Genomic DNA, 57,671 nt, shown 5'->3' on the forward strand with positions numbered 1-57,671 from the left:
TTGTACCACGGGGAAGTTCAGCGGGTTGCCTTTGTTGGTGGTTTTCAGGATGGTGCCACCTTTGACGTGAATGCCGGCCGTTACTTTGCTGGTGAGCTTAATAAGCTCTTGCGGGTCGTTGAACACGCCGTTAAACGCTTCCACACTGCCATATACTTCCCAGCCCTTTTCTTTGCGGGCGCGCTTCGCCACACCGCGGATAACAGCGTTTAGTCCAGGACAGTCGCCCCCTCCGGTGAGGACGAGTAGTTTCTTAGGTTTTTCCATAGCGTTGCGTCTTACGACGTTTAAAGTATGCAATTTTAGTTAACCGCGGCGGCGCGGCGCAAGCGGTCGTTGATGGCGCGTCCCAGGCCCTCGTCGGGCACCAGCTCGGCCAGGATAAAGTCTACCGGCATTTTGTCAAAGGCACGCAACGCTGTGAACAGCTGCTGCGCCGCTTCCGTCAGGCTACCGGCAGGCGAGAGAATGAATTGATAGGGGGAGTTGAAATCGGCTTGAAAGGTCAGCAGTGCCGAGCGGTGCGCGGGGTACTGTTGCAGCAATTCTTCGATTGTGCCCAGGATCAGGCGCTTGCCCGGAGCATAGTGGCTCTTGAGCTGGCCCGGCGCCTTGGGGTTGGACGACGAATGGGCTTGTACCTGTACCGGACCGACTACCCGCCCGATGTCTTCGAGGCTCAGGCCGCCCATGCGGTATATAGTCGTCTGGCCGTTTTCGACACCGACGATCGTTGACTCGATGCCGACACGGCAGGGACCGCCATCCAGAATATAGGGTATACGGTCGCCGAGCTGATCGTTGACGTGCTGGGGCGTGACGGGGCTTACATACCCGAAGGGATTGGCGCTGGGTGCGGCTAACGGAAAGGGTAGCATTTCGAGTAGCTGTCGGGTCAGGGCATGGTCGGGGCAACGAATGCCGACGGTGTCCAGTCCTGCGGTGACAAGGTCGGGTATGATGGCGCGTTTTTTCAGCACCAGGGTGAGGGGGCCGGGCCAGAATCGTTCGGCCAGGGCGCGCAGCGTGTCGGGTACTTCTTCCGCATATTCGTGTACGCGCGCCAGGTTGGGGACATGCACGATGAGCGGATCGAACTGCGGGCGGTTCTTTACCGTAAAGATGCGGGTGACGGCCGGGACCGACAATGCATTGGCCGCCAGCCCATAGACGGTTTCCGTCGGAATCGCCACCACCTGGGTTTCTTCGAGTAGGGCCTTGGCTATGCCGATGTCTGTTCCGATTTCCGCCATGGCCCCAAAACTACCTTTTTTTCTTTTCTGCTAAAACCATCACCTTTACACCTGTTAAATTGTAAACACGATATACCTGCCATGAGCAACAAAACGCGATCTGTTTTAAAAATTATAGCCATTATTCTCGCTGCGCTGGCCGTGCTGATGTACATGGGCTGGGTGGCCATCCCCTTTATCTCGGTGTATAAATTCTGGATGGTGACCGCAGGCTTCGTGCTGCTGCTCATCAGCAGCAAATAACGTTAGTCCCGCAGCTTTTCGCGCATGCGCTCCATCGAGCGCTGGGTGGTGTAGTCGGTCAGCCTGTCAAGGGCTACCCACTGCAGATCATTTGACTCGTGGGTAATGACCAGAGGCTCGTGACGGTCGGCTTCCAGTAGAAACCGTACATCGAAATGCAGGTGTTCGGGAAAATCTTTCCGCGCCGGTATGGTGTGAATGTCGATGTCAAAGATGACAGGTGTGCGAAGTCGCAGGCTTTTTAGACCGGTCTCTTCCGAAGCTTCACGCAGGGCTACCTGTTGCACGTCGGGGTCGCCGTCGGCGTGGCCACCGGGTTGCAGCCATTTGTTGAGCTTGGCGTGGTGGGTGAGCAGTACAACCTTTGTCGCGCTATCGACGATCCAGGCGGAGCCCGTAATGTGGCCGGGCAGGTGGTCGCGGTGAAAGGCACGCGGATGGGTGAGCAAGGAAAGAAATTGCTCGCGAAACGCCAGCTCTTCCGCAAAGTGGCTGCTGTAAGCTTGTAAGGTTTCGTGCAGGAGGGGTACGATAGATGGCATGGTGTGTGTCGGTGAGAAAAAAATAAACCTCCCGCCGGTAGCCGACGGGAGGTGGAGCCTGCGTTGCAGTATAAAGTCGTTACTGGATGACGACCGTTACTTTGTTGATGCGGTTCGCTTCCAGCTTGCCGGTTTGCTCGCCGCCGCCAAAGTTATCTTTGTCGTCTTTCTTGGCCAGTACATAATACGATACGGCTTTCAGCTCTTTCAGTTTCACCACGCCTTTGGCATCGGTCACACCTTGTGCCGCGACGTTGGTTTCGTTCTTATAGTCTTCTTCGGTCTCAAAAAGCTGCACGCTAACACCTTGCTCGGTGTTGCCCAACTCGTTGCGAATGGTTACGGTGAGCTGTGTTTTGATAATTTGAAAGCTCATGGCCACCAGCACAATGGCAGCGGCTCCCAGGAGTTTAAATGATTGTTTCATAGTCGAAAAATATACGTTTAATCCCTAAACCCCATCAAAAATAGGGCCTGTCAACATTTATTTCTTTGAGACCGTGCTGTCAGCGGCGTGCTGCAGGTGTTTGGCATAGTGCACATCCCAGGCGTCGAGATGTTTAAAGTGGGTATCGAGACGGGTCAAAAAGTCCTCATAGTTGCGGTTCTCTTTCGCCGTCCACGCGACCTCCGCCATGGCGCAGGCACGCGGGTACATCATATATTCCACGTGCTCGGGGGTAGGAATATATTCGGTCCACAGGTTGGCCTGAACACCCAGGATATGCTTTGCCTCGTCGGCGGTCAGCACGGCGGGGATGGGCTCGTAGGAATATACTTTGCTCACGGGCAGGTAGCCACCAATGGCCAAGGGCTCGTTCTCGCTGGTGGTGTCCTGGTAGTAGTCGAAATAACACCATCCCGTCGGCGTCATGATCACGTCGTGGTTTTGCCTGGCAGCCGCGATACCACCTTCTTCGCCACGCCAGCTCATGACGGTGGCGTTTGGTGCCAGGCCGCCTTCCAGGATCTCATCCCAACCAATGATCTGGCGGTCTTTGCTATTGATGTATTTTTCAATGCGCTGAATGAAGTAGCTCTGCAGCTCGTGCGTGTTCTTACGGTTCTCTGCCTTCATGCGTTTTTTGCAATGCGGGCAGACCTCCCATTTGTCTTTCGGGCACTCGTCGCCACCGATGTGAATATACTTGCTGGGGAATAGCGTGATGACTTCGTCGAGTACACCTTCCAGGAAAGTGAATGTCTCTTCCTTACCGGCGCAGAATACATCGTCGAATACCCCAAACGTGGTGGCGGCCTGGTAGGGGCCACCGGTACAACCCAGCTCGGGATAGGCAGACAAGGCTGCCAGCGCATGGCCGGGCATTTCTATTTCGGGGATGATGGTCACGTAACGATCAGCCGCATATTTGATGATGTCTTTTACCTCTTCTTGCGTGTAGTAGCCACCGTAGCGTTTGCCGTCGAAGTCTTTCGGGTTCTTGGGATCGGCGTCACGTGCGTGACCAATCACCGTCTCTTTACGGTATGCTGCAATCTCTTGCAGCTTCGGATATTTTTTGATCTCGATACGCCAGCCCTGGTCTTCGGTCAGGTGCCAGTGAAAGCGGTTAAACTTGTGGTGTGCCAGCAGGTCGATATACTTCTTGATAAAGTCGGGTGGGAACATGTGGCGGCTTACGTCCAGGTGCAGGCCACGATAGGCAAAGCGCGGTTGATCGGTGATGGTCACATACGGTACTGTCTTACCGTTTTCGGGAATGAGCTGCAATAAGGTCTGTATGCCGTAGAACAACCCGGCGCCGGCGGCGGCAGTGAGGCTTACGCCTTTTTCATCGACTACCAGTGTATAGCCTTCGTTTCCAAGCGCTGGATCTTCGGCGGTATAGAAGGCGATCTTATCGGCGTCGTCCGAGAACTCGGTTACCGTGGCGTTGAGATTTTTGGTTTTGAGAAATTCTGCCAGCAAGTTACCGACGTTCTTTTCGTCGGCGGTCCTGGCGATGATGGCGATCTTCTTATTGTCCCAGTCGAGCACTTCGGTGCCGGGAGTAAGGGAAGCAGGTTTAGGAATGATGTGGAAGTCGGCGGGGTCGACTGGCTTTTTCTCCTTGGCACATGCTGCCAGCAGCAGCCACGCCAGGGCGACATAGAGTAGTTTTTTCATAGGTGTAGTGAATCCAGGATTGTGTTCCTTGCATAGTTAGAGAAACAATCTTCAATAACCAATGAAGCGCGCAAGTGTGTCTGTGTGCTTCTGATGAGGGGTAAAAAAGAACCGGGCTCCGGCATCAGAGATGCGCGGAGCCCGGTAGATATGTGTCAGCAGTGACCGTGTCGCGTGTTATCGCAACAGCAATACGCCGCCGCGTTTTTCGCGAACAGGGGCGTTTTCCTCTTCGCTTTTATACTTCAATACATACGTGTATGTGCCGGCGGGCATCAGCTGGCCTGCATTGTTTTTATAGCCACCGTTCCAGTTAAATGCCAGGTCACTGGATTCATAGACCATTTCTCCCCAGCGGTTGAAGATATATACCTGGAAGTTTTCTTCCGATACATAGAATGTGAAGACTTGGAACATCTGGTTGGCGTTCAATCCGCTGGTAGGACGGAAGGCGTTCGGCGCGCTGATGACCGGCTCGCAGTCCACTTCGACAATGGCGTCGTCGGAGGTCTCGCAACCGAATTGGTTCTCCAGGCGCACGCGGTAGCGACCGGCTGCGCTGGCAATATAGGCCGTGTCGTAGAAGTTGAGCGACGACTCGCTGGTGCCGACGAGCTCGTACCAATCGTAGCTGGCAAAGCCAGGCCCCGGATAAAGCGTGGCTGTCTGAACATTGACAGGTGCGCCCGGGTCGGGACAGATCACGAAGTTGTCTTGCATGAGGCCCGGCGAAGCAGGCGCCAGGAAAATCTGCAACGTGGCAGAGGCATCGCAGCGACCGTCGCTTACGTGGACTCCGTAGAGACCTGCAGCGCGCTGGTCGGCAAGCTGTGCGGTGGTTTGGCCGCTGATGTCGGTGCTGTTCAATGACCATTGATAGGTTAACACGTCGCGGCTAGGTTGTGCCACGAGTGTGAACGGAGCGTTGTCGCACGGCGGGCTGGTAGGCGGTGCAATCACCACTGTCAGCGGGCCGAGGAGACGTACATCTTCTAAGACTGCATCCGGGTTGCCGAAACAGCCCGACGTGGGGTTTTGCACGCGCAATGTATAGTCGCCTTCCACCGTAGCAACGAGCTGCATGCCGGAAGCGGAAATGCCGCTGCCAGGAGGGCCAGTCCAGGTATAGAAGTAACTGGCAGGTGGTTGTACGCTGTTCACGGTACCGGTCAGGATAACAGGATTGGTACAAGGGTCGTACGGGAGGATTTCGGGAAAGAACGCAGGTTCGATCGAGATATTGGCCGTTGCATTTGTCGGACAGTTCGTTCCGTCGTCGATTAACACAGTCACCGCGTATTGTCCCGGAGTAACCGTTGCCACAGGAATCGTTTGGCCCGTGCCCGCTATGCCAGCCGGGACACTGCTCCAGGTATAGCTCACCGCTCCGGCCGGTAAAGCCGTGAGCTGTTGCGTTGTACAAAGCGCGCTGACGTCAATACTTGCGTTCGGGATTTGAGGGCCCTGATTCAGGGTGATGGATGCGCCTGTCGGACAGCCCGCAGGAGGTGCACCACCAATGTATACGGTTATGTTATAGTTACCCGGAGGCAATGCCTGGGCGGTCTGGAAGCTTAATCCAGCCGCAGGTACATTTTGCGGTGCTCCAATTGCCGCTCCGGTACCGGCATCCTGTATGATATATACATCCGCGGTGGAGAACGGCGAGGTTGTCGAGGTGATCGTGACTTGCTGCGGCTGCGTGAGGCAGACTGTTGTATTCACATCCGTAATCGTGGGTGTACCAATGCCATTGATCGTTTCCGTGGCGCCGGCAGGGCAGCCCGAGGCCTGATCATTCACGGTAATGGTATACGTACCGGGTGTCAGGCCCGTAAACGGACCCGTGATGGGCGAGCTACCGTTGGGGATCGCTGTCGGTCCGGTGAAACTATAAAAATAATTGGTGCTTTGTGTTACTACTGCTGTAAGCTGACCCGTGTTGGCCGCGCAGGCAATGGGGCCACCGGAAGTCAGCGTGACCGTGGGTGATTGGTTCACCGTAAACGTAATAGTGTCACGTGCAAAGCAGCCAGGAGGATTCGGGTCCGTATACGAAACGATGTACGTGAATGTACCCGGAGCCGAAAAGTCTACCGGCTGTGTCGGACCGGAGTTGCCCAGGTTGGCACCGTTCAACGACCATTGGTGGTTGTTAATGTTAATGTTGGTGTTCAATGTCTGGCCGGTGTTGGGCGCCGCACAGACAATAGCATCCGGGCCGAGGTTGATCGTAACGAGGGCCGGGTTTACACGGATCGTACCTTCTACACTACAGCCGGTGGCCGTGCTGGTCACGGTAACGAAGTACGTGCGTGCTTCGCTGATGGTAAGGGTTTCGGTTGTCTGTCCATCTTCCCACAGGTATGTCAGGCCCGGAGTATCCGTCGGGTTTGCATCGATCACCATGGGCGGTTGACACAGCGACAGGACTGTAGACGGATCGGGTGGCAGCGGGTTGATGATCACTGTATCACGCATGATGGCTACAGGGCCGATGCAGCGGTTGCTGATGCTCAGCACCACGTAATATGTCCCGGGGTTGGCGTAGGTATGTTCTACTTCGGTCAGGTTGATGCCCGACTCGCCGCCACCATCACCAAAGGACCATGTGAGCACGTCGATCGGGTCGGTGCCGGAGCCGGTAAAGTTCGTGGGTGATCCTAAACACTCGCCGGTATGCGCAATGGAAGGTCCCTGTGGCGCATCCGAAATGATCTGTATAAAGTTCGGCAGGCCCAGGCGGCTCACCGTTCCACCCACCAGCGGGAACGCATCAATTTGGAAAGTCGATGCCCGCGCGGTATCCGGTACGACGGTGATTACGCCCAGGGCGGGCTGGTCCTTGACCGCGACATAGATCTGTTGATCCGGGCCCATCACAATGGCACCCAACCCTTGCGGATAGTCGGCATCAGACATGCGCGGCGTGGCGCTCGGCTGGCGTGGTATGCCCAGGGAGTCGAATGCGTATTCGTAGAGCTTGGAGGGAGAGCCCAATAACGATACATACAGTTTGTTACCACCGGCACCAAACTCGACACCATAAGCCTGACCGGCCGTGGTGTTCATGTTGATGGTGCGCAGGTTTGTTACCGTACCCGCCGAGTCGATGAAGTCAAAGACTTCGACGATGTTGGAAACCCCCGGCGTGGAGATCGGCACGGCCAGGCGGTTCTGCGGGCCGAGACGCATGTAGCCTTCTGCGTTGGCAGGGAAGGCAATGTTATGATCCGAGCCAATGCCCGAGAAGATCGGGTTGTCGATACCGGCGGTGGTAATGCGGTATGCACGGAAGATATTGTTACCGTACTCGTGCGCGATCAGCCAGTTCTCATTACCAGTGATGCGTTCGGTGCTCCGCGTAAAGAGTGTCACGTTTGACGCACGCAGGCCACCCGTCGGGAAGTTCAGCTTGATGTCGTAGAGCGAGTAGGCCAGGCGGTACGTACCTGTACCCGGAATCTCTTCGGTGGTAAAGATGTAGTATAACGTCTCGTCGCCGGGTACCGGAATGATCAGCGCTGCTTGCGAAGAGTTGCCGTTTAAGCCGCTGATGTTGGTGCCGACCACATCGAAGTCATGGTTCCAGACGGTGTTGCCATCGGTGAAAAAGATCACCTGGCCGTTGCGGTCGGAGATCGTGGAGGTTCCTTCCAGGGCGTCCATCACCGGGTTGCTAATGGCCTCGGGTGCTCCGGGCGGATTATCGAATACCGGGTTAAAGTCTATGCCTGCATTGTTACCAAAGTACCAGATGTTGGCACGTTGATCCTGTACGTTGTATTCTTTGATGTTTACGCCCGCGGAAGTCTGGCAGGCGCCGACGGTGGCCACCAGGAAATAATATCCGGCCGAGTCGGGCTGCAGCGTGGCCGTGGTGCCTGAAGACGGCGAGCCGATCGGGCCTGCAGGACCGTACCATTGCCAGCTTGGCGTTCCGCCGCTACCGGCGTTGATCTGTGCCGTCACGGTAAAGCGGTTACACGGGTTGACGCTGGAGGGCGGATTGGGGGGCAGGGGATTGGCCTTCGGGAACGGCAGCTCACAGCTACACGCGGTTGTGTCTTGCACCAGGCTGATCTGCGCGTCGAACGGTTGGATCGTTAACGGATGCTGAACGCTATCGACCTGACCGTTCAGATAAGCTTTCATGGTTACCGTGTAGTCACCTTCATCCGGGTAGTTATATACCGGGCTCCATTCGCTGGAGGTGCCGCCATCGCCAAAGTTCCACACGAGGCTGTCTGCCTGCGGCTTGACGGTGGGGAAGAACGAAATGTTGGAATTGGCGCAGGTACCGTCAATCGTAAAGTCCAGCATCCAGTTGACGCTGTCAAACGGTGCGAACGACGGGAACTGATGGGCGCCGAAGTTGCCGGTAAAGATGCTGGCATCGTAGTCTACTTCAGACGCTACGGTGTCGGTATTGGTAAAGCCGCCTAACAGTGTGTTGCCACCGGAGGCATAGAGGTAATACAGCACGCTGTCGGGGCCCATCTGCAAGCCGAAGCTCGCCGTAGGAGCAGACGCCGTGAGGACGGATGCCGGCGTCGGGGGCGGTACGGCGTCGGGTTTCAAATCGTATTGGACGACGTCACCTGCGCCACCGGTGGTGCGCGATGCGTAGAGGTAGCGGCCGCTGCTGCTGAACTCAGTATCGTAGATGCCGTTGGCTGTCGGAGATGTGGAGTTAGGCACTGACGTAACGGCAAGTGTTGGCAGGGTTTGGGGCGCCGGGGCGACCCGGGCCGGCGGGAACGTGATGGTGGCCAGCTCGATGCTGCGGCCTGCTTCGCCCGGCGAGACGCCCAGGGTTTGCGTGGCCGGATGATAGGAGAAGTTGACGGCATTGTTGATTGTACCCGCCGGCACCGGACCGATGTAGTTCACACCGAAGTTGTCAATTTTGACAAAGTGGTAGGTCGCTGATGCGGAAGCATGCAGCACCAGCCAGTAGCCGTTCGAGTTGGGATCAGGAAGCATGATCATGCCTTCGGACAGACCGGTAGGTAATCCCGTGATGGTGTTGTTCACGCTCTCCAGCTCGCCTAGCGGCGGTTGGCCGAAGGTGGTACCGTTGCCCATGGCAGTAGAGTCAAATAAGGCGTATTGCACGCCGCCAACGGCGGTGGCATAGAAGATGTAGTACTCGCCGGGGAACGAGGAATTTTTACAGACCGCCACCGATTGGTTGCGGGTGTTAATACCGCTCATCGGACCGCCTGGCGCGACCTGGTGGGAGGCATCGATGACGTTCACGCCGTCGGTATAAAACAACAGCGTACCCGTGTACGGATCAGAGACGACCGCCGTACCACCGGCACCCGTGCCGAAAGGACCGGTGTAGCGGTTGGTGATGAGTGAAACGGAATTGTCGCCGCGGCTAAACCGTATGCCCCGGGTGCCAAAGTACCAGTTGTGCCCGGAAAAGTTCTGGGCATAGGTACCGGCGGGGATGACGGTGGCCAACAAGAAGATCAGTCGATAGAAATATTTGGTCACGTTCCTCAGATTTTGAAGGGTTCGAACTTACAAAGGGGTACAATAAATTGTCAAATGTAAAACGCTCAAGTTGTTTTAAAGTATACAATTTGGGTTAAATAATGCGTTAATGGAAATGCGCTTACCGGGATTACCGCCGGTTGGCTGTCGGGTTGGGAAGGTGAGTTTCCGGGTGGCGTTTTGGATCTGATAAAACGTCCTGGTGTCGGCTTTTCCCGCCGGTAGTCAACAATTAACGGTTAACCTGTAAGGGATAACGGATAACTTTTCATTAATTTGCCTCAAGTGCTTACTCTAAAAAGAACGTTTTTAATGTACAGGATCATCCTGCTCTCGTGCGCATTAATACTGGTGTTGGAAGGTGCGGTAACTGCTCAGGACCCCCAATTTTCGCAGTTTTATGCTGCGCCCCTTTACCTGAACCCCGCCCTGGCGGGCGCCACAAACCAGGCCCGTGCAGGCCTGAACTACCGCAACCAGTGGCCTTCGATCGATGCCAACTTCACCACCTTGTCGGCGTACTTCGACTACTTTATCGAAGACTACAACAGTGGAATAGGGGTGATCTTGTCGCAGGACCGCGAAGGGCTTGCCGGCCTCCGGTCACTAAGCCTGGGCTTGCAGTATTCGTATGAGCTGTCGATTACCAAAGAGCTGGGCTTCCGGCCCGGTGTGCAGATCGGCATCTTTAACCGCGACGTAAACTTCGACAAGCTTACCTTTGGCGATCAGTATGACCCCAGCACCGGTCAGCTCATCAGCCAGCAAACTGCGGAGACCTTCCAGACACAATCTGCCAGGACGTTTGTAGACCTGTCGTTCGGCGGTGTATTCTTCACCAAGAGCGCCTGGCTGGGGGTGTCAGCATGGCACCTGACCCAACCGAATCAAAGCCTGATCGGTGAAGAAAGCAAGCTGCCCGTGAAGTTGTCGCTGCACGGTGGCTTTAAGTTCTTTATGAAGCCCGGCACGACCGGCTCGGGCGTATATGCCCGCAAGGCCGAGCGCAGCATCTCGCCGGCGTTTCAGTATCGCCACCAGGGCGAATGGGACCAAATGGACCTCGGCTTGTACTTCACCTTCGAGCCGCTGGTGCTCGGTACGTGGTACCGTGGCGTGCCCTTCAAGAAGGTGGGCGACGCGGTGAACAACGAATCGATCGTGCTGCTGATCGGCTTTACGCAGATTGGTGCGAAGGATGCGATCAACATTGGTTACAGCTATGACTACACGATTTCGAAGCTCGGCACCGGTAGTGGTGGAGCGCATGAATTCAGTCTCGTGTACACGTGGCCGATGCGGAACCCGCGGAAGCCGCCGAAGGATAAGCTGATGATTCCGTGCCCGGATTTTTAAACACTTTATGAAAGCCGTCTCAGTTCGCTGTAGACGGCTTTTTTTTCCTTAGAGTAAACAAGTTTTCGGGTAATAGGGGGTGATTCCAACCTAGCCCTTGTTAGGTGTAAAAATATTTTTAAAGTTTGACCCGTAAAAGTTTGCCATAAACCAAACTTTTCCGTTTAATTTTGCATTTACGAATAACAAATAAATTAAAACTGAATGGGTTTCATCTAACGTTCACATTTAACGCTTGATAAGAAATTGAAAACATTGTTCACCATAGTATCTGCGGCCAAGGCTGCTCTCCAATCTTCAAGAACATTCCGGTTCTTAAACACTGTCTGCATGGTGACCAGACGACCCCGACCCGTACGCTTCGCGCGGATCTGATACCTCCATCACACAACATTTGGTTGATAGACGTGATGTCCGGGATATCACGCCTTTTGTGCTTTTAGGCACGTGCTTTTAAGCATTGGTGTTTTCATCATTCAAATTTTAATCGCAATCACTTTGGAAAAGCATAATCTCATTGTCCGACTGGCAACAGTAGACGACAAACACTACGCAGAGACGATCGTTACGGAGATGGCAGAATCTGCCAAGGCTCGTGGCACCGGTATCGCCAAGCGCTCGCCGGACTACATCGTTAAGAAAATGGAGGAGGGTAAGGCCGTCATTGCCCTGGCGCCGGATGGTACGTGGGCCGGTTTCTGTTATATCGAAGAATGGCAGCACGGGAAATACGTGGCCAACTCAGGCCTGATCGTATCACCTTCGTTCCGGAAGACGGGCGTTGCCACCGACATCAAGCGTACGGTGTTTGCGCTGTCCCGCAAGAAATATCCCGATGCGAAGATCTTTGGTCTGACGACTGGCCTGGCCGTGATGAAGATCAACTCTGATCTCGGCTATGAGCCCGTAACGTATTCCGAGCTTACGACCGACGAGGAGTTCTGGAAAGGCTGCCAAAGCTGTGTGAACTACGAGATTCTGATGAGCAAGGGTCGTAAAAACTGTATGTGTACAGCGATGCTGTTCGACCCGGCAGAGGCTGAGGCGAAGCTGAAGGAGGCTGAAGCAAAACGTACTGCCGAGCAGACGGCAGAAGCTCCCAAAGCGGCGGAGACCCTGGTCACGCCGGAAGGCGAGCTGGTGACCACACACCGCCACCGCGAGTTCAAGGGCAACGCGAAGCTGTTCGAGCGATGGATGCGCTTCAAACAGTTTGTTTTGCTGAAGTCGTTCCGTAAGAAGGATGAGAAGAAGGACGACGGCAGTAAGGACAAGAAGTCGCTGTTGAGCTTTTTCTTCTTCTGGTAAGCAAGAAGACTATTTCGTAGAAACCTTAAACTTTAACATAACCAGCCGGAAGCTTGCAAGCCCACGGCGCTTCAACCGGAGAGATGAGCAAAAAGAAAGTCGTATTAGCGTTTAGCGGAGGATTGGATACCTCTTACTGTGTCAAGTACCTCGGCGAGGAAAAAGGATTTGAAGTACACACCATCACCGTGAACACGGGTGGTTTTAACGAGCAGGAAATCCAGGAGATCGAGACCCGCGCCCGTACCCTGGGTGTGGCTTCGCACAAGACCGTCGACGAGACCCGCAACTATTACGATAAGGTTATACGCTACCTGGTGTATGGCAACATTCTGAAAAATAACACTTATCCACTCAGCGTAAGCGCGGAGCGGATGTCGCAAGCGCTGGCCGTAGCCACCTACGCCCGCGAGGTGAAGGCCGATGCCGTAGCACACGGCAGCACCGGCGCCGGCAACGACCAGGTTCGTTTTGATATGATCCTCAATATTCTCGTGCCCGGCATCGAGATCATCACGCCCATCCGCGAGCTGAAGCTTTCGCGCGAAGAGGAAATTGCGTACCTGCAGTCGAAAGGCGTGCAGATGAATTTTACCAAAGCCATGTACTCGGTCAACAAAGGCATCTGGGGTACATCGGTGGGTGGTAAAGAAACATTGAAGTCGCTCGGTACGCTTCCCGAAGAGGCATGGCCCACGCAAGTGACGCAAACCGGTACCGAGACCGTTACACTCGCCTTTGAAAAAGGCGAGCTGAAGAAAGTGAACGACAAGGCGTTCGCACACCCTACTGAAGCAATTCAATATCTGCAAGGCATTGCCGGCCCGTACGGTATTGGCCGCGATATACACGTGGGCGATACCATCATTGGTATCAAGGGCCGCGTGGGTTTTGAAGCCGCCGCACCCATGCTGGTGCTGAAAGGCCACCATGCCCTCGAGAAGCACGTGCTTACCAAATGGCAACTGAGCTGGAAAGACCAGTTGGCGCAGTTCTACGGAAACTGGCTGCACGAAGGCCAGTACCTCGACCCCATCATGCGCGACATCGAAGCATTCCTGACCAACTCGCAACAGCATGTTACCGGCACGGTGCAGATCCAACTGCATCCCTACCGCTACCAGGTACTGGGCATCGAGTCGGCGTACGACCTCATGTCGGCGAAGTTCGGCAAGTACGGCGAGATGAACCTCGGCTGGACCGGCGACGATGTGATTGGGTTCACGAAGATTTTCGGTAACCAGACGGCCATTTATCACCAGGTAAAAGCAGACGTCGATGGCCACTAAGATCAAAGCAGGCATCGTCGGCGGTGCAGGCTATACCGGCGGCGAGACAATCCGCCTGCTGTTGAACCACCCGGATGTAGCGCTGACATTTGTACACAGCCGCAGTAATGCCGGCAACCCGCTGTATTCGGCACACGCCGATCTGCGGGGTGATACCGAGCTGACGTTTACCGACTCCCTGGCGCATACAGTAGACGTTGTTTTCCTGTGCCTGGGCCACGGGGAGAGCAAGAAGTTTTTGCAAGAGAATCCTTTTCCGGCCAGTGTCAGGATCATCGACCTGAGCCAGGACTTCCGACTGGGCGAGACGGTGGGCGACCGCACTTTTGTGTACGGTCTGCCCGAGTTAAATCGCGACGCCATTCGCCAGGCTTCCAATATTGCCAACCCCGGTTGTTTTGCCACGGCCATCCAGTTGGGCTTGCTGCCGCTCGCGAAGACGGGCGCGCTGGGCGAAGTATATGCCACGGGCATTACGGGTTCTACCGGCGCCGGGCAGAAGCTGCAAGACACCACACACTTTACGTGGCGCGCCAACAACATCTCGGCCTATAAAACGCTTACGCATCAGCACCTGCGCGAGATCAAACGCTCGGTGGCCCAGCTGCAGCCGGACTTTGCCGCGGCCATCAACTTTGTGCCGTGGCGCGGTGACTTTGCGCGTGGCATCTTTGTGAGCTCGGTGATCTCGACGGCGTTGTCGCTGGAAGAAGTGATCAAGGTATACCGCGACTTTTACCAGGGCCATCCTTTCACCGTCGTGTACGACGACGTCGTGGACATGAAGCAGGTGGTGAACACCAACAAGTGCCTCGTGGGCCTCGAGAAGGAGGGCGACAAGGTGGTGGTACATACCGCAATCGACAACCTGTTGAAAGGCGCTTCGGGACACGCCGTGCAGAACATGAACCTGATGTTTGGTTTGGAAGAAACGGCCGGGCTGAAGCTGAAGAGCATCGCCTTCTGATGACTACACATTCTCTTACCTATTTACTTCTTACTGTGTCATGAAATTATTTGATGTATACCCCTTGTTTAACATCACACCGGCCAAGGCTGAAGGCTCCTGGTTGTGGGATGACAAAGGGCAGAAATATCTGGATCTGTACGGCGGCCACGCCGTGATCTCGATCGGCCACTCGCACCCGCATTATGTTAAGGCCCTGTCCGATCAGCTCAGCAAGATTGCATTTTACTCCAACAGCGTGCGCAACCCGCAGCAGGAGCAATTTGCCGAGAAGCTGGGAGTCGTTTCGGGTTATCCCGACTATCAACTCTTTTTGTGTAATTCCGGTGCCGAGGCTAATGAGAACGCGCTGAAGCTGGCGTCGTTTGTGACCGGCCGTAAGAAAGTGATCGCTTTTAAGAAGGCGTTTCACGGTCGTACTTCCGGTGCTGTAGCGGCTACCGATAATCCGAAGATCGTCGCGCCGTTTAACGCTAACCACGAGATCGTGTTTGTGCCGATGAATGATGAGGCTGCTTTTAGCGCGGCGTTGGACAATACGGTGGCAGCGGTGATCATCGAAGGTATTCAGGGGGTGGGTGGCATTCAATTGCCGACCGATGCCTTTCTGCAATTCCTGGAGCGCCAGTGCCAGGCCAACGGTTCGATCTTTATTCTCGATGAAATTCAAAGTGGCTACGGCCGTAGCGGTAAATTCTTTGCGCATCAGCACGCGGGCGTACGGCCCCATGTGATCACGACGGCGAAGGGTATGGGCAACGGCTTCCCGATCGGGGGCGTGTTTATTCACCCCGACATCAAGCCGTGGAGCGGTATGCTCGGTACTACGTTTGGTGGCAACTACCTCGCCTCGATTGCCGGGTTGGCTGTGCTGGAAGTGATCGAGCGGGAAAAGCTCATCGAAAACGCGGCGGTACAAGGCAATTACTGGATCGAAAAACTCAAGGCCATGCCGACCTTGAAAGACGTGCGTGGTCGCGGTCTGATGATCGGTTTCGACCTGCCCGACGACAAGGCTACGGTGCGCACCGACCTGCTGCACAAGCATAAGATCTTTACCGGCGAAGCCAAGCCCAACACCATCCGGTTGTTGCCGTCGCTGACGCTGACCCGCACGGAAGCCGACCTATTTTTAACTGCCCTGACTGAAGAACTGAAATGAAGAACTTTATTTCCGTAGCCGATGTCGACAACATCGACGCCCTCGTAGCGAAGGCCCTGGCCTTTAAAAAGGAAGCGCTCAAAAGCCAGACGTTAGGTGCCAACAAGCGCCTGGGCCTGCTGTTCCTCAACCCCAGCATGCGTACCCGGTTAAGCACACAGATTGCCGCCGAGAATCTCGGCATGAAGGTGATCGTGTTTAACGTAGGCCAGGACGGCTGGGCGCTGGAGTTCGAAGACGAAGCCATTATGAGCGGCAATACGGTGGAGCACGTAAAAGATGCGGCTCCGATCTTGGGCAAGTACTTTGACGTATTGGGGATCCGTACGTTCCCGTCGTTGCAAAACAAAGTAGACGATTACAGCGAGCTCTATATCCAGCAATTCATGAAGTATGCCGGTATACCGGTGTTGAGCCTGGAGAGCGCTACGCTGCACCCGTTGCAGAGTCTTACCGATATTATTACCATCCAGGAAACCTTCCGCGAGCAACGTCGCCCGCGCATTGTGCTGACCTGGGCACCGCATGTAAAAGCGTTGCCGCAGTGTGTGGCCAACAGCTTTGCGCAGTGGGTGAACGCATGGGGCAAAGCGGACTTCGTCATTACCCATCCGGAAGACTACGAGCTGGACGAGAAGTTTACGAAAGGCGCAACCTACGAGCCGAACCAGGACAAAGCGTTGCACGGTGCAGACTTTGTCTATGTGAAGAACTGGAGTACGTATACTGACTACGGCCGCATTTATAACAACGACCCGGCCTGGATGCTGACGGCGAAGAAGCTGGAATCTACCAACAATGCACGGGTTATGCACTGTCTGCCGGTGCGCCGCAACGTAGAGCTAAGCGATGAGATTCTCGATAGCGCCAACAGCATTGTTACGCAACAGGCGTCGAACCGCGTATGGGCGGCGCAGGCGGTGATCAGCGAATTACTCGGAAACAAATGAGCAAACTTTTTATCATCAAGATCGGCGGCAACGTACTGGACAACCCTCCGGCACTGAGCGCATTTCTGCAAGACTTTGCCGCGATACGCGAGCCGAAGATCCTGATCCACGGCGGCGGTAAGATCGCTACAAAGATTGGCGACAGCCTGGGTATCGAGTCGAAGTATGTCAACGGCCGGCGCATTACCGACGCGGCTACGCTGGACGTAGTGACGATGGTATACGGTGGGTTGGTCAACAAACACATCGTGGCGACGCTGCAGAAACTGGGTACGAATGGCATTGGTTTAACGGGTGCGGACGGCAACACGATTAAGGCTGTACGCCGACCGGTGAAAGATGTAGACTACGGCTTCGTGGGCGACATCACGCCGGATGGGGTAAATGTAAACTTCCTGAGCACGTTGCTGAATGCAGGCATTGTGCCGGTGTTTGCACCGCTGACACATTCGGAGGGTGCTATACTCAATACCAATGCCGATACGATCGCTTCGGTGCTGGCGGTGGCGCTGGGCAAGCAGTTTGATGTGCGGCTGATCTTCTGCTTTGAGAAGAAAGGTGTGCTGCGCAATGTAAACGATCCGAGCACCGTCATACGACATTTACCCAAAAGTAAATACGAAGAATTATTGCCGGCCGGTGTGTTTGCTGACGGGATATTGCCGAAATTGGAAAATGCTTATGCGGCGATTCAAACCGGCGTAAAAGAAGTGCTGATCGGGGAGGCATCAGACCTGCTCAAAAATACCGGCAGCGAAACAGAAGGAACATTGATCACGATATAACAACGTTGGCGGGCTACCAGAGGCCTGACGGCTATCATCACTTATGGAATCATTACACGAAAAGGCTACCAACCTCCTGACGCGGCTCATTGCTGTGCCGTCGTTCAGTAAGGAGGAGGACGAAGTGGCTTCGGTATTGGAAGATTTTTTTGAGCGTGAACGGGTAAACTCGTTTCGCAAGGGTAACAACATCTGGGTAAAAAATCAGTATTTCGATCCGAAGAAACCAACCGTACTTCTCAACTCGCACCACGACACCGTGCGCCCCAACCCTCAGTATACACGCGACCCGTTCAAACCGGAGGTCATCGACGGTAAGCTGTTCGGCCTGGGCAGTAACGACGCCGGCGGACCGCTGGTGTCACTCATTGCCACCTTTCTGCACTACTTCCCGCAGCAGAACCTGAAGTACAACGTCGTGCTGGCCGCCACGGCCGAGGAAGAGATATCCGGCACCGGCGGTGTAGAGAGCATTTGGTCATCGTTGCCAACGATCGACTTTGCCATTGTCGGAGAGCCCACCCTGTGCCAGATGGCCACGGCGGAAAAAGGTTTGATGGTATTGGATTGTATCGCCCAGGGCAAGGCGGGCCACGCGGCCCGTGAGGAAGGGATTAATGCGATCTACGAAGCGCTGCCGGACATTGAATGGTTCCGCACGTATCGGTATCCGGAAGTGTCGGAGACGTTGGGACCGATCAAAATGACGGTGTCGATCATTACCGCCGGCAAGCAACACAACGTGGTGCCTGCCGAATGTCATTATACCGTAGACGTACGCTGTACCGATAAATATACCCTGGAAGAATTGCTGGACATCATCCGGCAACACGTGAAGAGTGAGGTAAACCCGCGCTCGATGCGTATGCGCCCGTCGGGGATTGCCGAGGAGCATCCGCTGGTGCAGGCGGCCGTCAAGCTGGGCATACACCGCTATGGCTCGCCGACTACGTCGGACCAGGCGTTGATCCCCACGCCGTCGGTGAAGATGGGCCCGGGCGACTCGGCACGTTCGCACTCGGCCAATGAATTTATTTATGTCGACGAGATCCGTCAGGGCATCGAGACCTATATCAAGGTCCTGAACGAAGTAATCCTGTAAACGGCCGTCGAAAAATCAGTCTGCAATGAAACTCTGGCAAAAAGATAAGACCTCCCTGCACGAAGTAGAGCGCTTTACCGTAGGCCGCGACCAGGAAATGGATATGTTCCTGGCACCGTTTGACGTACAAGGCTCGCTGGCGCACATCACCATGCTGCAATCCATCGGCCTGCTGGAAAAGTCCGAGCTGGACTTGTTAACGGCGGCCTTAAAAGATATATATGGGAAGATCCTGACGCGTGATTTTCGCGTGGAGGACGGGGTGGAGGATATTCACTCGCAAGTAGAGCTGGAGCTGACGCGTCGCCTGGGCGATGTTGGCAAGAAGATTCACAGTGGCCGGTCGCGCAACGACCAGGTATTGGTCGACATTAAATTATACCTGCGTCACGAGATCGAGCAGGTAACGGACGGCGTAAAGGTCCTCTTCGACCTGTTGCTGGCACAGAGCCAAGCTTTTAAAGATCATTTGCTGCCGGGCTATACACACTTGCAGCTCGCCATGCCCTCGTCGTTCGGCTTGTGGTTTGGTGCGTATGCGGAAAGCCTGGTGGACGATCTTATTACCGTGCAGGCAGCGTACCGTGTGGTGAATAAAAACCCGTTAGGTTCCGCTGCGGGATATGGTTCATCGTTTCCGCTCAACCGCACCCTGACAACCTCGCTGCTGGGTTTTGAAGACCTGAATTACAACGTGGTCTATGCGCAGATGGGACGTGGCAAGACCGAGCGCATTGTCGCCAGCGCCTTGTCGAATGTCGCACTGACGCTGAGTAAGCTGTCGATGGATGCGTGTTTATTCCTGAACCAGAACTTTGGTTTTATCAGCTTCCCGGATGAGCTGACGACGGGATCGAGTATCATGCCGCACAAAAAGAATCCCGATGTATTTGAGCTTGTGCGAGGCCGCTGCAACCAGCTGGCCGCGTTGCCGAATGACATTGCCCTGGCCACGGCCAACCTGCCGTCGGGCTACCACCGCGACATGCAGTTGCTCAAGGAAATCTTGTTCCCGGCCATTCAGAATTTAAAAGACTGTCTGCAAATGACGCACCTGATGTTGTCAAACATCAAGGTGAAGGAAAACATACTGAATGATCCTAAATATACTTTCTTGTTCAGCGTGGAGGAAGTGAACAGGCTGGTACTGGCGGGTATGCCGTTCCGGGATGCGTACAAGAAAGTGGGCATGGACATCGAGCAGGGGCAATACAATCCTGCTACCACGGTGCAGCATACACACGAAGGGAGCATTGGCAATCTGAGCCTGCCGGCAATCAAGGGCATGATGGATCAAACCCTGAGTGGGTTCGCATTCGATCGCTACAAGGCCGCCATCGATGCGCTGCTGGCCCCCTAAGCGGTCAGCTTCTAATCAACATTTACGAGTACTGTAGAATTAACTCCTCATCAACCGGTGCGTTGGCGAGGTGCTTTCTTTTTGTCTGCGGGCATGTGTTTTTATTTCGTACCAGAAATAAGGACAGCATGAAAGAATCCAATACACCTTCTTCCTCGCGACGGACTTTTCTCCGTCAGTTGTCCGGCACGGTGGGCGGAACGTTGCTTAGCTTCTCGCTGCCGGCCTGGGCGGTGTCGCGCAGCCCGCAAGGGTGGGAGGAGACAGGTGATGCGGCCCCTGTTCAGGATACCGGGCGTAAACTAGGCATTGCTCTGGTGGGCCTTGGTAATTATAGCACACATCAGCTGGCGCCGGCATTGGAGCAAACCAAGAATTGCCGTTTGGCGGGAATTGTTACCGGTACGCCCGCGAAAGCTGAAAAGTGGAAGCGTAAGTACAACATTCCCAACAGGAGTGTTTATAACTATCAGAACTTCGACGCTATTAAGGATAATCCGGACATCGATATTGTCTACGTTGTGTTGCCAAATTCGATGCACGCCGAGTTTACGATTCGCGCGGCAGCCGCCGGCAAGCATGTGATCTGCGAGAAGCCGATGGCCATATCGGTTAAGGAGTGTGAGCAGATGATCGAGGCGTGTCAGAAGGCCGATCGTTTGTTGTCCATTGGCTATCGGCTGCACTTCGAGCCGCATAACCTGACGATGATGGAGTTTGGTAAGAACAATGTATACGGTGCGGTTAAAAAAGTGCAAGCCCGCGACGGCATGGACATCGAGCCGAACGTGTGGCGGTTGGATAAGAAACTGGCGGGCGGCGGCCCGTTGATGGATGTCGGCATTTATTGTGTGCAGGCCGCGATCTATACGGTGGGCAAGAATCCCATTGCCGTGACGGCACGCGAGGGCGAGAAGACCGACCTGAAACGCTTTTCGCAAGTCGAACAGTCGCTCCTGTGGCAACTGGAATTTCCGGGGGGTGTCCTGGCCGATTGCGAAACGAGCTACGCCAAAGAAATGAATATGTTACGGGTGGATGCGGAACGCGGCTGGTATGCCCTCGAACCGGCTTATGCCTATAAAGGTATTACCGGCAGCAGCAGCCAGGGCAAGCTGGACCTGCCACAGGTGAATCAACAAGCGCTGCAAATGGATGACTTTGCGACTTGTGTGCGTCAGAATAAAAAGAGCCGGGTGCCGGGAGAGATGGGTCTGCGGGACGTGCGTATTCTCACGGCTATCTACGAGGCTGCCTCGACCGGTGTTCGAATTGAATTGAATAACCTTTAAACACCAGATTATATGAAAACGACAAAAAATAGCAATACCCCCGCTGCGAAGAAAAGCGCACCGGCCAAGAAGTCGGCAAAGTCTAAGGCTACGCATACCAAGGCTCCGAAGAAGGACAAACTTCCCGGCGAATATCCACCGAGCGAAGATATAATGAACCCTGATAATGGTATGGAGCGCGTGCACGTGGACCTGGAGGATATGAGCACTTCGCGTACAAGCGCAAAACAACTGACCGAAGAAGCTGCACGCGAAGGTCGTGCTAACAAGGAAAGCGATCTGACGAAAGAAGACCGCCGTGCGCTGGGCACTGACGGGCTGAACAGCGATGAAGGGGATGACGATCAACTGCGCGCCCGGGTAACGCCGGTGGACTTCGCCGGCAAGGACCTGGACATTCCGGGCTCGGAGCTGGACGACGCATCGGAGGCAATCGGAACGGAAGACGAAGAGAACAATTCTTATAGCCTCGGCGGCGACAATCATGAAGACCTGGAGGAGGATCGCGCTTAACCGTTATCGCTACACAGTGTTACGGCAATACGCCGAAACCGGGATGTTGTACCCCATACTCGTCCCGGTTTCGGTGATGCTGCGTTTGTGGGTGAGCTATTACACGCGTATTCTGTACATTCTGTACATGTATTTTCGATAAACATCTTTATCACAAACACCTTCATAACCTAGCGACTTCTCCTTTTATTTGCGTAAAATGGAGTATATGCAGCCGCACACCATCCTTATTATCATTTTAGCCATCACGACGATTTCGTACGTGTCCGGGCAATTGCTGGACTATCTCAACCTGATGGCCCAACGCACGACGCTGCCCGACGAGATTGCTGCCTTTTACGACCGGGATAAATACGTTACCTCGCTGGCGTACCACCGGGCGTTAACCCGCTTTTCATTTCTGACCGACGCGCTGGGCTTTTTGGTTTCTGCAGGCATGTTGCTGGCCGGTGGCTTTGGCTGGATAGACGCCCAATTGCGCCCGTTCTTTTCCAACGAGATTCTATTGGCATTGGTGTTCTTCGGTGTGATTGTGCTGGCGTCGGACATCCTGACGCTCCCGTTTCAATGGTATAGCACCTTTGTGATAGAAGCCAGGTATGGCTTTAATAAAACGACAGTGCGTACGTTTATTCTCGACAAGCTCAAAGGGTATTTGCTGGGTGCGCTGTTGGGCGGCTTACTGCTGGCGGCGCTGATTTACCTGGTGCAGATTCTGGGGCCGTCGTTCTGGTTGTGGTTTGCCGCGCTCGCCACCGTATGTGTGTTGTTTATAAACTTGTTTTATACCTCGTTGATCCTGCCGCTGTACAACAAGCTGACGCCACTGCCGGAAGGGTCGCTCAAGACGGCGATCGAAGCGTTTGCCCGCAAGGTAGACTTTCCATTGGACAATATTTTTGTGATCGACGGCTCGAAGCGCAGCAGCAAGGCCAATGCTTTTTTTTCGGGTATCGGCAAAAAGAAAAAGATCGTGCTGTACGATACACTGCTGCAGCAGCACACGGAGGAGGAGCTGGTGGCGGTGCTGGCGCATGAAGTTGGGCATTTTAAGAAGAAACATATTGTCTGGAGCCTGGTACTGGCCGTGATGCAGATATTTTTTACGTTGTATGTGTTGTCGTGGATGATCTCCAGCGAAGCGCTGTCGCTGGCGCTGGGTGGGAGCCAACAGGCAATACATTTAAACCTGATCGCTTTCGCGACCCTGTTCTCGCCGGTGTCGGCCATTACCGGCTTGCTGATGAGTATGTATAGCCGGAAGAACGAATTCGAGGCTGACGCCTATGCGCGCGCGACCTACGACGGCCCGGCCCTCATGGCGGCGCTCAAGAAGCTGTCGGTGGAAAACCTAAGCAACCTGTATCCGCATCCGCTATACGTATTTTTTCATTATTCGCATCCGCCGTTGTTGAAACGGCTGGCGGCGCTGGCTAGATAACGATGGGAGAGATGTTCCGGAAATCGATCGCCACAACGGTGCTGATAGGCATCAACCTCGTTGTATTTTTCTGGCTCGCGTGGCAACAGCAAAGCCTGATGATGAATACGGGCGCTGACGCGCTGGCCATTCTGCACGTAGGGGGTAACTTCAATCCCTATACGCTGGGAGACCAACCCTGGCGCCTGCTGACGTCCATGTTTCTACACTACGGCATCATTCACCTGGCGGTAAATATGTATGGGCTCTATGTCCTGGGAGCGGGGCTGGAACCGGCCGTGGGCACGCCGCGATTTTTGCTGGTATACTTTTGCTGCGGCCTGGTATCAGGCATCGCGAGCTTGTTATTTAATACGTATGTGATCAGTGCCGGTGCGTCGGGGGCGCTGTTCGGGTTGTACGGTTACCGGCTGGGTGCCGAAGTGATCGGCAGCTTTCACGACCGCCAGCAACTGCGGACGGTGTTTATCAACTTCGTGATCTTTGTCTTGATCAATGCGTTTGTCACGGCACAGTTAAATGTAGACCTGGCCGGTCATATCGGTGGCTGTATAGCCGGGGTCGTGCTGTCGGTGTTCCATTTTAAACTGCGCTGGCTTATTCCCAATGGTCAACTGCTAATAGTCATGCTGGCGATACCGCTGGTGTTGTTTGTTTTGCCACAAGGGCAGAAACGGTATTATGCCATCTATCAGCAGGTGTTGCGTGCGGAAGATGACGGCGGGCGGGTATATGGCGCAGCGAAGACCGACGAGGCGTTGAAAGACAGCCTGGAGCTGCTCGCGGGCCGGTGGGATACGATCGCATCCCAACTGCGTGCGTTGCCTGCCATACCCGCTGTATTGCAAGCCGACACAGCCATTATCGGCCGGTATAGTCGGCTGCGCTATGCGGAGACAACGTATAGAGTTAAGATGATTGCCCGCGAGTCCTATGTATACCGCGACAGCATCGAGCTCATACAGCAACAGCAGGCAACGATCGGTAAGATTCGTTTCCCGCTAAACTATGACGCATCGCTGGCATTGACAGCGGATACGGTGCAAGAAGTCTCTGCGGCGGCACCACCGACGAGGTGGGACTACACGAAAGTATACTACGACAAAGATTGGAAAGAAACGCTCAGTGTAACCGACTATCACTATTACCGCGAAGGCGCCCGCGACTCGGCTGGCCGTTGGCAGGGCCGGGTGACGGACTATTTCCGGAACGGCGATGTGCAGATGAAAGGAGAGTATAAAAACGGTTTGAAGGACGGCATATTCCTCTATTACTCCGATCACGGCACCTATACCTCTGCGGGGCGCTATACACGAGAGGAATCAGTGGGTAAATGGGAAACCTATTATCAAAACGGCAGGCTACAGCGCGAGGTGGTTTACCAGGACGGTGCGTTTACCCGAAATGTGTGGGATTCGCTCGGCCGCGTACAGGTGAAGGACGGCAATGGCTACGAAACACAGTGGTATGAAAACGGGAAGATGAAATCCGTCGGCAGCTACCTGGATGGCAAGCAGGAAGGCCTCTGGAGGGGGTATCACGCAGACGGCACGCCCTACTACCAGGAACTATACCACGCGGGCAAGCTCGAGCGGGGCATGGCCGTCACGCGCGATGGCAAACGGTATATATACGATCAGTGGAGTGACCTGGCACTGCCGGTCATGGGATTGGAGAAGTATCGAAAATACCTGGATGAGCATACACATGCGCCCGGAGCCTTGTGGCCGGGAAGCGGTACCGTGAAAGTTGTCTTTACTGTGGATCCCCGGGGAGGGCTGCGCGACTTTGTGATCTTGCAGGGCGTTTGCCCGGTATGCGACCAGGAGGCTATTCGCCTGATTCAAGCGGGGCCACCCTGGAGGCCGGCGTTGGTGCGCGGACACCAGGCTGTTACCGCGCAGGGGTATATGGAAGTGTCCTTCTAATCTTTCCGAACGGGTATAAAAAAACAGCCTTCCGTGGAGGAAGGCTGCTGTATAAGGCTTGTCCGTCACGTCGAAGACGCGGCGTATTAATCGCGGTACATGGTAGTTTTTACTGCTTTAATGGTCTTTTCTACGTTGGGCAGGATGGCCTGGATCAGCGTAGGGGCGTACGGCAGGGGCACGTCGAAGCTGTTGACACGCTGAATGGGAGCATCCAGGTAGTCGAAAGCATGCTTTTGTACGTGGTAGGTGATCTCTGTCGCGATAGACGACAGCGGCCACGCTTCTTCCACGATCACCAGGCGATTGGTCTTCTTTACAGAGGTTACAATCGCTGCGTAGTCGATCGGGCGTACCGTGCGCAGGTCGATTACTTCCGCAGAGATGCCTTCTTTCTGGAGTTCTTCCGCTGCCGCCAGGGCTACTTTCATGATCTTGCCAAACGATACGATGGTGATGTCGGTGCCGGGGCGTTTGATATCGGCCAGACCGATGGGAATGATGTATTCTTCGGCAGGAACGTCCATTTTATCACCGTACATGACCTCAGACTCCATGAAAATAACCGGATCGTTGTCACGAATGGAGGCTTTCAGAAGCCCTTTGGCGTCGTACGGGTTGGAAGGAACGACTACTTTCAGACCGGGCGTATTGGCAAACCAGTTTTCAAAGTTTTGGGAGTGTTGGGCGCCGAGCTGGCCGGCGTTGCCGGTAGGGCCACGAAACACGATGGGGGCGCTGTATTGCCCGCCTGACATGGAAAGAATCTTGGCGGCCGAGTTGATGATCTGGTCGATGGCCACCAGCGAAAAGTTGAAGGTCATGAATTCGATGATGGGGCGGAGGCCGTTCATGGCGGCACCGACACCGATCCCGGCAAAGCCCAGCTCAGCGATTGGCGTATCGAGCACGCGCTCGGCTCCAAATTCCGCCAGCATGCCCTGGCTGACTTTGTAGGCACCGTTGTATTCGGCTACCTCTTCACCTAACAGCACGATGCTGGGGTCTTTACGCATTTCTTCGCTCATGGCCTCGCGCAGGGCCTCTCTAAACTGGATCTCTCTCATGACGTTACTTTTGAAAAGCGTGTAAAAATAGTATCCGGGGGTGGATTGGGCAAATAAAAAACCCTCCCGACAGGTCGGGAGGGTTCTTATATCAAGATTCCAATGAGTTCTGTTATTTCAACGCATTTCTGAAAGGCTCTGTGGCGGCGAATTTCGTGAATTCGAGGTCGCTCAGAGCAGCTTCTTTCAGTGAAGGATCCACTTTTACAGCAGATGTCAGGTTAGTTACCACACCGTCAGCCTGGTTCAGGCGGGCAGAAGCAACAGCGGCGCCATAGTAAGCGATCGCCAGGTTGCTGTTTTTGTTGGTAGCTTCTTTGAAAGAAGTCAGCGCGTTTTGGTAGTCCTTGTTCAGCACTTGTGCCAGACCTTTGTTGAACAGGTTGTCAGCATTGTCTGTAGCGTTAGACTCGGAGCTTACCGCAGCAGCGTATTGTGCTTTTACGATCTCAGCATAGCCTTTTACACCGTTTACACCGGCAGCGTTGTCGCCCGTCAGGCTACCAGCAGCTTTCGCAGCGTGGCTGTAAGCAGCGTATGCGTTGCCTTTCAGCGCAGCAACAGAAGCCAGGTTGGCTTGTACTTCAGCAGCGTCGTTGATCTTAGAGGCCAGGTCCAGTTGCGCCTGTGCTTTGTCAGCCAGGGTAGCAGCATTGCTGGAGTTTTCGATCGCCTGTGCGATGTATACAGCGCCGAGGTTGTTGTGTGCTACCCAGCTAGTACCTTTTTTGGTAGCAGCTTCGTAGATAGCAGCTTTCTCATCCAGGGAAGGAGTGAGTGTAGCAGCGTACAGCAGCTCTTCTTGTGACAGCGTATCGGCGCTGGTAGAGCCTGTTGTGATTTGTTTTGCCAGGACAGAGATCTCTGCGTCTGTTTTCTTCTCTTTTACAACCAGGATCTCAGTTTTTGCTGTTCTCAGTTTAGGATACACGTCTTTGAAAACTTTCTTGTAGGTCTTCAGCGACTTGAATTGTTTCTCCTGGTCTTCGAAAGTACCGCCACCGTTGATGATGTTCAGGTATTCAGCTTTCTCTTCAGAAGTGATGCCTGTGTAGGCTTCGAGGGCAATTTTGAAGTTAGCCCAGTCCTGGATCACCGGCTTCAGGATGAACTGGATCGAGTCAGCTTTGCCTTTGTAATCGTACTTCTTCATTTCTGCGCGATAGAATTTCTCGATCGCAGCAGCACGTTCCGGAGACAGTTTGCTGTTGATACGCTCAGCACCTTCAGGAGAGTGAGTACCGGTGATGGTTACGGTACGGGTAGCGTTCTTCGAAGCGATGAAGGCATCGAGCTGTTTACCTTTTGCACTCTTGATCTCAGTCGTTCTGAGGACAGAACGGCCTTGTTCGAAGATGAAGTCAGGGATAACGATGGGGGTCAGTTCTTCCTGGTTGTTGTAACCGTGCGCAGCGTATGCGGCAAAGTATACAGGTTTAACCAATTTCGAAGTAGTGATCACACCGGTAGCGACAGGCATGCGCGCAGTAGTCTTAGACTTAGAGCCTTTTGCTGCAACGCCTTCTACTTCCAGCGTACCTACTTTCATGGCAGGCTGGTAAGGGAATGCAAAGCTCTTTGTTACGCGTGGTTGCTCTTTCGCGGCGTTCGGGTAGTCCTCAGCCTTGAACGGTATAGGATCCAGCGCAAGTTCTTGCTCGCCGTACTTATAGAAGCTGTTTACGGTGTACGTGGTACCTTTCTTCAGCATTTTCACGGGCAGGTTTGCTGCCAATTCGTAGGCAACTGTATCCTTATGAACTTCGAGCGGATTGGGGGTCACAGTCAGCTGTTGTTCTTTTGCCATTTTCACCATCTTGGGCAGCGTGCAGCCCGCAAGGCTAAAGGCACCGACGACCAGAAATGAGTAAACTACTTTTCTCATTGGATTTTAGTTTATTAGTTGATTTTAAACAGGTTGCAAAGGGTGCAAAACTATACTTATGTGTATTTTTTTGCAATTATACTCAAAAAAATAAGATCGGCATGGGTCATACGAAGCGTTCGGCGCGTTATATTTGTAAGCCGGATTTTTGTTCGATAAATCAACTATTTCTACGTTGAAGTTCTAAAAGAAAAGGTAATATGAGGCAATTAACCGATAAAATCCAGCATTTCTTTGAGCGTCAGGCCTTTGGCGTGTGTACGCACATTGGCGAGAAGATCGGTGTGGCTACCTCCAGCATACGTCTTTTCTTCATTTACACTTCCTTTATCACCTTCGGATCACCGCTGATTATTTACCTTTCCCTGGCCTTTATCATGAACATGCGCAAGCATTTGCGTAAGCGCAAGCCTGTGTGGGACTATTAAGTTAGGGAAGGGAAATAAACGTTATTAGCGGTAATACCCTCGATGGGTGTACTAATAGCAATAACTATACCCGGGGTGACTTTCTGCGGATATAATGGTCGAAGATAATAGATCCCCGGTATACCGCCGTGCGTGGGTACGACGGATAGGTACGTCGTAATGCCTTACGTTTGCGCCAGTCGCGCCGAAATCTTCTCAGAAAATGTACATGCGCCCGCAGCACGGCTCCTGCATTGGCGGGTTTACGCTGCGCCAGGAAGACAAATGCCGCCAGCCAGTCAAGGGCCAGGCGTACAGGGAATTTATACACCAGCTCGGTCGTGTCGAAGTGTTTCAGAATAAGCGACAAACCATTTCGAAAGTTCAGGTAGGTTTTACGCGGATGATCGTAGCCCAACGTACCGGCGCCAACGTGGTAGATAGTGCTCAGCCCGCAATAGTACACCTGGTGGTTGGATCGTTGCAGTTTCCAGCAGAGATCGATCTCCTCCATATGTGCAAAGAAGTCCTCATCCAGTCCGCCAAATTGATGGTATAATTCCGCTCGTATCAGGAGGCACGCACCGGTGGCCCAGAAGACCGGACGTTGATCATTATACTGCCCGCTGTCTGTCTCCACCGCGCGAAACATGCGCCCGCGGCAGAAGGGATAACCCAGCGCATCGATATACCCGCCGGCAGCACCGGCATATTCAAACTGACTGGGTTGGTGATAGGAGAGTATCTTGGGATGGACGGCTGCTATACCAGCGTTATTGTCGAGCAGGCGGATGAGCGGCGGCAACCAATCCGGGGTAACTTCAATGTCGGAGTTGAGAAGCACGTAGTAGTCGGCGTCGGTCACGTGTTGCAGCGCCCGGTTATAGCCGCCGCAGAAGCCGTAGTTCTGGTCGAACAGGATCAGCCTGACGCCGGGAAACTCGCGCTTTAATACTTCGATGGAATTGTCGGTCGAGCCGTTGTCGGCTACAATCACCTCGGCTTCGGGCGAGCAGGCCACGACCGAGGGCAGGAACTTGCGCAGGTAGGCAGCCCCGTTATAGTTTAAAATGACAACGGCGGTCCGACTCATCCCATCAGGCTGCTAAGGTCTACACCCGGTATATTCGGCAGCAGCCCTTCGGTGCTCTTCCGGAGCTCTTCCTTGGCCTTTACTTCGGCTTCGCCGGCAGCCTTGTTGACGGCGGCAATGATCAGATCTTGTAAGATGATGCGATCGTCGGCCTTCAGCAGAGAGGGGTCGATTTCGAGGGCCACGAGCTGTTTCTTGCCATTGACCGTGGCCTTTACCATGCCGGCACCGGCATCGCCTTCGGCACGTACGTTGACCAGGCTGTCCTGGGCTTCTTTCATGCGGGCCTGAACTTCCTTCATCTTGCCCATCATTTTCATCATGTCAAACATAGCTGTATGGATTACGGGTTGTTACTGGCGGCAAAGGTATGAATTGATTGACGATAGCCTACTTCTTTCGCAGCAGATAGAAGGCGCCGGATTTTTCAAAGGTACGGCCGGCGCGGTCTACGACCGTAGCCCTAAAGACATATGTGCCTTCCGGCTGCAGGTTGCCTTTATAGGTGCCGTCCCAGCCGGCGTCTTCCTTGTCGTTTGTACTATACATCATCTCGCCCCAGCGGTTAAAGATCTTCATATCGAAGCTTACCACATACCGCTGGCCAAAGACGCGGAAGGTGTCGTTCGTGCCGTCGCGGTTAGGGGTAAACCCGGTCGGGTAATATAGGTTAGGCGCCTTGATGAGAGTGATGGTATTGGAAACAGACGGGTCCAGCGTGCCGTCTGTGGCGCGGGCGGTAATGACGTAGGTGCAGACCTGGTTGTCGGGGTGGTTGGTGCTTGGGTCGGTGAAGGTGGTGACGTTGCCCGCTTCGGTGGTTTCGAGCAGGTTGCCGCCATCGTCGTACAGGCTCACGCTATAGGTGCTCAGGGGCGACGTCCAACCGCTATAGGCGGACCACGTCAGGTCGACGGTGTTGTCGGGCCGCAGGCTGCCGCCGAGCTGTATGGGGCAGGCATCCAGGCTTGGCAGACTGGTGTTGCCACACCGGTCGGTATAGGTCACGCGGTAGCACGTCGGGTCCGTCGTGGCGTACGCCGGGTCTATAAATGGCAACGCTGTAAATTCCTGCGCCGCACCGGGCACGCTGTTAACAGTCTTGACGACGGAGAATGTCGAGGCCGGTACCGCTACTTCGGGCCATGTGAGCGTGACGCTGGTGCCGTCTACGAGCGCGCTGATGTCGGCGATGGCCGGTGGAATGTTGTTGGAGAAAGCGGTGACGCTTTTGGGGAACGAAAGGCTTTGTGCGCCACCGGTATAATTACCCGTGAGCCGGTACGTGTATTGTTCCTTACAGGTGACGTTGGTGTCGGTGTAGGCCGCGGGTGTAGGCGCTACGTTGGGCGACAGCGCTGCGTCGTTTTTGAGGATGGTAATGTCGGTCAGCGGGTGGGCGGCGGTGGCCGCGGCGGTGGACCAGGTGAGGTCGTTTTGGTTGTTTTGCGCGGTAGCCGTCAGGTTGAGGCTACACACGATCGGGGAGCTGCCGGCCACTACGTTGTCGCATGGGTTAAAGGTATTGACGCGCATACAGTAGTAGTTGGACAGTGCCGGTACGTTTGTTACCATTTGGGTCATGTTGGTGGCCTGGTCGCTGTAAAGCGTTGCGTACTGCTGGAAGCCCGTGGCGTTGTTGGTCGCGACCATAAACCGGTACTGAATGGAAGGATCGGTATCGAAGTCTACCTTGATGGACGTGCCGGGGTCTAACACTTCTACCCGGCGGATGTCTGCCACGGGAAGTGTATTGGCCACGGTTACGGTAGCGGTTTTTGTGAGGCAGCCGGCATCGTTGGCACCGATGCCGTTGTTACCGGTCACTTTCACCGTGCGCGGTGTGGGGATAGCGGGCGCGGGTATATAGGTGTGAATGTCAGTCGCGCTCACGGCCGGTTTTGTAACGGGAGGACCGTCGGAATAGTCGAATGTATAGAACGGGTAGCGCGTGTCGGTCACTTTCATAAACACGTCGCCGCCGTCGCAGGAGTATGCTTCAAAGGAAGGGGGGGCATTGGGCGACACATCTACGCGGATGTCGTCGTTGTTTATGCCATCGGTACCCACGGCGATGAACAAGTTGTAGGTACCGGCGGGGTAAAACCAGACTGAATCCTTGCCTTGATCGGCAGGGTCAAACTCGCCTGTTTTTACGGTAGTGCCGTTCCTGGTCACCCGGTAGGAGCATGAAACCGTGAGATCGGCGCACGGTGTGTTGGTAATCCATACTTTGAGCGTGTCACAGCCTTTTACTGCGTCGGCAGTAAATTTACCATTGTTGCTGGGAAACTGCGCCACGGCCACATGCGTGACGAGGAGTATCAGCCATACGGTAAAGATGAGCGACAGTGCCTTCATGCGTTCGTTTTCAGCGGCAGGTTCTTTAAAAATTCTTCCGCCTTTTTAATATCGTCGTGCAATATGCGGTCATCCTCTATAAACGGCACTATGACACGGAAAGTATGAACGAATTCTTCGAGCGCAGGCGAAGTTTTGAGCGGCCGGCGGAAGGTGAGCGCCTGGGCCGCGGTGATGAGCTCGATGGCCAGGATGGAATACAGGTTGTTGACAATGCGATATGCCTTCGTGGCGGCATTTGCGCCCATGCTGACGTGGTCTTCCTGCCCGTTGGACGACACAATGGAATCTACCGAGGCTGGTGTGCAAAGCTGTTTGTTCTGGCTGACCAGCGAGGCTGCGGTATATTGCGGGATCATCAATCCGGAGTTGATACCGGGGTTAGCCACCAGGTAATTGGGCAGGTCGCGCAGTCCGGCGATCAGCTGGTATGTACGTCGCTCGGAGATGTTGCCCAGCTCGGCCAGGGCAATGCCCAGGAAGTCGAGCGCCAGGGCCAGCGGCTGGCCGTGGAAGTTGCCCGCCGAGATGATGGCATCGTCGTCGGGGAAGACATTCGGATTATCCGTTACGCTGTTGACTTCCGTCAGCATCACGCGCGTGACATAGTCGAGCGCGTCGGCGCTGGCGCCGTGTACCTGCGGAATGCAGCGGAAGGAGTAGGGATCTTGTACGTGTTTTTTAGCTTGTGCAATGAGCTCGCTGCCGGCGAGCGATGCGCGGATCGCGGCCGCCACGGACTGTTGCCCGGCATGCGGGCGGATGGCATGGACCGACGGCAGGAACGGCTCGATACGTCCGTCAAAGGCGTCGAGTGATAATGCGCCGATCAGATTTGCGAAATGTAATAAACGCTGACCATGCACGACACACCAGGTGCCGTAGGCGCTCATGAATTGTGTGCCGTTGAGAAGCGCCAAACCTTCTTTCGCCGCAAAGGCAATAGGCTTCCACTGAAATTTTTTGTTAATGGCTTCGCCGGATAGACGGGTATGGTTGTGTTGTACTTCGCCAAGCCCCAACAGCGGCAACGACAAATGTGCCAGGGGCGCCAGGTCGCCGGAGGCGCCGAGCGATCCCATCTCGTAAATGACCGGCAGTATACGCTCGTTATACATTGCTATGAGGCGCTCGACCGTCAGGACTTGTACACCCGAGTAGCCATACGACAGGGACTGCGCTTTCAGGAAAAGCATGAGTGACACAATCTCCTCCGGCACTTCCGGGCCGGTGCCGCAGGCGTGCGACTTCACGAGATTCTCCTGCAGTTTTTCTAACTGGTCGTGCGAAATGTTTTTGTTGTACAGCGATCCAAAGCCGGTATTGATACCATAGATCGCCTGTGTCGACCCGGCCAGTTTTTGATCGAGGTAGGTGCGGCAGCGTGTTATCTTGTCGCGGGTTTCCGCCGGTAGCTCCACAGTCACGCCGCCGTGTAGTACGGCCGTGAGATCGTCGAGTGTGAGGGGTTTATCGGATAAGAAATGCACAGGCATCGTTGGTTGGGTTGGGGCGTGGTTACCGCAGTTTGGCAATGACCTCGTCGACGGTGGCTTTCACTTGCTCGCCTTTCTCCATGTCCTTAAAGGTCAACTGGCCAGTCTGCATCTCGTTCGAGCCGATCACCAACGTGAAGGGTATCATCTTTTTGTTGGCGTACGTTAGCTGCTTGTCCAACTTTTTCTGGTCGGGATATATTTCGGATGGTATACCGGCCGCGCGGAGCTTGGCCAATACCCCAATGCCATACTGCAAGGAGGCATCATCAAAATGACAGATCAATACTTTAGACGCTACAATGGTGTTCTTCGGGAAAAGCTCCAGCTTTTCCATGGCGTCGTAGATGCGGTCAACGCCGAAGGAGAAGCCCACACCCGACAGGTTTTCTTTATCGCCAAAGGCCTTGGTCAGGTTGTCATAACGACCGCCACCACTCACACTGCCGATGCCGCTATTGTGAATCTTTACTTCAAAGATACATCCAGTATAGTAGCTCAGGCCCCGGGCCAGGGCAATATCGAATTCAACGTGTGTATCGTCTGCGTTGTAGCTTTGCAGCAGGTTTAATACTTCGCGTAAATCGCGTAAACCATTCTGTCCCGTTTCTTTCCCATCAAAGCGGTCATAGAGGAACGCAATCTTGTTTGTCGTGGAGCCTTTCACTTCCAGCAACTCAAACAATGTGGTGAGGCTCTCTTCCGAGAAGCCTTTGGGACGGAGCTCTTCTTTAACCTTTTCAACACCGATCTTGTCGAGCTTATCGATGGCTACAAACAGTGCCACCTCACGGTCTTGCGCGCCAATTGCTTCGGCAATGCCCGACAGTACGCCGCGGTGGTTGATCTTGATGCTGTAGTCGGTGACACCAAGGCCTTTGAATACCTCTTTGATCATCAAAATGATCTCGGCTTCGCAGAGCAGGGAGTTGGTGCCCACGACGTCGGCATCGCATTGGTAAAACTCACGGTAGCGGCCAAGCTGTGGCGCGTCGCCGCGCCATACGGGCTGCATCTGGTAGCGTTTGAAGGGAAATGCGATGTCGTTGCGGTTCATCACGACGTGACGCGCAAAAGGAACCGTTAGATCATATCGCAAACCCTTCTCCGTGATGGCCGACGCGATCGGCCGCAATTGCCGGCTGGCAAGGGTAGGATCATCCACTTTCTTCAGGAAATCGCCCGAATTCAGAATCTTAAACAGCAGCTGGTCGCCTTCCTCGCCATATTTCCCGGTCAGCGTTGACAGGTTTTCCATGGCGGGGGTTTCCAGGGGCATAAAGCCGTAGGTCTGGAATACCTGGCGGATGGTGTTAAAAATAAACTGCCGCTTGGCCATGACTGCGGGACCGAAATCGCGTGTTCCTTTGGGTAATGTGGGTTTTTCCATAAAATTCTACGTCGCAAAGCTAACCAGGATTTTCAGGAACGGAAGGCCCTGGGGGCCAATACGGGGTGTGTCAGGATAATTACGATTATTTCTTGGTTGGAATGGAAAAGCGGATTATTTTTGCGCTCCTTTTAAAGAATAAGTGCCATGGCAGTAACCAGACTTAAGAGAAAAAACCGCAAAGATAAAGCTAAATCGGCTGTTCGCCGTCAGTCGCTGAAAATCCAGAATGCGAAACCGGTGATCAAGAACGTTGACATCGAAGCAATCAAAGAAGAGTTCAAAGCTAAGGCTGCTAAGAAATAAGCAGTCCCGACCTTTTATGATATGGTAAAGCCTTGTACAATCGTACAGGGCTTTCTGTTTTTACCACGTGTAAGCCATTTAGCGAGAAACGTCTGGAAGTTTAGCTATCCCCTAAATATTCGTCCTCCATCGTCTCGAACTTCATCCTAAGCTCATCTGAAATCGACTTGTGAAGTCCAGTTTCCTTTCTGATAATCCCAGCTAAAAGATTTCATACGTGTAGTCTTAGCTGGCTACCCGGCACTTTTTCCGTTTTCGTTGAGACTTCCCCGCTAACTTTCTTAACATTGAGGCCGCAAAACCAACCGCTATGAAGCATTTTGTCAACTGGAACGTAAACGGCATCCGCTCGATCATTAAAAAGGACTTTCTGAAAGATGTCGCGCAGATGGACCCGGACATTCTGTGTTTCCAGGAGACCAAAGCGGCCGTAGAGGAAGTGCGTTCAGCGCTGGAGCTGCTGCCAGGGTACCATGTGTACGTCAATTCATCCAAGGCCCGCAAGGGCTATTCCGGCACGGCCATCCTGAGCAAAGAAGAACCGATGCAGGTAACCTATGACATGGGCCTGGAAGAGCACGACCAGGAGGGACGCGTGATCGCAGCCGAGTTTGCGACCTACTTTGTGGTAACGGTTTATACGCCTAACTCCGGCGACGGACTGGCACGCCTGGACTACCGCGAGCGTTGGGATAAAGAGTTTATGGAGTATCTGCAATGGCTCAGTCGCCGCAAGCCGGTCATTGTCTGCGGTGACCTGAACGTAGCGCATCAGGCGATCGACATTGCCCGTGCGAAAGAGAACTACAACAAGTCTGCCGGCTATACCCAGCGCGAAATAGATGGTTTCACCCGCCTGCTGGAATCCGGGTTTGTCGACACCTTCCGGCGATTTTATCCAGAACAGGTTAAGTATTCGTATTGGGACTATGTCACCAAAGCCCGTGAGAAAAACACCGGCTGGCGCATCGACTACTTCCTGGTAGCCGAGTCGCTGATGGACAAGGTCAAGGAGGCCGCCATTTACAATGAATACCTGGGCTCGGACCACTGTCCGGTAGCCATCCGGATAGACTTATAATCCGACGAAAAAAGAAAAATTCTTAGTTGCCACCGACACGCTCGATGTCCGCACCAATGGCGCGCAGACGCGCTTCGATGTTTTGGTAGCCGCGGTCGATCTGCTCGATGTTGGAGATCTCGCTGGTGCCCGGTGCTGACAGGGCCGCGATGAGCAGGGCTACACCGGCACGGATGTCGGGTGACGACATCTTGATGCCTTTGAGCGGCTGCTTACGGTCCAGGCCGATGACGTTCGCGCGGTGCGGATCGCACAGGATGATCTGCGCGCCCATGTCGATCAGCTTGTCGACAAAGAACAGGCGGCTTTCAAACATCTTCTGGTGAATGAGCACGGTGCCTTTGGCTTGTGTTGCCACCACCAGCACGATGCTGATCAGGTCGGGCGTGAAGCCGGGCCAGGGAGCATCGGCTACGGTCAGGATAGAGCCGTCGATGAAGGTCTCGATCTCGTAGCGCTCCTGGGAGGGTATGAAGATATCATCGCCGCGGAATTCGAGCTTGATGCCGAGGCGCCGGAAAATGTCCGGGATGACGCCGAGCATGTCGATGCGGCAATTTTTGATGGTGATTTCCGATTGGGTCATCGCCGCCAGGCCGATGAAGCTGCCGATCTCGATCATGTCGGGCAGCATGGTATGTTCGGTGCCGCCGAGCTTGTCGACACCTTCAATGGTCAGCAGGTTGGAGCCTACGCCGCTGATCTTAGCACCCATGCGGTTGAGCATGAGGCAGAGCTGTTGCAGGTAGGGTTCACAGGCCGCGTTGTAGATGGTTGTGGTGCCTTTGGCCAGGACCGCCGCCATGACGACGTTGGCTGTGCCGGTGACGGAGGCTTCGTCCAGCAGCATGTAGCAGCCGCGGAGCTCGCTGGCGTCGATGTGGAAGAGGTGCTCGCTGGCGTCGAAGTTAAACCTGGCGCCCAGTTTCTGGAAGCCGAGGAAGTGCGTATCCAACCGACGACGGCCGATCTTGTCGCCACCCGGTTTGGGCAGGGTGGCCTTGCCAAAGCGGGCCAGGATCGGACCGAGCAACATCACGGAACCGCGCAGGGCGGCCGCTTTCTTGCGGTATTCGTCCGTCTCTAAAAAAGCTGTGTTGATGTTGTTGGAGGTAAAGCGGCAAGAGCCATTGCCGAGGCGCTCGACCTTGCTGCCCAGGTCGCCAATGAGCTCGATGAGCTTGTTGACGTCAACAATATCCGGAATGTTGTGGATGGTGATGGTCTCTGGCGACAGCAGAACGGCGCTCAGAATTTGCAGTGCTTCGTTTTTGGCACCCTGGGGAGTGATCTCACCTTTCAGTTTTTTTCCACCCCGTATCTTGAAAATGCTCATGGAATACGCTCTGTTCTAATGGCTACTGGTCTCTTCTGCGCTTGAAATTGTTGTTGTTATTGCCACGGTTCTTGTTGAATGGGCGGTTGTGACCACCGCTGCCGCCACCCTGACGGTTGTGGCTTTGGTGTCCCGGATGGGCCTGATTGCCACTGGGGCCTCCTTGCGGGCGAACCTTTTTGCGTTCTTTGTATAACTTCTCGAAGAGGTTGTCTTCGCGTATTTTGTCGATGGTCATGTTGAGCGCACCACCCGACATCATATTGATATCACGCAGAATGACCGAATCATCCAGAGGCTCCTTGTTCCAGTTGGCGTAGAACGTTTTCATGAGCTTGCCCAGGTAGATGATGGCGTCTTCGCGCTCTTGCGGATCTTCTTTCTTCAGTGCTTCCTTTACCAGCTTCTCAATGTTTTTGCCGTAGTGCTTAAAGCGTACGTCGTTCTTTGGGTACTCGACCTTTAGCGGCTTCTTGAAGACAGTTTCGCGGTCGGGTATGGTATAGGGATTGTTTACGTCGAGGTCGAAGTCGGCGATGATATACAGATCGTCCCACATGCGTTGCGGATCTTCACCCTGCTCTTTGATGGAGGGCGTGAGCTGTTTGATCAGCTCGATCAGCGTATAGGCAAGCTCTGTACGTTTTTGCTTATCAGGTTGCTGGCGAATGTACTCGACAAGCTTTTGTACGTTGCGGCCGTATTCTTTTAAAATGATGTGGGGACGGGAAGTATTATATTCTCCTATCATACAGTTTTTTTTATTAGTACCTCCTCCGGCAAGGGCCGGCGGGTGTTGTCAAAAATTTAATGAGATCAGGCACCGATTGCTCAGGATGTCCGGTAAAAGTTCAATGGCAATGGATCCGGGTCCTTTCAGGTAAATTATATTTAACCGCAAGGTAACGGATATTTCATCAAAAGTAAAATACTGGCCCGGGGCGCGTTTCTGCCCTAGTTCTCGACGATGCGCAGCTTGGCGAAGCTCAGCAGCAGGGTTTTTTCGCCGATGTCCTTAAAGCCGATCTTGGCCTTGCGGTCCGCGCCGGAGGTATCCATTTGCAAAACCGTGCCAAAGCCGAATTTCGGGTGCTCTACCCGCATGCCTACCTGCAGCGCCCCCGTGTCGCTCGGGATGAAGTCGGCGGGTGGCTTGTACGTCACCGGGCGTATCGGCGGCGCGGAGGTAACGGTCTTTTTAATGCCGGACACCAGCTTTTTGGCGTACTGGCTGGGCGGCGGCGAAGATTCTATCGCGCTGCTGAACTTGCTGCTGACCTTGATGAAGGACGAATCGATATCGTCCAGGAAACGGCTGGGTTCGGAATTCTTGAGGCGCCCGAAGCGGTAGCGCGACAGGGCATACGACAGGAACAGACGTTTCTCCGCGCGGGTAATGGCCACGTAAAACAGGCGGCGTTCCTCTTCCAGGTCGGCGCGGCTGTTGATCATCATCTGCGAGGGGAACAGGTCTTCTTCCATGCCTACCATGTAGACATACTTAAACTCTAACCCCTTGGCCATGTGAATGGTCATCAGCGTGACTTTGTCCGGGTCCTTATCTTTCTCTTCGTCCTGGCCTGTCAGCAAGGATACCTCTTGCAGGAAGGCCCCCAGGCTTTTATCCTGGCGCTCGGGGTCGTCGGTAAATTCCTTGATCGCGTTCAGCAGCTCCTGTACGTTTTCGTAGCGGCTCAGGCCTTCTACGGTCTTGTCTTCGTACAGCTCGCGCAGCAGGCCCGAGCTTTTGGCGATCTCGAAGGCAGCATCGTACGCGTCCTTGCGTTCGATCTCAATCGAGAAACGTTTGATCATGGTCACAAAGTCGTCGATCGGTCCGGCCACACGTCCGCCCACAAACGGCGTCACGTTTTGGACAATGTCCCACAGGGGAGCACCGTGGTCGTTGGCCGCCACGACAATCTTGTCGACCGTAGCGTCGCCGATACCACGCTTGGGCAGGTTGATGATGCGGCGGAACGAGGCCTCGTCCTGCTGGTTCATGGTGAAACGCAGGTACGCCAGAATGTCTTTGATCTCTTTGCGCTGGTAGAACGACAGACCGCCCACCATGCGGTACGGAATGTTCATGCGCCGCAGCGATTCTTCCAGCGCACGCGACTGGCTGTTGGTGCGGTATAATATGGCAAAGTCGCTATACTTCATCTGGTGCTGCATGCGCTCCTGGAAGATGGACGTCGCTACGAGGCGGCCTTCTTCGTTGTCGGATACGGCTTTGATCAGCTCGATAAGCTTGCCTTCTTCGTTGGCCGTCCACACATTCTTGGGCAGCTGCGCGCGGTTGCGTTTGATGACCGAGTTGGCGGCTTGCACAATGTTGCTGGTGGAGCGATAGTTCTGCTCCAGCTTGATCACCTTCAGGTCGGCATAGTCACGCTCGAAGTTCAGGATGTTGGTAATGTCGGCACCGCGGAAGGCGTAGATACTTTGCGCATCGTCGCCTACCACGCAGACGTTCTCGCGCACCGCGGCCAGCTTGCGGATGATGTAATACTGGCAGAGGTTGGTATCCTGAAACTCGTCCACCATCAGGTATTGAATGCGCTGCTGGTATTTGTTCAACACGTCGAGGTGTTCTTTGAAGAGCTTGTCGGTGTTGAACAGCAGGTCGTCAAAGTCCATGGCGCCTGACTTGTACAGGCGGTTGGTATAAATTTTATAGATGGCGCCGATTTCAGGACGCATGTTTGCCGCGTCATCACCCATCAGCTCTCCGTTCCGCAGGTACTCGTCCGCGCTGATCAGCTTGTTCTTGGCGGAAGAAATGCGGCCCAGCACGGTATTGACTTTGTATACGGCGTCGTCCAGCCCTTTCTCCTTGATAATGGTGCGCAGCAGTTGCTTGACATCGTCGGTATCGTAGATCGTAAAGTTGTTGGGATACCCTATGTGGTGTGCCTCCGCGCGAAGAATGCGCGAGAATACCGAGTGAAATGTACCCATCATCAGGCTCCGGGCGTCGCTGCCCACGACTTTTTCGATACGGTCGCGCATTTCTTTGGCCGCCTTGTTGGTAAAGGTCAATGCCATGATGCTGAACGGATCAACATTCTTTTCCTGAATGAGGTAAGCGATGCGAAAGGTCAGCACCCGGGTCTTGCCAGAGCCGGCGCCGGCAATGAGCATGACGGGACCTTCGGTGGTGAGTACGCCTTCGCGTTGAGGTTCGTTGAGGGTATCTAAGTAATTCGTCATAATTCAGAGCGCAAATTAAACATTAAAGACGGACATCCTTTTAATGAAATTTGTCCTTTGTATTTTTGAAAAAAAACGTGTGGAGTATAAAGACGGATTGAGTATCACCGCGGCTGAGCCTTGGTTTAAAGTAAAGGTTCAGGTCATTACACGTTACGTCCAATCATTCATTGGTCATGTTGCCGGTCGGACCGGCGAGGTTATTTTAGTCGACCTCTGTGCGGGCAGCGGCCTGTATTCGCATGGCCACCAACGAGAAGTTTTTCCCGGCGCCGCCTTTACCCTGATGGGCGAAGAATGGCCTATTTCGCAGTGGATTTTTTGCGAGCCTGATTTCACCCAGGCGCAGGCGTTGCGCAGCCGGCTGGCGAGCCGCTTTCGGAACCGAAACACCACCGTGCTCGATTGCAACCCCGGCGACGCCGCGGAGGCCTTGCAGGCTGTGCTTCCGAAAAATATCCGTGGGGGCAAAGTGGCCGTCGTGTGCCTGGTCGATCCGTTTTCTTTTACTGTGCCGTTTGCAACAATAGATAAACTCGCCGCACTGAATTTTAGTTTCATCATGCCGTTCACCTGGCCGCTGAACGAGCGAATGAATTATTCCTATTACAACGAGGAGCACGCCGCCACGCTTAAGCGATTTCTCGGCGTCGGCGACCTGCAGCGGCTGGCGGCGTCTACCAGCAATGCTCAGTTCTACAAGCATATGGTGCGGTTGTATCAAACCAATATGCTGATGCTGGGCCTGAATACCGCTTTGTCGGCACACCCGCTCAGCTCACCGCTTATGCAGGTGCCGGCGTATTATGTGGGATTCTTTTCCCGCAAGTATTCTACGAAGGTGATTCAGCACAGCGTTTACAGCAGCGATCAGATCGAGCTGTTTTAGGCGGCAGGTGGCACTGTTGACCGTGTGTGATTTTCAGTATCTTTGTGTCATGATCAAGATTGGCGAAGTATTGGTTTCCGACGATGTCGTGGAAAAAGAATTTGTCTGCAACCTGGACAAATGCAAAGGTGCGTGCTGTGTGGAGGGCGACTTTGGCGCGCCGTTGAACGAGGACGAGCTTCCGATTCTGGAGGAGATCTATCCGATCGTAAAACCGTACTTGACGAAGGATGCCATTCGCGTGATTGAAAAACTGGGGACGCATACGACAGATGATGACGGCGATCTGTGCACGCCCGTGATCGACGGTCGTGAATGTGTGTATGCGATCTATGACAAGCAGGGGATTTTGAAGTGTGGAATCGAGCAGGCTTACCTGGATGGCAAGATTACGTGGAAGAAGCCGATCTCGTGTCATTTGTACCCGATTCGCATTACGACGAAGAAGAACTTTGAGGCGCTGAACTATAATAAATGGCATATCTGCTCGCCGGCGTGTGTGTTGGGCAAGGAGCTGCAGGTGCCGGTGTATAAATTTTTGAAGGCGCCGCTGATTCGCAAGTATGGAGAGCAGTGGTATAGCGAGCTGGAGCAGGCGGTGGAAGAGCGGCCGAAGAAGGAGGAGAAGACGAAGACTAAGAAATAGAAGTAAGGCCCCGATTTTCGGGGCCTTTGTTTTATGTTGTCTGGTTCAAGTCTTCCGACCGAAGGGAGGGCGACTTGGACCTACCCCAATGCCAGTCTTCAGACTGGCGGGTAACCTCGACCGACGCCAATCTAATGGCAGCGTATATACGTTATGCAAGACCCAATCGCCGCGATAGGTCGGAGCTGAAGACATCGCGGGGGTCGTATTTCTTTTTAATCTCCTGCCAATCCTTATGCTGCGGATACATAGCCTTGAAAGTAGGCTCATCTAAGTAAGCATCTTTGCCCAGGTAAATCCGCCCGCCCATGTCGAGTACCATCTTATCGAGCTTCTGCGTAAACGGCTTCAGCTGCTTTGTAATAGGGAAATCGATGGCGAAGGTATAGCCTTCGAAGGGAAACGATAGCAGGCCGCCCTGGCCTTTGCCGAATTTCTTCAGCACGTTCAGGAACGGTACGCAGTTGCTTTGGGTAATCTCGGTCAGGATCTTCCGGATGTTCTCCGGGCCCTTTTCCATCGGCAGTACAAACTGGTATTGGATGAAGCCGCGTTTTCCGTAGCCGCGGTTCCAGTTGTTGATCATGTCGAGCGGGTAGAAGAATTTGTCGTAGTGCGCGATAGGCGCGCCGTTCTTCTGCATGATGTAGAGTGCTGTGTTGAGAATCTTTACCGTCAGGGTGTTCAGCGTGAAGCTGGGCAGGTAGAACGGTACGGCCAGCTTGGCTTTTTTGCCGAGCTTGAGGGGGTTGGTGCGCAGCTTGGGCGGCAGGTCTTTCAACAGGGCGTGGTTGCCCATGGTCAATACGCCGCGACCCAGGTTTTTGCCTTTGGCCATGGAGTCGATCCAGGCAACGGACGAACTATAGGTTTGCTCGCTTACGTCGATGGCGGCCAGCATCTCGTCGAGGTTGCGGGCGGCGACGGCTTTTTGTACGAAGTAGGTCGTCTCGATCTTGCGCAGCTGGAGGGTGGCGGTCAGGATGGTGCCGAGCAGGCCCAGGCCACCAAAGTTGGCCCAGAACAGATCGGCGTTCTCGTCGCGGCTGGCGCGTACGATCTCGCCGTTGGCCAGCAAGATGGTAAAATCGTAGACGCAGTTTACAAACGAACCGTCGGCATGGTGCGCTTTGCCGTGTACGTCATTGGCAATGGCGCCGCCGATGGTGATAAACTTGGTGCCGGGTGTTATGAGCGGAAACCAGCCCCGGGGTGCGAGGTGGTCGATGATCTCTTCCAGGCTTACGCCGGCTTCGCAGTGGAGGATGCCCTTTTCGGCGTCGAAGGCCAGGAAGTGATTCATCTTCTCCATTTTCAGGATGTGATGTTCACGGTTGGTAGCCTGGTCGGCATAGCTGCGGCCGAGGCCCCGCGGCAGGATCTTGCCGGAGTCCAGGGCAGCGCGAATGTCGCGGGCGGTCTGCGGGTAAAATACCTGGCTGGCAGCAGCGGGGATGTTGCCCCAGCCGGAAAGGGTTTCTTCTGATGATTGCATGGTAAAACGAACTATAGACATGTAAAAATACGGATTAATCCGATGCGCAACTGTTCCCGGACGTTAACGGAATATGATTCTGTGTGGATACAGGGATTGGTGGATACTGAGAGGGTTGGAGCGGTATTAAAAAAATATGCCCGGAAAACAGCGCAGGGCTGTCTTCCGGGCATTATTCCAATGAATGCTGACGATTACTTCAGCACCGAGAAGTCAAACGATGTCTCCAGGAACTTGGTGGTGAACTTACCCGACCGGAAGGTGGGGTTGTCCATCAGCGCAAGGTGAAAGGGGATCGTGGTTTTAACGCCTTCGATCACGAACTCGCTCAAGGCGCGCTTCATGCGGGTGATCACATCTTCGCGCGACTGGCCGCTCACGATCAGCTTGGCGATCATCGAGTCGTAGTTCGGTGGAATGGTGTAACCTGCGTATACGTGGCTGTCCACGCGTATGCCGTGGCCACCGGGTATGTGCAGGTTGGTGATCTTGCCCGGTGAAGGACGGAAGCCGTTGGCCGGATCTTCGGCATTGATACGACACTCCATCGCGAACAGGTTTGGGAAGTAGTTGGTCCCCGAGATCGGCACACCCGCGGCGGACTTGATCTGTTCTTTGATCAGGTCGTAGTCGGTCACTTCTTCGGTGATGGGGTGCTCTACCTGAATCCGGGTGTTCATTTCCATGAAGTAGAAGTTGCCGTGCTTGTCTACGAGGAACTCGATGGTGCCGGCACCTTCATAGTTGATCGCTTTGGCGCCGCGGATGGCCGCTTCCCCCATGCGCTCACGCAGCTCCTGGCTGACGACCGGCGACGGGGTTTCTTCCACCAGCTTCTGGTGACGGCGTTGCACCGAGCAGTCGCGCTCCGACAAGTGGCATACTTTTCCGTATTGATCGCCCATCACCTGGATTTCAATGTGACGGGGCTCTTCTACAAATTTCTCGAGGTACAGACCGTCGTTGCCAAAGGAGGCTGCGGCTTCGCGCTTAGCGTCGTCCCAGGCCTTCTGAAACTCCGACTCGCTGTTGATAATCCGCATGCCTTTGCCACCACCACCGGCAGTAGCCTTGACAATTACGGGATAGCCCATCTCGTTCGACTGGCGGATACCTTCCTCCACAGACTCCAGCAGGCCGTCCGAACCGGGAATGGTGGGTACGCCGGCGCGTTTCATCGTTTCTTTTGCCGTGGCCTTATCGCCCATGGCATTGATCATGGCCGGTGTAGGGCCGATGAACTTGATGCCGTACTCGTGGCAGATGGCCGAGAACTCGGCGCGCTCCGACAGGAAGCCGTAGCCCGGGTGGATCGCGTCGGCATTAGTGATCTCTGCCGCGGAGATGATCCGCGGTATGTTGAGGTAGGAGTCTTTGCTGGGGGCATCTCCTATACAAACCGCCTCGTCGGCAAAGCGAACGTGGAGGCTTTCACGATCGGCTGTAGAGTATACCGCCACCGTTTTGATCCCCATTTCCTTGCAGGTACGGATAACGCGCAGGGCGATCTCGCCGCGGTTTGCTATCAGAATTTTTTTAAACATAGTATTCTACTGCGTTCTAGGTTAAAAATGCAAGGTTCAAAGCGTCACGCACGGCACAATAGGTGTGGCGTTGGCTTTGAACCTTGATTCAGTCAACTGAATTAATCCGGCTCTACTACGAAGAGAACCTGGTCGTATTCTACCGGCGAGGAGTTTTCCACCATTACCTTTACAATGGTACCGGATACTTCGGACTCGATCTCGTTGAAAAGCTTCATGGCTTCGATGATGCAGACGGTCTGTCCTTTTGATACTTTGTCGCCGACCGAAACGAAGGAAGGAGATTCGGGGTTGGACGAGCGGTAGAAGGTACCGATCATAGGCGACTTAATGTCGATGGTATTTTTACCGCTGGCGACAGGGGCAGCCTCGGCGCGCGGTGCGGATACAGGTGCCACGGCAGCTTGTGCAACGGGAGCGGCGGCAGGCGCTGCGGCTACGGTCGGTGCCATGACAGGGGTAGATTTAAATACCTTCTGATCGGGCTCGCGCTTTACGTGCAGCTTCAGCTCTTTGGTTTCAATGTTTACTTCGTTGAGGCCTGTCGTAGAAATAAAGTCGATCAGGTCGCGGATTTCAGATGTCTTCATAGTTTGGTTCGATGAACCGGATTCTGCGCGTGCCGGCTGGGGTTTAGCCGCTGACTTCGCGGGGGTTTTGGTTGCACGGGTTTTGCTCATGGCTCCGAATTATTTTACACGTTCTACATAGGCACCAGTATAAGTCTCGATCTTGATCTTATCGCCGGTGTTGACAAAAAGCGGAACACGGATCTCTACGCCGTTTTCCAGTGTGGCAGGTTTGAGTGTACGGGTGGCAGTGTCGCCTTGCATGCCGGGCTCGGTATATTGAATTTCCACGATCACGTGCGTGGGAGCTTCGGCGGTAATCGCAGTCTCGCCGTTTTCAAAAGCGATCAACAACGTCACCTCTTCTTTGATGAACTTTACAGCTTCACCGAGCAAGGCTTTGTCCAGGTAAATCTGGTCGAAGGTCACTTTATCCATACACACCAGGCTGTCACCATCAGCGTACAGATATTGATATTCTTTGGTCTCGACCCGCAGAATCTCTACTTCTTCGCCTGGGCGGAAACGGTTCTCTGCCACTTTACCATTGCGTACGTTACGCATCTTGATTTGGTAAAATGCGCGCAAGTTACCGGGAGTGCGGTGTTGGAGTTCTTCCACCTGCACCACCTCGCCGTTATAGCGCATGAAATTTCCTTTGCTCAGGTCTGATACAGTTGCCATAAAAAAAATTTAGGTCGTTAAGTTACAAATACATTGAGTAAATGCAAGTTGCGGTACCTGGACGCCAGTCGGAGAGACGGTAGACAGGTACTGCAGCCTGCAAATGTTTAGCTGTTATAAGCCCATTTTACATACACAGCGCCCCACGTAAAGCCGCCACCAAACGCTGCCAACAATAAGTTGTCACCTTTCTTCAGTTGCTTCTCGTAGTCCCACAGCAGCAACGGAATTGTACCTGCTGTGGTGTTGCCGTAACGCTCGATGTTCATCATTACTTTGTCTTCCGTGATGCCTACACGGTGCGCCGTAGCATCGATGATGCGTTTGTTGGCCTGGTGCGGCACCAGCCAGTTGATGTTGTCCGCGTTGAGGTTGTTGCGGCCTGCGAGTTGTGCCGATACGTCGGCCATGTTGGTCACGGCAAACTTAAATACAGCCGAACCTTCCTGGTATACAAAGTGCTGACGTTTGTCTACCGTCTCGCGTGAAGCAGGCATGCGGCTGCCACCGGCTTTCATGTGCAGGTATGTTTCACCCGCGCCATCGCTTTTCAGTATAGAGTCGACTATCCCTACGTCCTCTGTCGTGGGCTCCAGCAGCACACACCCTGCGCCATCGCCGAAGATGATGCAGGTGGTACGGTCGGTATAGTCCATGATGGCCGACATCTTGTCGCCGCCGATCACCACCACTTTTTTACACATGCCCGACTGGATATAGCTGGCACCTGCCGAAAGGCCGTAGAGAAAGCCCGAGCATGCAGCGCCCATGTCAAAGCTAAAGGCGTTGGTCGCACCGACGGCAGACGCGACGATGTTCGCCGTCGCCGGGAAAGTCATGTCGGCTGTCACGGTCGCGAAGATGACGCAGTCGATTTCCTTGGGGTCTATCTTTGTTTTTGCCAGCATGTCTTTGACCGCGGCAATGCCGAGTACCGAAACGCCCTGGTTTTCGCCTTTCAAGATGCGTCGCTCTTTAATACCGGTGCGGGAGGTGATCCACTCGTCCGTGGTCTCCACCATGGTCTCCAGTTCCTGGTTGGTAAGAATATATTCCGGAACATATCCGCCTACGCCGGTGATCGCTGCTCTTATGCTTGTCATAGAAATAGTTAAAAAAGAAAAAGCCCGGTGCCAGGGGCATCGAGCATTTGATTGTATTCGTTAGTAATCTCGTGAGAGAGATGCATAGTACAGGTACCTTTACCCGGCATGATACATGTCGCCCGAAGGTGGACGAACGGATGTTTCCCGAGTATCGGCCCGTTCATGCAATTACGCCAGAACTTCTTTTTCCATCACCACTCTACCGTTGTAGTAAAGCTTGCCTTCGTGCCAGAAAGCACGGTGAGGAAGGTGATTTTCTCCCGTGGTAGGACACACAGCCAGTTGCTTAGCAGTAGCTTTGTAATGTGTTCTTCTCTTATCCCGGCGGGTTTTCGAGGTTTTTCGCTTCGGATTCGGCATAGTCTAAAACAGTTTATTTTAATTTCTTCAATATGTCCCAGCGGGGGTCAGTCGCATCGTCGTCGTCGTCGGTGCCATCATCGCTTTTGGTCTCGGACGTGTAGACAAGCTTGCCTGCCGCATTTTCTTCCTCCTCGTCCCAGGTTTCATGTTGAAACTTCGGGTGGAGCTTTTTCATCGGTACCGCCAGGGCGATAAACTCGTACAGGTAGTGTCCCAGTTCGAGTGTTGCCGTATCCCGGTGGATCATGACGATCTCATCGCTCATCTCCTCGTCCTTGTCCCCGAACTTGAAAACAATCTCGCGACGGCTTTCAATCGGGTATTCAAACGGCTCGAGACTGCGGTCGCACACCAACGTGGCGGCTCCCTTCAAAACAAACTCGGCGCCGATGAACGTCTCGTGTTTGTCCAGCGTCACCTCCGCACGAAAATGTCCCTGCGAAACCAGGTTCTCTGTTCCGTACTCCCTGAAGAACGCATCACCGAGCTCGTATTCAAACTGGTGCTTTTTGTTGCTCAGGCCAATGATATTGACGCTGTAAATTCCCAAAACAAGGCCCAAAAGGCGTTTTAAAAATTAGTCGGCAAATTTAGGATAATTAATTACAATCTGCACCGCAGGGAGGATACATTTTCAGAAAAGGTGCAGGATGGCGGTTTTGAGGCCGCCAGGGCAGTATTTAGAGGCAAAAAAGGTTAGCTCAGGAAATCACGAAGCACGATCTCGCGGAACTCCGTGCGTGTCTTGGTCTCGTAGTGCTCTATTATGTAATCGATCACGCCCTTCTTAAAGCCGAGCTTGATGGCGATGTTTTTGCTGAAAATGATCTCGCTTTCGAACACGTTCTGGTCCACAAAAACCAGCTCCACACTCGACATCAGGTATTCGAATTTTTGGTCCAGGGACAGTGCCCCCAGCGAGTCGATGGGCTCGGGGTTGCGGATCAGCTCGAGCACGATCTCTTCGGGAAACTTGCGCTCCCGGGCGATCTTAAAGATCAGTTCCCGTTCAATTTTGGCGAAATGCTTGTCGGCCTCAGCCAGTTGAATAAGTATGTTCAGTTGCTTTTTAGTGACTATATCCATTTCAACTAATACTTGAAGATCAAATATACTTAATATTCAAAATAATGGCGGACGGGACGGTCAAATGTTAAAAACGCGGACTTAAGTAATCTTATTTTTCTGTGGACGGTTCATTCCGGTGTTTAAAAATGTCATGGGCCTGGTAAATGGCATGGCGCAGGGAGCTCTCGTCCGCGCTATTCTTGCCCGCCAGGGTGTATGCCGTGCCATGATCGGGTGATGTACGGACGATTGATAACCCTGCGGTAAAGTTGACGCCCTGCTCAAAAGCGAGGGTTTTGAAGGGTACCAGCCCCTGGTCGTGGTACATGGCCAGCACGGCGTCGTACTTGGCGTGGCTGCCGGCGGCAAAGAAACCATCGGCGGGGTAGGGGCCGTAGACCAGCTTGCCTTTGTTCTTTTGCTCGGTCACCACGGGTTTGATGATCTTCTCGTCTTCCTCGCCCAGCAGGCCGCCGTCGCCGGCGTGCGGGTTCAGCCCCAGCACCGCGATGCGCGGTTTGTTGATGCCGAAGTCCTTGCGCAGGGACTGCTCCATGAGCCGCAGCTTGGCTTCGATCCGTTCCTTGGTAATGGCGGCGGCTATTTCTTTCACGGGGATATGCTCGGTCACCAGTCCCACACGCAGCGTGTCGCTGATCATAAACATGAGGCTTTCCTGGGCGCCAAAGAACTGCGTCAGGTATTCGGTATGGCCTTTAAACGGAAAGGCTTCGCTGTGTACAGAGTGTTTGTCTATGGGGGCCGTTACCAGCGCATCGATCAGGCCTTCCTTAAGCTCCTCGCAGGCTTGCTGCAGCGCCACCAGGGAGGCTTTGCCTGTTTCGGGTGTGGCTTTGCCAGGGTTGACTTCAATCGTGTCCTCCCAGCAGTTCACCACGTTTATGGCTTTGGGAGCATATTGCCCTTTGGTGCGCACCTGCGTATAGTTGAATTCTTCGATGTTCAGCAGCTTCTTGTAAAAGGTGATGACCCGGGCCGAGCCGTATACCACGGGCGTGACCAGGTTCAGCAGCCGACTGTCGGTTAAAGCTTTGATCACCACCTCGGGACCGACGCCGTTCAGGTCGCCCAGGGTAATTCCAATACGGGGTTTTTGCGCTGTACTCATGCAGTAGAAAAATCAATTCTTTGCGATTTAATGAAAAAAATCCGTTATCTGCTAACCGGCCAACCCGCCGTAACCCCGTACATTTACCCCTGCATGCAACGTAAACCGACGAATAAGGTCCGGCCGAAGAAGTTTCTGGGCCAGCATTTTTTACACGACGAGGGGATTGCCAAACGCATTGTTGACGCCCTGCAGCCCACGCCGGGCGAGGCCGTTTTGGAGATTGGTCCGGGTATGGGGGTATTGACCAAATACCTGCATGCGAATGCCGCCATCGACCTGAAGCTGATCGAGATCGACCGCGACTCCGTGACATACCTGGGCGAGCACTATCCGTCGCTGGACGGCCGCGTGGTGTCGGGCGATTTTCTGAAAGTAGATCTGAACACCATCTTTCCGGGGTCGTTCTCCATCATCGGCAACTTCCCGTATAACATCTCGTCGCAGATTTTCTTTCGTGTGTTGGAGGAACGTCACCGCGTGCGCGCGGTCGTGTGCATGTTGCAGAAGGAAGTGGCCGATCGAATTGCAGAGCCTCCCGGCAGTAAGACCTATGGTATCCTGAGTGTGCTGTTGCAGGCGTATTATACCATCACGTATCAGTTCAAAGTTCCGCCGGGCGTATTCACACCACCGCCGAAGGTGATGTCGGCTGTGATACGGCTGGAGCGGAACCAGACACAAGCGTTGGCGTGTGATGAAAAGCTCTTTGTGCAGGTGGTCAAGCAGGGGTTCAATAACCGCCGCAAGACCTTGCGCAATGCCCTAAAACCTCTAAGTTTGCCTGCCGAAATTTCGGCCCTGGAGCTTCTCGACAAACGCGCCGAGCAACTGTCGGTGGAGCAGTTTGTATACCTCACCCAATTAATCGGGCAAAGTCGTGGAGCAGCAAATACTGGAATTTGAGCTGACAAAAGAGTTTCGTGATCGTATCCAGCTAGCGCTGGAGGAGCACGACGACCCTTTCATCCGCAAGGCGCTCGACGGTGTAAAGGCCGAAGACATCACGGCCCTGCTGTACGAATTCCTTCCCATCGATTCGAAGTATATCATCGACCTGCACGCCATCGATATGCAGGCCGAGATCATTCGCGGACTCGACCCCGACATTCGTAAGCAATACCTCAAACTATACCAGCCCAAAGAGCTGGCCGTCTTCCTCAACCAACTGTTGTCCGATGATACGGCCGACATTCTGCACGAGCTATCCGTAAAAGAGCGCGAAGAAGTCATTGCCTTCCTCGACCCCGAGCTGCGCATGCAAGTCACCGACCTGCTACGCTATGAAGAGAACGTAGCCGGTGGCCTCATGGCAAAGGAGCTGATCCGCGCGTATGTTAACTGGACCGTTGTGCAGTGTGTGGAGGAGATCCGCAAGCAAGCCGAAAACGTATCGCGGTTCTATGCCGTTTACGTGGTGGACGATCATGAAAAACTGCTGGGCAAGGTAGCGCTGCAAGACCTCATCATCTCCGATGCGCGCAAGCTGGTGGCCGACATCTACGAAGAAGATATCATCTCGGTCGAAACCTATATGGAAGACTGGGAAGTGGCCGGGATCATGAAGAAGTATGATCTCGAATCTGTCCCGGTCGTAAACGTGCAAGGCCACCTGGTCGGGCGGATCACCATCGACGACGTGGTGGACGTTATTACCGAGCAGGCCGAAGAAGAGCGACAGATCATGTCGGGTATCAGCGAGAACGTAGAAGAAGACGACAGCATCTGGCGCAACACGCGGGCGCGTCTGCCGTGGCTGCTGATCGGCATCTTCGGTGGGTTGATGAACGCCAAGTTCATGGGCCTGTTTGAAGCTGAGCTGTCGCGCATTACGGCCATTGCGTTCTTTACGCCGCTCATCCAGGCCACAGGGGGTAACGTGGGCATCCAATCGTCGTCGCTTATTGTGCAAAGTCTTGCAAACCCCGACTTTGTAGACGAAGGTTTGTGGACGCGTCTCATCAAAATGTTTTTTGTCGCGCTGCTCAACGGGCTCGTGCTGGCATTGTTGGTGCTCGGCGCCAACATATTATTATTCGGTGAATATAGACTTTCTACGGTGGTGTCGATCGCGCTGTTCAGCGTGGTGCTGTTTGCATCGTTTATCGGTACCATTACACCCCTTATATTAAATCGCTTTGGATTTAACCCGGCATTGGCGGCAGGGCCTTTTATTACCACCACCAACGATCTGCTGGGATTAACGGTTTATTTCTTCACGGTACACCTCATGCTCTAATGGCTGCTCTGAAATGCCTTGTCGTAGACTCTATGCATGAAAGCCTGTTTCCGCTGTTGACGGAAATTGGCTGGGACATAGACTACCAACCCGCGCTGACACGCGACGAGATCAAACGAAAACATGTCGGTTACGACGGACTGATCGTACGCAGCAAAACGACGATCGACCGCGATCTTCTAGGGGAAAACCCGAGTGTCCGCTTCATCGGCCGCGCGGGCGCCGGCATCGACAACCTCGATGTCGACTACCTGCATGAAAAAGGTATACATATTCTGCACGCATCCGAAGGAAATCGCGATGCGGTCGGCGAGTATACTGTCGGGGCGTTGCTGGCGTTGATGCGCAACATTCCCCGGGCCGACCTGCAGGTGCGGCAGCGGGTGTGGGAGCGCGAAGGCAACCGCGGCGAAGAGATCATGGGAAAGACCATAGGCATTATTGGGTATGGTAACATGGGCCAGGCATTCGCCCGCCGGCTGGCCGGCTTTGGATGTAATGTTTTGGCGTACGATAAATATAAAACAGGATTTTCCGACGCCGTCTGCCGGGAAGTTACGGAACAGGAAATTGTGGAACAGGCCGATATTCTGAGTCTGCACATACCGCTCACACCCGAAACGAAAGGCATGGTGTCGCGCGCCTATCTCGACCGTTTTAAAAAGAGCATTATCCTGGTAAATGCCGCCCGCGGCGAAATCGTATCACTCACGGACCTGGCGACATGTGTGGAAACGGGGAAGGTACGCGGTGCGGTGCTCGATGTGTTGGAAAATGAAAAACTGCCGACGCTCACGCCGGCACAACAACAGGCATTCGATACACTTACAGGAAAAACGAATGTAATATTCACCCCCCACATTGCAGGCTGGACGTACGAGTCGCACGTGAAAATTAACGTAGCTTTGGTACAGAAAATAGATGCGTTGAAATTGGCGCATTAGTTTTTAATCGCTACTTTAAAACTTACTAGAGCCCCACTCGATGCGTTTCCTGGAGAAAAGAACGAAGAAGTTGAGCGAGTTTTTCAATGCCATTATTGAAAAGCCCTTGCTTACCTCTGCGCTCGTGCTCGTCGCCGTAACGATCGTCGTGCTTGGCCTCAGCCTTCAATACTATATCCGCGACTTCGATACCTTCATTCAACAGATACTCGCAGAAGCACACGGTATGATCTTCGACATTGCCGTGATCGGTATTCTGATCTTCTGGCTCAACCAGAACGGCGAGATCCGTCAGCGCATTCGCACCTACAAAGATGAGATCGACGACTTTCGTTTGTGGGAATCGGAAGAAGCCGCGTTCCGCACGGTGGGGAATATAAAACGTTTGAACCGCCACAAGATCCACGAGATCAACCTGGTGAATTGTTACCTGCCGCGCACCAACCTGAACTATGTAAACCTGTCCTCGTCCAACATGAACTCGGCCAATATATCGCAGTCGTCGTTGATCGAGTCCAACCTGGAAAACGCCCGATTGAATCAAACAAACTTTGAGAACTCCAATCTCAACCAGGCCATTCTCAAAGGAGCGTATGCCAGCGGCGCAAATTTTAAGGACGCCTTTCTGATCAAAGCGCATTTTGAAAACGCTTTTTTAATCAAGGCCAATTTTAACAATGCCTTCTTAATGGAGGCCGACCTGAAGGGCTGCTATGTCATGGGCGCCGACTTTGAAAATGCCAGTCTTTACAAGGCCGATCTGCGGGGAGCCAAAGGCCTTACCCTCGAGCAATTATCCAAGGCTAAAACATTGTACCTGGCCAAGTTTGACGACGATATTTTAGAGCAAATCAAGGTAAACCTTCCGCAACTGGTCGGAGCCTGATCCGAACGGATAGTTGGATAGCAACCAGAAAGTATTAACTTTGCATAAGCAACGGTCTCGGAGACGAGGTCGTTGTTTCTTTTTTTGAATAGTGACAACGAATTATTTCATGCCATGAGCAAGAAAATTTCTTACTACACGAAAGAGGGCCTCGACAGATTGAGGAGTGAGCTGAGCGAGCTGAAGTCTAAAGGCCGGGCCGATATAGCCCGCCAGATTGCAGAAGCCCGGGACAAGGGGGACTTGAGTGAGAACGCCGAGTACGATGCCGCAAAAGACGCGCAAGGTCACCTGGAAGCGAAGATCGCCCAGATGGAAGATCTTGTTGGCAACGCTCGTCTACTTGATGAAAACAATATCGATACGTCGAAGGTATCTATCCTTTCAAAGGTGACCATTAAGAACCGCAAGAACGGTGCGATGGTGACCTATACCCTGGTATCGGAAGAAGAAGCCGACCTGAAAGCCGGTAAGATCTCTACCATGTCGCCCATCGGCAAGGGCTTGCTGGGCAAGAAGAAAGGCGAAGCCGCGCAGATCAAAACACCTGCCGGCGAGATCGAGTTTGAAGTAATCGATATTACTGCATAACGGCTGTCGCGTATGGCATCCATCTTTACCCGCATTATTAACCGTGAGCTGCCCGGTCACATTGTGGCCGAGGACGACGCCTATATTGCATTCCTCGACATCACGCCGCTGGTCATGGGCCATACACTGGTGGTGCCGAAAAAAGAGGTGGATTATATCTTCGAGCTCGACGACAGGACTTTTACCGGTCTGCACCTATTCGCTAAAAAGGTGGCGGGTGCTATCGAGCGCGCGGTACCCTGCCTGCGTATCGGCGTAGCCGTGGTGGGCCTGGAAGTGCCGCATACCCATATACACCTCATTCCCATGAACACCGTGGGTGATATCAATTTCTCCCGCGAAAAGTTAAAGCCCACACAAGAGCAGCTCGCCGAAGTGGCCGACCGCATTCGTACTGCCTATGCAGGCTAGGAGATCCGTTCGTGGATCACACCAGTCCGTTGAGGTATAGGTTAAACTCCAGCGCGCTGGACTCCGCAAAACCATCCACCTTCAGGTCTTCCAGGATTTCTTCGTCAAATTGCATTTCGCGCATCTCGGCGACGCCCTCCTGGATCGTGATTTCCGTGCCCGTATAGTGGATCGGGTTTACCCGCACGAGGATCGTTAGGCCCTCGATTTCTTTCCGGAAATACTGGTGTACGATATTGCTGCCTTTGGCCATTTCTGTTTTTCTTTGAGCTATGATTCGACTGGACCTGTCCGAACGTATCGTTACCAGCCGGCTTATTTTGCAGAGGCTAAGGTACGAAGATGCCGAAGAAATTTTCTATACCTACGCCAGCAAACCCGATGTGACCCGCTATATGTCCTGGCCCACGCATCAGTCTGTAGAAGATACCCGCGCGTTCTTACGGTATGCCGTGTCGGGCTGGTACGAAGGCATCGACTATTCTTTTTCCATTCGCCTGCGCTCGAATAATAAATTGATCGGCAGCTTTGGTGTTGTCAACGAAGACGGCAAGCTGCAGTTTGGCTATATCTTCAGCCCACAGTACTGGAACCAGGGCTATGCCACGGAAGTATGCCGGGAGATGATGCCACGGCTCCGGGCACAGCCGGGGGTATTTCGCATCGGCACGTATGTCGATACCGAAAACGGCGCATCGTTACAGGTGCTGCGCAAAGCCGGCCTGGCAGAGGAGGGAGTACTGCGGCAATGGATGCGGTTTCCCAACCAGGGTAACGAGCCTAAAGACTGTGTGGCGTTTGTGTTCGCGCCTACGGCGTCAGCAGATCGCGGAGCGAATACGGCTGATAGTATACCATCGTCGCGATGAGGAACGTGATGTTCGAGGCGACAAAACCAAACATAAACACGGTATACGACAGGCGCAGGAATTTATACTTGCGCGCCAATACCTTGCCCAGGAAGTAGATGTCTTTGATCATGCTGCCGTAGAGGTAGTCATAGTCTTTCATCATTTCGCGCATGCCCCAATCGTAGTCGTTTAGTGACATGCTGTGAAAGTTACCAAAGAACAGCAGGTTGGTCTTTTTGTTGTGTATGTCCTCGCGGGTAAACTCGCCTTTGGCAATGTTGGGGCGGGTGGAGATGATGGCGAGTACAATGGTGATGAGACAGGTAAAGACCAGCATGAGGGTGGGCACGAGCAGGTGGGGGAAGTCCTCCAGCTTGCGCAGCAGCACGCTCACCACAATCGACAGGATGATGGTGTTGATCGAGATCATGATGTTGGCCTTGGTGTCGGCCATGCCGCTGAGCGTTACGTGATTTTCGGACGTGGTGCGAAACATGGTCTCTATACCACGGTCGGGGCGCTCGCGCTTCTCCAGCTTCTTGCGCAGCTTGGCGACTTCGCGTTCCAGGTCGTGATCTTTATCATTGTTCTTATCTTTATCCTTACCGCCTTTGTGGTCCTCTTCGGTTTCGGGGTGCAATTGTTTCTTCAAGCGTTTGATATTCTTTTTCTTCAACGGCTGTAATACGGTTTTGCCGTACTCGGTAAAGTACTCGTGATTTTTTAGAAAGCTAAGATTATACTCCAGCCACTGCTTGTCCGAATTAAAGTGTATGTCCTTTACGATGGCAATTTCCTGGCGCAGGCATTGGCCGCGTTCGGCAATGTCTCCTTTGGCCAGGTGTTGCAGGTCGGCGTCGCAGAGTACCTGGCCCAGCAGGTCTTGCGGATTTTGGGGCATGCGCGTGGCGAGGATGGTACGTTGCACGGCGATGGTCTTTTCGTCGGAGGCACCCCAGTCGCGCAGGAACTTGACGGCCGTGCTGGCTGAATCGCGCTCGTGGTGTTCGCAGCCATACAGGTAGCCGATGTCGTGCATCCAGGCTGCTACCAGTACGGTTTCTTGTTGATCCTCTGTCAGGTTGGAAGCCTGCCCGATCTCATAGGCGGCGGCGGCTACCTCGCGGGTGTGCCGCAGGTCGTGGAACACGAAATGGGCCGGAAGTTTTTCACCCAGCACAGACTCCGCATATTCCCGGGCTTTGCGTACCAATTCTGTCTCAACCATGCGCTGTTCAATGCATTAAACCTACAACTAATTCGGTAGATTAAACTTAAAACTAAGAAAATTTGTGTTTAGTTTGATGCCTGAAAAATATCAGATTATCAGTACGATAAGTACCATAATCAAAACTCGGCAGGTATACCACGTACATATCAACGCACGGTTTGTATAGTTTATGATAAAACGTCTCCTTCTTTTTTCCGTTCTCTCGTTTTCCCTGCTTCCGGACACGTTTGCCCAGCAGAAAAAGGTAAGCTTTTACCTGATTG

The 57,671-nt window shown here is 53.8% G+C and carries 54 protein-coding genes (1 of these 54 running past the window's edge); 27 read left to right on the forward strand and 27 right to left on the reverse strand.

All coding sequences use genetic code 11. The features are described from left to right. Both KK062_RS23540 and KK062_RS23545 read right to left on the reverse strand, forming a co-directional pair. Positions 1–267, reverse strand: a 267-nt coding sequence (locus KK062_RS23540; RefSeq protein WP_254086818.1) for a 6-phosphofructokinase, incomplete at its 3' end; no start/stop codon positions are given. Positions 268–302: 35 nt separating this feature from the next. Further along, entirely contained in the window at positions 303–1,253 is a 951-nt protein-coding gene (locus KK062_RS23545) for an L-threonylcarbamoyladenylate synthase (protein ID WP_254086819.1), read from the reverse strand. Positions 1,254–1,334: 81 nt separating this feature from the next. Between KK062_RS23545 and KK062_RS23550 the strand changes: the two genes are divergently transcribed. Then, complete coding sequence (locus KK062_RS23550; RefSeq protein WP_254086820.1) at positions 1,335–1,496, forward strand: hypothetical protein; 162 nt, start codon at positions 1,335–1,337, stop codon at positions 1,494–1,496. Positions 1,497–1,498: 2 nt separating this feature from the next. On the opposite strand, the gene KK062_RS23555 is transcribed toward KK062_RS23550, so the two are convergent. From KK062_RS23555 to KK062_RS30990, 4 genes are all read right to left on the reverse strand, one after another. Further along, entirely contained in the window at positions 1,499–2,038 is a 540-nt protein-coding gene (locus KK062_RS23555) for an NUDIX hydrolase (protein WP_254086821.1), read from the reverse strand. 79 nt (positions 2,039–2,117) lie between these two features. Beyond that, on the reverse strand, positions 2,118–2,465 hold the full coding sequence (locus KK062_RS23560; RefSeq protein ID WP_254086822.1) for a hypothetical protein: 348 nt from the start codon (positions 2,463–2,465) through the stop codon (positions 2,118–2,120). A gap of 57 nt (positions 2,466–2,522) precedes the next feature. Next, positions 2,523–4,166: a beta-N-acetylhexosaminidase gene (locus tag KK062_RS23565; protein ID WP_254086823.1), complete on the reverse strand. Its 1,644-nt coding sequence runs from the start codon at positions 4,164–4,166 to the stop codon at positions 2,523–2,525. A gap of 177 nt (positions 4,167–4,343) precedes the next feature. Next, entirely contained in the window at positions 4,344–9,671 is a 5,328-nt protein-coding gene (locus KK062_RS30990) for a PKD domain-containing protein (protein WP_254086824.1), read from the reverse strand. A gap of 312 nt (positions 9,672–9,983) precedes the next feature. Between KK062_RS30990 and KK062_RS23575 the strand changes: the two genes are divergently transcribed. From KK062_RS23575 to KK062_RS23635, 13 genes are all read left to right on the forward strand, one after another. Next, positions 9,984–11,027 carry a PorP/SprF family type IX secretion system membrane protein gene (locus KK062_RS23575; RefSeq protein WP_254086825.1) on the forward strand — a complete coding sequence of 348 codons (1,044 nt, stop codon included), beginning with the start codon at positions 9,984–9,986 and terminating at the stop codon, positions 11,025–11,027. A gap of 498 nt (positions 11,028–11,525) precedes the next feature. Next, complete coding sequence (locus tag KK062_RS23580) at positions 11,526–12,335, forward strand: GNAT family N-acetyltransferase (RefSeq protein ID WP_254086826.1); 810 nt, start codon at positions 11,526–11,528, stop codon at positions 12,333–12,335. Between the two features lie 83 nt (positions 12,336–12,418). Then, positions 12,419–13,624, forward strand: coding sequence for an argininosuccinate synthase (gene argG / locus KK062_RS23585; protein ID WP_254086827.1), 1,206 nt, complete (start codon positions 12,419–12,421; stop codon positions 13,622–13,624). Further along, complete coding sequence (argC, locus tag KK062_RS23590) at positions 13,614–14,591, forward strand: N-acetyl-gamma-glutamyl-phosphate reductase (protein ID WP_254086828.1); 978 nt, start codon at positions 13,614–13,616, stop codon at positions 14,589–14,591. The genes argG and argC overlap by 11 nt, the downstream gene beginning before the upstream one ends. A gap of 40 nt (positions 14,592–14,631) precedes the next feature. Then, complete coding sequence (locus KK062_RS23595) at positions 14,632–15,753, forward strand: aspartate aminotransferase family protein (protein WP_254086829.1); 1,122 nt, start codon at positions 14,632–14,634, stop codon at positions 15,751–15,753. Then, the gene (locus KK062_RS23600) at positions 15,750–16,703 is read left to right on the forward strand and encodes a Rossmann-fold NAD(P)-binding domain-containing protein (protein ID WP_254086830.1); all 954 of its coding nucleotides are present in this window, start codon (positions 15,750–15,752) and stop codon (positions 16,701–16,703) included. The genes KK062_RS23595 and KK062_RS23600 overlap by 4 nt, the downstream gene beginning before the upstream one ends. Further along, complete coding sequence (gene argB, locus KK062_RS23605) at positions 16,700–17,488, forward strand: acetylglutamate kinase (RefSeq protein WP_254086831.1); 789 nt, start codon at positions 16,700–16,702, stop codon at positions 17,486–17,488. The genes KK062_RS23600 and argB overlap by 4 nt, the downstream gene beginning before the upstream one ends. Positions 17,489–17,531: 43 nt before the next feature. Continuing rightward, on the forward strand, positions 17,532–18,590 hold the full coding sequence (locus KK062_RS23610) for a M20 family metallo-hydrolase (protein WP_254086832.1): 1,059 nt from the start codon (positions 17,532–17,534) through the stop codon (positions 18,588–18,590). A 25-nt stretch (positions 18,591–18,615) separates the two neighbouring features. Beyond that, positions 18,616–19,950 (forward strand): argininosuccinate lyase, encoded by a 1,335-nt coding sequence (gene argH, locus KK062_RS23615; RefSeq protein ID WP_254086833.1) that lies wholly within the window; start codon positions 18,616–18,618, stop codon positions 19,948–19,950. A gap of 128 nt (positions 19,951–20,078) precedes the next feature. Then, complete coding sequence (locus tag KK062_RS23620; protein ID WP_254086834.1) at positions 20,079–21,242, forward strand: Gfo/Idh/MocA family protein; 1,164 nt, start codon at positions 20,079–20,081, stop codon at positions 21,240–21,242. 12 nt (positions 21,243–21,254) lie between these two features. Beyond that, positions 21,255–21,755 (forward strand): hypothetical protein, encoded by a 501-nt coding sequence (locus tag KK062_RS23625; RefSeq protein WP_254086835.1) that lies wholly within the window; start codon positions 21,255–21,257, stop codon positions 21,753–21,755. Between the two features lie 208 nt (positions 21,756–21,963). After that, a complete protein-coding gene (locus tag KK062_RS23630; protein WP_254086836.1) occupies positions 21,964–23,196 on the forward strand; it encodes a M48 family metallopeptidase in 1,233 nt (410 codons plus the stop codon). Between the two features lie 11 nt (positions 23,197–23,207). Then, a complete protein-coding gene (locus KK062_RS23635; RefSeq protein ID WP_254086837.1) occupies positions 23,208–25,124 on the forward strand; it encodes a rhomboid family intramembrane serine protease in 1,917 nt (638 codons plus the stop codon). A gap of 86 nt (positions 25,125–25,210) precedes the next feature. On the opposite strand, the gene KK062_RS23640 is transcribed toward KK062_RS23635, so the two are convergent. Together KK062_RS23640 and KK062_RS23645 are read right to left on the reverse strand one after the other, a co-directional pair. Beyond that, positions 25,211–26,191 (reverse strand): pyruvate dehydrogenase complex E1 component subunit beta, encoded by a 981-nt coding sequence (locus tag KK062_RS23640; protein ID WP_254086838.1) that lies wholly within the window; start codon positions 26,189–26,191, stop codon positions 25,211–25,213. Positions 26,192–26,303: 112 nt separating this feature from the next. Next, positions 26,304–28,076 carry a hypothetical protein gene (locus KK062_RS23645; protein WP_254086839.1) on the reverse strand — a complete coding sequence of 591 codons (1,773 nt, stop codon included), beginning with the start codon at positions 28,074–28,076 and terminating at the stop codon, positions 26,304–26,306. 200 nt (positions 28,077–28,276) lie between these two features. On the opposite strand from KK062_RS23645, the gene KK062_RS23650 reads away from it, so the two are divergent. Then, the gene (locus KK062_RS23650; protein WP_254086840.1) at positions 28,277–28,504 is read left to right on the forward strand and encodes a PspC domain-containing protein; all 228 of its coding nucleotides are present in this window, start codon (positions 28,277–28,279) and stop codon (positions 28,502–28,504) included. A 64-nt stretch (positions 28,505–28,568) separates the two neighbouring features. Here the strand turns inward: KK062_RS23650 and KK062_RS23655 are convergent, their stop codons facing one another. The 5 genes from KK062_RS23655 to hisS are packed head-to-tail and all read right to left on the reverse strand — an operon-like array spanning position 28,569 to position 34,823. Continuing rightward, a complete protein-coding gene (locus KK062_RS23655) occupies positions 28,569–29,576 on the reverse strand; it encodes a glycosyltransferase family 2 protein (RefSeq protein ID WP_254086841.1) in 1,008 nt (335 codons plus the stop codon). Further along, complete coding sequence (locus tag KK062_RS23660) at positions 29,573–29,908, reverse strand: YbaB/EbfC family nucleoid-associated protein (protein ID WP_254086842.1); 336 nt, start codon at positions 29,906–29,908, stop codon at positions 29,573–29,575. Before KK062_RS23660 ends, KK062_RS23655 begins: the two co-directional genes overlap by 4 nt. Positions 29,909–29,966: 58 nt before the next feature. After that, positions 29,967–31,937: a T9SS type B sorting domain-containing protein gene (locus tag KK062_RS23665; protein ID WP_254086843.1), complete on the reverse strand. Its 1,971-nt coding sequence runs from the start codon at positions 31,935–31,937 to the stop codon at positions 29,967–29,969. After that, complete coding sequence (gene hutH, locus KK062_RS23670; RefSeq protein ID WP_254086844.1) at positions 31,934–33,433, reverse strand: histidine ammonia-lyase; 1,500 nt, start codon at positions 33,431–33,433, stop codon at positions 31,934–31,936. Before hutH ends, KK062_RS23665 begins: the two co-directional genes overlap by 4 nt. Before the next feature lie 22 nt (positions 33,434–33,455). Continuing rightward, the gene (gene hisS / locus KK062_RS23675) at positions 33,456–34,823 is read right to left on the reverse strand and encodes a histidine--tRNA ligase (protein ID WP_254086845.1); all 1,368 of its coding nucleotides are present in this window, start codon (positions 34,821–34,823) and stop codon (positions 33,456–33,458) included. 147 nt (positions 34,824–34,970) lie between these two features. On the opposite strand from hisS, the gene KK062_RS23680 reads away from it, so the two are divergent. Next, positions 34,971–35,129, forward strand: coding sequence for a hypothetical protein (locus KK062_RS23680; protein ID WP_254086846.1), 159 nt, complete (start codon positions 34,971–34,973; stop codon positions 35,127–35,129). A gap of 310 nt (positions 35,130–35,439) precedes the next feature. After that, on the forward strand, positions 35,440–36,210 hold the full coding sequence (locus tag KK062_RS23685) for an exodeoxyribonuclease III (RefSeq protein WP_254086847.1): 771 nt from the start codon (positions 35,440–35,442) through the stop codon (positions 36,208–36,210). Positions 36,211–36,232: 22 nt separating this feature from the next. Here KK062_RS23685 and murA read toward each other — a convergent pair whose 3' ends face one another. The 3 genes from murA to KK062_RS23700 all read right to left on the reverse strand — a co-directional run bounded on the left by murA (position 36,233) and on the right by KK062_RS23700 (position 40,762). Further along, a complete protein-coding gene (murA, locus tag KK062_RS23690; RefSeq protein WP_254086848.1) occupies positions 36,233–37,546 on the reverse strand; it encodes a UDP-N-acetylglucosamine 1-carboxyvinyltransferase in 1,314 nt (437 codons plus the stop codon). A 22-nt stretch (positions 37,547–37,568) separates the two neighbouring features. Beyond that, the gene (locus KK062_RS23695; protein WP_254086849.1) at positions 37,569–38,297 is read right to left on the reverse strand and encodes a DUF4290 domain-containing protein; all 729 of its coding nucleotides are present in this window, start codon (positions 38,295–38,297) and stop codon (positions 37,569–37,571) included. A gap of 203 nt (positions 38,298–38,500) precedes the next feature. After that, on the reverse strand, positions 38,501–40,762 hold the full coding sequence (locus KK062_RS23700; RefSeq protein ID WP_254086850.1) for an ATP-dependent helicase: 2,262 nt from the start codon (positions 40,760–40,762) through the stop codon (positions 38,501–38,503). 43 nt (positions 40,763–40,805) lie between these two features. Between KK062_RS23700 and tcmP the strand changes: the two genes are divergently transcribed. Continuing rightward, entirely contained in the window at positions 40,806–41,651 is an 846-nt protein-coding gene (gene tcmP / locus KK062_RS23705; protein ID WP_254086851.1) for a three-Cys-motif partner protein TcmP, read from the forward strand. Between the two features lie 49 nt (positions 41,652–41,700). Beyond that, positions 41,701–42,297 carry a DUF3109 family protein gene (locus KK062_RS23710; RefSeq protein WP_254086852.1) on the forward strand — a complete coding sequence of 199 codons (597 nt, stop codon included), beginning with the start codon at positions 41,701–41,703 and terminating at the stop codon, positions 42,295–42,297. 151 nt (positions 42,298–42,448) lie between these two features. Here the strand turns inward: KK062_RS23710 and KK062_RS23715 are convergent, their stop codons facing one another. The 9 genes from KK062_RS23715 to pdxA all read right to left on the reverse strand — a co-directional run bounded on the left by KK062_RS23715 (position 42,449) and on the right by pdxA (position 50,255). Continuing rightward, positions 42,449–43,792 (reverse strand): FAD-binding oxidoreductase, encoded by a 1,344-nt coding sequence (locus tag KK062_RS23715; protein ID WP_254086853.1) that lies wholly within the window; start codon positions 43,790–43,792, stop codon positions 42,449–42,451. A 194-nt stretch (positions 43,793–43,986) separates the two neighbouring features. Continuing rightward, the gene (gene accC / locus KK062_RS23720) at positions 43,987–45,336 is read right to left on the reverse strand and encodes an acetyl-CoA carboxylase biotin carboxylase subunit (protein WP_254086854.1); all 1,350 of its coding nucleotides are present in this window, start codon (positions 45,334–45,336) and stop codon (positions 43,987–43,989) included. Between the two features lie 101 nt (positions 45,337–45,437). After that, a complete protein-coding gene (gene accB / locus KK062_RS23725; protein ID WP_254086855.1) occupies positions 45,438–45,926 on the reverse strand; it encodes an acetyl-CoA carboxylase biotin carboxyl carrier protein in 489 nt (162 codons plus the stop codon). Positions 45,927–46,025: 99 nt separating this feature from the next. Continuing rightward, a complete protein-coding gene (gene efp / locus KK062_RS23730) occupies positions 46,026–46,589 on the reverse strand; it encodes an elongation factor P (protein WP_254086856.1) in 564 nt (187 codons plus the stop codon). 107 nt (positions 46,590–46,696) lie between these two features. Next, on the reverse strand, positions 46,697–47,692 hold the full coding sequence (locus KK062_RS23735; protein ID WP_254086857.1) for a beta-ketoacyl-ACP synthase III: 996 nt from the start codon (positions 47,690–47,692) through the stop codon (positions 46,697–46,699). Between the two features lie 171 nt (positions 47,693–47,863). After that, on the reverse strand, positions 47,864–48,055 hold the full coding sequence (gene rpmF / locus KK062_RS23740; protein ID WP_254086858.1) for a 50S ribosomal protein L32: 192 nt from the start codon (positions 48,053–48,055) through the stop codon (positions 47,864–47,866). A gap of 13 nt (positions 48,056–48,068) precedes the next feature. After that, positions 48,069–48,620 carry a YceD family protein gene (locus KK062_RS23745; protein WP_254086859.1) on the reverse strand — a complete coding sequence of 184 codons (552 nt, stop codon included), beginning with the start codon at positions 48,618–48,620 and terminating at the stop codon, positions 48,069–48,071. Positions 48,621–48,754: 134 nt separating this feature from the next. Continuing rightward, positions 48,755–49,144, reverse strand: coding sequence for a TerB family tellurite resistance protein (locus tag KK062_RS23750; RefSeq protein ID WP_254086860.1), 390 nt, complete (start codon positions 49,142–49,144; stop codon positions 48,755–48,757). A 91-nt stretch (positions 49,145–49,235) separates the two neighbouring features. Next, positions 49,236–50,255 (reverse strand): 4-hydroxythreonine-4-phosphate dehydrogenase PdxA, encoded by a 1,020-nt coding sequence (gene pdxA, locus KK062_RS23755; RefSeq protein ID WP_254086861.1) that lies wholly within the window; start codon positions 50,253–50,255, stop codon positions 49,236–49,238. A gap of 93 nt (positions 50,256–50,348) precedes the next feature. On the opposite strand from pdxA, the gene rsmA reads away from it, so the two are divergent. The 6 genes from rsmA (at position 50,349) to KK062_RS23785 (ending at position 55,326) form a co-directional block, all read left to right on the forward strand. Further along, positions 50,349–51,161 (forward strand): 16S rRNA (adenine(1518)-N(6)/adenine(1519)-N(6))-dimethyltransferase RsmA, encoded by an 813-nt coding sequence (rsmA, locus tag KK062_RS23760; protein ID WP_254086862.1) that lies wholly within the window; start codon positions 50,349–50,351, stop codon positions 51,159–51,161. Beyond that, positions 51,136–52,494: a magnesium transporter gene (gene mgtE, locus KK062_RS23765; protein WP_254086863.1), complete on the forward strand. Its 1,359-nt coding sequence runs from the start codon at positions 51,136–51,138 to the stop codon at positions 52,492–52,494. Before rsmA ends, mgtE begins: the two co-directional genes overlap by 26 nt. Beyond that, positions 52,494–53,438 carry an NAD(P)-dependent oxidoreductase gene (locus KK062_RS23770; RefSeq protein WP_254086864.1) on the forward strand — a complete coding sequence of 315 codons (945 nt, stop codon included), beginning with the start codon at positions 52,494–52,496 and terminating at the stop codon, positions 53,436–53,438. The genes mgtE and KK062_RS23770 overlap by 1 nt, the downstream gene beginning before the upstream one ends. A gap of 70 nt (positions 53,439–53,508) precedes the next feature. Next, positions 53,509–54,324: a pentapeptide repeat-containing protein gene (locus tag KK062_RS23775; RefSeq protein ID WP_254086865.1), complete on the forward strand. Its 816-nt coding sequence runs from the start codon at positions 53,509–53,511 to the stop codon at positions 54,322–54,324. A 114-nt stretch (positions 54,325–54,438) separates the two neighbouring features. Next, complete coding sequence (greA, locus tag KK062_RS23780) at positions 54,439–54,915, forward strand: transcription elongation factor GreA (protein WP_254086866.1); 477 nt, start codon at positions 54,439–54,441, stop codon at positions 54,913–54,915. Between the two features lie 12 nt (positions 54,916–54,927). After that, complete coding sequence (locus tag KK062_RS23785) at positions 54,928–55,326, forward strand: HIT family protein (protein ID WP_254086867.1); 399 nt, start codon at positions 54,928–54,930, stop codon at positions 55,324–55,326. A gap of 16 nt (positions 55,327–55,342) precedes the next feature. On the opposite strand, the gene KK062_RS23790 is transcribed toward KK062_RS23785, so the two are convergent. Further along, positions 55,343–55,579, reverse strand: coding sequence for a hypothetical protein (locus KK062_RS23790; protein ID WP_254086868.1), 237 nt, complete (start codon positions 55,577–55,579; stop codon positions 55,343–55,345). 19 nt (positions 55,580–55,598) lie between these two features. Here KK062_RS23790 and KK062_RS23795 point away from each other — a divergent pair, with 19 nt between their 5' ends. Next, positions 55,599–56,195, forward strand: coding sequence for a GNAT family N-acetyltransferase (locus KK062_RS23795; RefSeq protein ID WP_254086869.1), 597 nt, complete (start codon positions 55,599–55,601; stop codon positions 56,193–56,195). On the opposite strand, the gene KK062_RS23800 is transcribed toward KK062_RS23795, so the two are convergent. Next, positions 56,137–57,405: a Pycsar system effector family protein gene (locus KK062_RS23800; RefSeq protein ID WP_254086870.1), complete on the reverse strand. Its 1,269-nt coding sequence runs from the start codon at positions 57,403–57,405 to the stop codon at positions 56,137–56,139. The genes KK062_RS23795 and KK062_RS23800 overlap by 59 nt on opposite strands. A 172-nt stretch (positions 57,406–57,577) precedes the next feature. Here KK062_RS23800 and KK062_RS23805 point away from each other — a divergent pair, with 172 nt between their 5' ends. Next, positions 57,578–57,671: the start of a BamA/TamA family outer membrane protein gene (locus tag KK062_RS23805; protein ID WP_254086871.1), read on the forward strand. The gene runs 3,620 nt beyond the window's last position; 94 of the gene's 3,714 nt are visible here — the first part of the coding sequence; its start codon is at positions 57,578–57,580; the stop codon falls past the right edge of the window.

It is taken from the genome of Dawidia cretensis (genome assembly GCF_018598175.1).
Taxonomy (GTDB): Bacteria; Bacteroidota; Bacteroidia; order Cytophagales; family Cyclobacteriaceae; genus Ohtaekwangia; species Ohtaekwangia cretensis.

Excerpts from the sequence above, each read along its gene's own strand:
- KK062_RS23545 (WP_254086819.1), bottom strand. The coding sequence starts at position 1,253 with ATGGCGGAAATCGGAACAGACATCGGCATAGCCAAGGCCCTACTCGAA.
- KK062_RS23550 (WP_254086820.1), top strand. The coding sequence starts at position 1,335 with ATGAGCAACAAAACGCGATCTGTTTTAAAAATTATAGCCATTATTCTC.
- KK062_RS23555 (WP_254086821.1), bottom strand. The coding sequence starts at position 2,038 with ATGCCATCTATCGTACCCCTCCTGCACGAAACCTTACAAGCTTACAGC.
- KK062_RS23560 (WP_254086822.1), bottom strand. The coding sequence starts at position 2,465 with ATGAAACAATCATTTAAACTCCTGGGAGCCGCTGCCATTGTGCTGGTG.
- KK062_RS23565 (WP_254086823.1), bottom strand. The coding sequence starts at position 4,166 with ATGAAAAAACTACTCTATGTCGCCCTGGCGTGGCTGCTGCTGGCAGCA.
- KK062_RS23575 (WP_254086825.1), top strand. The coding sequence starts at position 9,984 with ATGTACAGGATCATCCTGCTCTCGTGCGCATTAATACTGGTGTTGGAA.
- argG (WP_254086827.1), top strand. The coding sequence starts at position 12,419 with ATGAGCAAAAAGAAAGTCGTATTAGCGTTTAGCGGAGGATTGGATACC.
- argC (WP_254086828.1), top strand. The coding sequence starts at position 13,614 with ATGGCCACTAAGATCAAAGCAGGCATCGTCGGCGGTGCAGGCTATACC.
- KK062_RS23595 (WP_254086829.1), top strand. The coding sequence starts at position 14,632 with ATGAAATTATTTGATGTATACCCCTTGTTTAACATCACACCGGCCAAG.
- KK062_RS23600 (WP_254086830.1), top strand. The coding sequence starts at position 15,750 with ATGAAGAACTTTATTTCCGTAGCCGATGTCGACAACATCGACGCCCTC.
- argB (WP_254086831.1), top strand. The coding sequence starts at position 16,700 with ATGAGCAAACTTTTTATCATCAAGATCGGCGGCAACGTACTGGACAAC.
- KK062_RS23610 (WP_254086832.1), top strand. The coding sequence starts at position 17,532 with ATGGAATCATTACACGAAAAGGCTACCAACCTCCTGACGCGGCTCATT.
- argH (WP_254086833.1), top strand. The coding sequence starts at position 18,616 with ATGAAACTCTGGCAAAAAGATAAGACCTCCCTGCACGAAGTAGAGCGC.
- KK062_RS23620 (WP_254086834.1), top strand. The coding sequence starts at position 20,079 with ATGAAAGAATCCAATACACCTTCTTCCTCGCGACGGACTTTTCTCCGT.
- KK062_RS23625 (WP_254086835.1), top strand. The coding sequence starts at position 21,255 with ATGAAAACGACAAAAAATAGCAATACCCCCGCTGCGAAGAAAAGCGCA.
- KK062_RS23630 (WP_254086836.1), top strand. The coding sequence starts at position 21,964 with ATGCAGCCGCACACCATCCTTATTATCATTTTAGCCATCACGACGATT.
- KK062_RS23635 (WP_254086837.1), top strand. The coding sequence starts at position 23,208 with ATGTTCCGGAAATCGATCGCCACAACGGTGCTGATAGGCATCAACCTC.
- KK062_RS23640 (WP_254086838.1), bottom strand. The coding sequence starts at position 26,191 with ATGAGAGAGATCCAGTTTAGAGAGGCCCTGCGCGAGGCCATGAGCGAA.
- KK062_RS23645 (WP_254086839.1), bottom strand. The coding sequence starts at position 28,076 with ATGAGAAAAGTAGTTTACTCATTTCTGGTCGTCGGTGCCTTTAGCCTT.
- KK062_RS23650 (WP_254086840.1), top strand. The coding sequence starts at position 28,277 with ATGAGGCAATTAACCGATAAAATCCAGCATTTCTTTGAGCGTCAGGCC.
- KK062_RS23655 (WP_254086841.1), bottom strand. The coding sequence starts at position 29,576 with ATGAGTCGGACCGCCGTTGTCATTTTAAACTATAACGGGGCTGCCTAC.
- KK062_RS23660 (WP_254086842.1), bottom strand. The coding sequence starts at position 29,908 with ATGTTTGACATGATGAAAATGATGGGCAAGATGAAGGAAGTTCAGGCC.
- KK062_RS23665 (WP_254086843.1), bottom strand. The coding sequence starts at position 31,937 with ATGAAGGCACTGTCGCTCATCTTTACCGTATGGCTGATACTCCTCGTC.
- hutH (WP_254086844.1), bottom strand. The coding sequence starts at position 33,433 with ATGCCTGTGCATTTCTTATCCGATAAACCCCTCACACTCGACGATCTC.
- hisS (WP_254086845.1), bottom strand. The coding sequence starts at position 34,823 with ATGGAAAAACCCACATTACCCAAAGGAACACGCGATTTCGGTCCCGCA.
- KK062_RS23680 (WP_254086846.1), top strand. The coding sequence starts at position 34,971 with ATGGCAGTAACCAGACTTAAGAGAAAAAACCGCAAAGATAAAGCTAAA.
- KK062_RS23685 (WP_254086847.1), top strand. The coding sequence starts at position 35,440 with ATGAAGCATTTTGTCAACTGGAACGTAAACGGCATCCGCTCGATCATT.
- murA (WP_254086848.1), bottom strand. The coding sequence starts at position 37,546 with ATGAGCATTTTCAAGATACGGGGTGGAAAAAAACTGAAAGGTGAGATC.
- KK062_RS23695 (WP_254086849.1), bottom strand. The coding sequence starts at position 38,297 with ATGATAGGAGAATATAATACTTCCCGTCCCCACATCATTTTAAAAGAA.
- KK062_RS23700 (WP_254086850.1), bottom strand. The coding sequence starts at position 40,762 with ATGACGAATTACTTAGATACCCTCAACGAACCTCAACGCGAAGGCGTA.
- tcmP (WP_254086851.1), top strand. The coding sequence starts at position 40,806 with ATGAAATTTGTCCTTTGTATTTTTGAAAAAAAACGTGTGGAGTATAAA.
- KK062_RS23710 (WP_254086852.1), top strand. The coding sequence starts at position 41,701 with ATGATCAAGATTGGCGAAGTATTGGTTTCCGACGATGTCGTGGAAAAA.
- KK062_RS23715 (WP_254086853.1), bottom strand. The coding sequence starts at position 43,792 with ATGCAATCATCAGAAGAAACCCTTTCCGGCTGGGGCAACATCCCCGCT.
- accC (WP_254086854.1), bottom strand. The coding sequence starts at position 45,336 with ATGTTTAAAAAAATTCTGATAGCAAACCGCGGCGAGATCGCCCTGCGC.
- accB (WP_254086855.1), bottom strand. The coding sequence starts at position 45,926 with ATGAAGACATCTGAAATCCGCGACCTGATCGACTTTATTTCTACGACA.
- efp (WP_254086856.1), bottom strand. The coding sequence starts at position 46,589 with ATGGCAACTGTATCAGACCTGAGCAAAGGAAATTTCATGCGCTATAAC.
- KK062_RS23735 (WP_254086857.1), bottom strand. The coding sequence starts at position 47,692 with ATGACAAGCATAAGAGCAGCGATCACCGGCGTAGGCGGATATGTTCCG.
- rpmF (WP_254086858.1), bottom strand. The coding sequence starts at position 48,055 with ATGCCGAATCCGAAGCGAAAAACCTCGAAAACCCGCCGGGATAAGAGA.
- KK062_RS23750 (WP_254086860.1), bottom strand. The coding sequence starts at position 49,144 with ATGGATATAGTCACTAAAAAGCAACTGAACATACTTATTCAACTGGCT.
- pdxA (WP_254086861.1), bottom strand. The coding sequence starts at position 50,255 with ATGAGTACAGCGCAAAAACCCCGTATTGGAATTACCCTGGGCGACCTG.
- rsmA (WP_254086862.1), top strand. The coding sequence starts at position 50,349 with ATGCAACGTAAACCGACGAATAAGGTCCGGCCGAAGAAGTTTCTGGGC.
- KK062_RS23770 (WP_254086864.1), top strand. The coding sequence starts at position 52,494 with ATGGCTGCTCTGAAATGCCTTGTCGTAGACTCTATGCATGAAAGCCTG.
- greA (WP_254086866.1), top strand. The coding sequence starts at position 54,439 with ATGAGCAAGAAAATTTCTTACTACACGAAAGAGGGCCTCGACAGATTG.
- KK062_RS23785 (WP_254086867.1), top strand. The coding sequence starts at position 54,928 with ATGGCATCCATCTTTACCCGCATTATTAACCGTGAGCTGCCCGGTCAC.
- KK062_RS23790 (WP_254086868.1), bottom strand. The coding sequence starts at position 55,579 with ATGGCCAAAGGCAGCAATATCGTACACCAGTATTTCCGGAAAGAAATC.
- KK062_RS23795 (WP_254086869.1), top strand. The coding sequence starts at position 55,599 with ATGATTCGACTGGACCTGTCCGAACGTATCGTTACCAGCCGGCTTATT.
- KK062_RS23800 (WP_254086870.1), bottom strand. The coding sequence starts at position 57,405 with ATGGTTGAGACAGAATTGGTACGCAAAGCCCGGGAATATGCGGAGTCT.